Source organism: Salipiger pallidus (genome assembly GCF_014643635.1).
Classification (GTDB): Bacteria; Pseudomonadota; Alphaproteobacteria; order Rhodobacterales; family Rhodobacteraceae; genus Salipiger; species Salipiger pallidus.
This window is the reverse complement of record NZ_BMJV01000001.1, coordinates 782,037-838,501: the sequence shown is the minus strand read 5'-3', so window position 1 is coordinate 838,501 and position 56,465 is coordinate 782,037. Positions and strand designations below refer to the sequence as shown.

General features: G+C 65.7%; 53 protein-coding genes, 1 other RNA gene and 1 pseudogene (2 of these 55 cut by a window edge). 38 read left to right on the top strand and 17 right to left on the bottom strand.

The features are described from left to right. Positions 1-429, top strand: partial view of a DegQ family serine endoprotease gene (locus tag IEX41_RS04115; RefSeq protein ID WP_188788927.1) — the 3' end only. It extends 1,050 nt beyond the left edge of the window; the window shows 429 of its 1,479 coding nt (coding positions 1,051-1,479); the start codon falls outside the window, past its left edge; the stop codon is at positions 427-429. A gap of 429 nt (positions 430-858) precedes the next feature. Here the strand turns inward: IEX41_RS04115 and IEX41_RS04110 are convergent, their stop codons facing one another. Continuing rightward, positions 859-1,815: a hypothetical protein gene (locus IEX41_RS04110; protein ID WP_188788926.1), complete on the bottom strand. Its 957-nt coding sequence runs from the start codon at positions 1,813-1,815 to the stop codon at positions 859-861. Positions 1,816-2,384: 569 nt separating this feature from the next. Further along, the gene (locus IEX41_RS04105; RefSeq protein ID WP_188788925.1) at positions 2,385-2,939 is read right to left on the bottom strand and encodes a peptidoglycan-binding domain-containing protein; all 555 of its coding nucleotides are present in this window, start codon (positions 2,937-2,939) and stop codon (positions 2,385-2,387) included. Positions 2,940-3,139: 200 nt separating this feature from the next. Here IEX41_RS04105 and IEX41_RS04100 point away from each other — a divergent pair, with 200 nt between their 5' ends. The 7 genes from IEX41_RS04100 (at position 3,140) to IEX41_RS04070 (ending at position 11,172) form a co-directional block, all read left to right on the top strand. Then, complete coding sequence (locus IEX41_RS04100) at positions 3,140-3,463, top strand: 2Fe-2S iron-sulfur cluster-binding protein (RefSeq protein ID WP_188788924.1); 324 nt, start codon at positions 3,140-3,142, stop codon at positions 3,461-3,463. A gap of 104 nt (positions 3,464-3,567) precedes the next feature. Beyond that, entirely contained in the window at positions 3,568-4,260 is a 693-nt protein-coding gene (locus IEX41_RS04095) for a VCBS repeat-containing protein (RefSeq protein WP_188788923.1), read from the top strand. 263 nt (positions 4,261-4,523) lie between these two features. Further along, entirely contained in the window at positions 4,524-5,336 is an 813-nt protein-coding gene (locus tag IEX41_RS04090) for a TIGR00282 family metallophosphoesterase (RefSeq protein ID WP_188788922.1), read from the top strand. A 288-nt stretch (positions 5,337-5,624) separates the two neighbouring features. Next, entirely contained in the window at positions 5,625-7,403 is a 1,779-nt protein-coding gene (locus IEX41_RS04085; protein WP_188788921.1) for an SLC13 family permease, read from the top strand. A 135-nt stretch (positions 7,404-7,538) separates the two neighbouring features. Then, complete coding sequence (locus tag IEX41_RS04080; protein WP_188788920.1) at positions 7,539-8,771, top strand: putative DNA modification/repair radical SAM protein; 1,233 nt, start codon at positions 7,539-7,541, stop codon at positions 8,769-8,771. Continuing rightward, on the top strand, positions 8,771-10,252 hold the full coding sequence (locus IEX41_RS04075; protein WP_188788919.1) for a UdgX family uracil-DNA binding protein: 1,482 nt from the start codon (positions 8,771-8,773) through the stop codon (positions 10,250-10,252). The genes IEX41_RS04080 and IEX41_RS04075 overlap by 1 nt, the downstream gene beginning before the upstream one ends. Positions 10,253-10,431: 179 nt before the next feature. Then, a complete protein-coding gene (locus IEX41_RS04070; protein WP_188788918.1) occupies positions 10,432-11,172 on the top strand; it encodes a YebC/PmpR family DNA-binding transcriptional regulator in 741 nt (246 codons plus the stop codon). A 74-nt stretch (positions 11,173-11,246) separates the two neighbouring features. On the opposite strand, the gene IEX41_RS04065 is transcribed toward IEX41_RS04070, so the two are convergent. Next, a complete protein-coding gene (locus IEX41_RS04065) occupies positions 11,247-11,594 on the bottom strand; it encodes a hypothetical protein (protein WP_188788917.1) in 348 nt (115 codons plus the stop codon). Between the two features lie 266 nt (positions 11,595-11,860). On the opposite strand from IEX41_RS04065, the gene IEX41_RS04060 reads away from it, so the two are divergent. The 8 genes from IEX41_RS04060 (at position 11,861) to IEX41_RS04025 (ending at position 17,880) form a co-directional block, all read left to right on the top strand. Further along, the gene (locus IEX41_RS04060; protein ID WP_188788916.1) at positions 11,861-12,601 is read left to right on the top strand and encodes an alpha/beta hydrolase; all 741 of its coding nucleotides are present in this window, start codon (positions 11,861-11,863) and stop codon (positions 12,599-12,601) included. Beyond that, positions 12,601-13,029 carry a VOC family protein gene (locus tag IEX41_RS04055; RefSeq protein ID WP_188788915.1) on the top strand — a complete coding sequence of 143 codons (429 nt, stop codon included), beginning with the start codon at positions 12,601-12,603 and terminating at the stop codon, positions 13,027-13,029. Before IEX41_RS04060 ends, IEX41_RS04055 begins: the two co-directional genes overlap by 1 nt. An 82-nt stretch (positions 13,030-13,111) precedes the next feature. After that, positions 13,112-14,146 carry a nuclear transport factor 2 family protein gene (locus IEX41_RS04050; protein ID WP_188788914.1) on the top strand — a complete coding sequence of 345 codons (1,035 nt, stop codon included), beginning with the start codon at positions 13,112-13,114 and terminating at the stop codon, positions 14,144-14,146. A gap of 250 nt (positions 14,147-14,396) precedes the next feature. After that, the gene (locus IEX41_RS04045; protein WP_188788913.1) at positions 14,397-15,107 is read left to right on the top strand and encodes an alpha/beta fold hydrolase; all 711 of its coding nucleotides are present in this window, start codon (positions 14,397-14,399) and stop codon (positions 15,105-15,107) included. 122 nt (positions 15,108-15,229) lie between these two features. Then, an RNA gene (gene rnpB / locus IEX41_RS04040) (RNase P RNA component class A) lies at positions 15,230-15,650 on the top strand. Between the two features lie 112 nt (positions 15,651-15,762). Next, complete coding sequence (rpmG, locus tag IEX41_RS04035; protein ID WP_008885060.1) at positions 15,763-15,930, top strand: 50S ribosomal protein L33; 168 nt, start codon at positions 15,763-15,765, stop codon at positions 15,928-15,930. Between the two features lie 145 nt (positions 15,931-16,075). Then, complete coding sequence (locus IEX41_RS04030) at positions 16,076-17,281, top strand: aminodeoxychorismate synthase component I (RefSeq protein WP_188788912.1); 1,206 nt, start codon at positions 16,076-16,078, stop codon at positions 17,279-17,281. Beyond that, the gene (locus tag IEX41_RS04025) at positions 17,236-17,880 is read left to right on the top strand and encodes an aminotransferase class IV family protein (RefSeq protein WP_229672914.1); all 645 of its coding nucleotides are present in this window, start codon (positions 17,236-17,238) and stop codon (positions 17,878-17,880) included. Before IEX41_RS04030 ends, IEX41_RS04025 begins: the two co-directional genes overlap by 46 nt. A gap of 101 nt (positions 17,881-17,981) precedes the next feature. Here the strand turns inward: IEX41_RS04025 and IEX41_RS04020 are convergent, their stop codons facing one another. Then, positions 17,982-18,722, bottom strand: coding sequence for a Bax inhibitor-1/YccA family protein (locus IEX41_RS04020; protein ID WP_188788911.1), 741 nt, complete (start codon positions 18,720-18,722; stop codon positions 17,982-17,984). A gap of 177 nt (positions 18,723-18,899) precedes the next feature. Then, positions 18,900-19,130, bottom strand: a complete 231-nt coding sequence (locus IEX41_RS04015; protein ID WP_188788910.1) for a YjiS-like domain-containing protein — start codon at positions 19,128-19,130, stop codon at positions 18,900-18,902. Positions 19,131-19,255: 125 nt separating this feature from the next. Between IEX41_RS04015 and IEX41_RS04010 the strand changes: the two genes are divergently transcribed. Beyond that, a complete protein-coding gene (locus IEX41_RS04010) occupies positions 19,256-20,128 on the top strand; it encodes a LysR family transcriptional regulator (RefSeq protein WP_188788909.1) in 873 nt (290 codons plus the stop codon). Positions 20,129-20,171: 43 nt separating this feature from the next. Here the strand turns inward: IEX41_RS04010 and IEX41_RS04005 are convergent, their stop codons facing one another. Further along, the gene (locus IEX41_RS04005) at positions 20,172-21,125 is read right to left on the bottom strand and encodes a lytic transglycosylase domain-containing protein (protein WP_229672913.1); all 954 of its coding nucleotides are present in this window, start codon (positions 21,123-21,125) and stop codon (positions 20,172-20,174) included. Positions 21,126-21,203: 78 nt separating this feature from the next. On the opposite strand from IEX41_RS04005, the gene ftsY reads away from it, so the two are divergent. Then, positions 21,204-22,703: a signal recognition particle-docking protein FtsY gene (gene ftsY, locus IEX41_RS04000; protein WP_188788908.1), complete on the top strand. Its 1,500-nt coding sequence runs from the start codon at positions 21,204-21,206 to the stop codon at positions 22,701-22,703. A gap of 60 nt (positions 22,704-22,763) precedes the next feature. Here the strand turns inward: ftsY and IEX41_RS03995 are convergent, their stop codons facing one another. Beyond that, a complete protein-coding gene (locus IEX41_RS03995; RefSeq protein WP_188788907.1) occupies positions 22,764-23,258 on the bottom strand; it encodes an MgtC/SapB family protein in 495 nt (164 codons plus the stop codon). Positions 23,259-23,388: 130 nt separating this feature from the next. On the opposite strand from IEX41_RS03995, the gene IEX41_RS03990 reads away from it, so the two are divergent. Continuing rightward, entirely contained in the window at positions 23,389-23,994 is a 606-nt protein-coding gene (locus tag IEX41_RS03990; protein WP_188788906.1) for an inner membrane-spanning protein YciB, read from the top strand. A 78-nt stretch (positions 23,995-24,072) separates the two neighbouring features. On the opposite strand, the gene IEX41_RS03985 is transcribed toward IEX41_RS03990, so the two are convergent. The 3 genes from IEX41_RS03985 to IEX41_RS03975 form a co-directional block, all read right to left on the bottom strand. Further along, the gene (locus IEX41_RS03985; protein ID WP_188788905.1) at positions 24,073-25,377 is read right to left on the bottom strand and encodes an MFS transporter; all 1,305 of its coding nucleotides are present in this window, start codon (positions 25,375-25,377) and stop codon (positions 24,073-24,075) included. 368 nt (positions 25,378-25,745) lie between these two features. Further along, positions 25,746-25,976, bottom strand: a complete 231-nt coding sequence (locus tag IEX41_RS03980) for a DUF2842 domain-containing protein (protein WP_188788904.1) — start codon at positions 25,974-25,976, stop codon at positions 25,746-25,748. A 10-nt stretch (positions 25,977-25,986) separates the two neighbouring features. Further along, positions 25,987-27,282 (bottom strand): adenylosuccinate synthase, encoded by a 1,296-nt coding sequence (locus tag IEX41_RS03975; protein ID WP_188788903.1) that lies wholly within the window; start codon positions 27,280-27,282, stop codon positions 25,987-25,989. 160 nt (positions 27,283-27,442) lie between these two features. Here IEX41_RS03975 and IEX41_RS03970 point away from each other — a divergent pair, with 160 nt between their 5' ends. Next, positions 27,443-27,838 (top strand): DUF6524 family protein, encoded by a 396-nt coding sequence (locus tag IEX41_RS03970; RefSeq protein WP_188788902.1) that lies wholly within the window; start codon positions 27,443-27,445, stop codon positions 27,836-27,838. A 6-nt stretch (positions 27,839-27,844) separates the two neighbouring features. Here IEX41_RS03970 and IEX41_RS03965 read toward each other — a convergent pair whose 3' ends face one another. From IEX41_RS03965 to IEX41_RS03950, 4 genes are all read right to left on the bottom strand, one after another. Beyond that, a complete protein-coding gene (locus tag IEX41_RS03965; protein ID WP_188788901.1) occupies positions 27,845-28,774 on the bottom strand; it encodes an AEC family transporter in 930 nt (309 codons plus the stop codon). Between the two features lie 150 nt (positions 28,775-28,924). After that, positions 28,925-29,728, bottom strand: a complete 804-nt coding sequence (locus IEX41_RS03960) for an MBL fold metallo-hydrolase (RefSeq protein WP_188788900.1) — start codon at positions 29,726-29,728, stop codon at positions 28,925-28,927. After that, positions 29,725-30,537, bottom strand: coding sequence for a TatD family hydrolase (locus IEX41_RS03955; RefSeq protein ID WP_188788899.1), 813 nt, complete (start codon positions 30,535-30,537; stop codon positions 29,725-29,727). The genes IEX41_RS03960 and IEX41_RS03955 overlap by 4 nt, the downstream gene beginning before the upstream one ends. Before the next feature lie 319 nt (positions 30,538-30,856). Next, positions 30,857-31,633, bottom strand: a complete 777-nt coding sequence (locus IEX41_RS03950; protein ID WP_188788898.1) for a transglutaminase-like domain-containing protein — start codon at positions 31,631-31,633, stop codon at positions 30,857-30,859. A gap of 408 nt (positions 31,634-32,041) precedes the next feature. Between IEX41_RS03950 and IEX41_RS03945 the strand changes: the two genes are divergently transcribed. The 18 genes and pseudogenes from IEX41_RS03945 (at position 32,042) to murD (ending at position 53,246) form a co-directional block, all read left to right on the top strand. Continuing rightward, positions 32,042-33,247 (top strand): sugar phosphate nucleotidyltransferase, encoded by a 1,206-nt coding sequence (locus IEX41_RS03945; protein WP_188788897.1) that lies wholly within the window; start codon positions 32,042-32,044, stop codon positions 33,245-33,247. 139 nt (positions 33,248-33,386) lie between these two features. After that, complete coding sequence (locus IEX41_RS21825; RefSeq protein ID WP_373285602.1) at positions 33,387-33,665, top strand: hypothetical protein; 279 nt, start codon at positions 33,387-33,389, stop codon at positions 33,663-33,665. Then, positions 33,666-33,973 (top strand): annotated as a pseudogene (locus IEX41_RS21820) (IS5/IS1182 family transposase); the annotation flags it as partial. It abuts the gene before it with no gap. A gap of 97 nt (positions 33,974-34,070) precedes the next feature. After that, entirely contained in the window at positions 34,071-35,975 is a 1,905-nt protein-coding gene (gene gpJ / locus IEX41_RS03935; protein ID WP_188789270.1) for a TipJ family phage tail tip protein, read from the top strand. Next, a complete protein-coding gene (locus IEX41_RS03930; protein WP_188788896.1) occupies positions 35,972-37,138 on the top strand; it encodes a phage tail protein in 1,167 nt (388 codons plus the stop codon). The genes gpJ and IEX41_RS03930 overlap by 4 nt, the downstream gene beginning before the upstream one ends. A gap of 8 nt (positions 37,139-37,146) precedes the next feature. Next, a complete protein-coding gene (locus tag IEX41_RS03925; protein ID WP_188788895.1) occupies positions 37,147-40,668 on the top strand; it encodes a coiled-coil domain-containing protein in 3,522 nt (1,173 codons plus the stop codon). Positions 40,669-40,672: 4 nt separating this feature from the next. Beyond that, positions 40,673-41,869 (top strand): hypothetical protein, encoded by a 1,197-nt coding sequence (locus tag IEX41_RS03920; protein ID WP_188788894.1) that lies wholly within the window; start codon positions 40,673-40,675, stop codon positions 41,867-41,869. 12 nt (positions 41,870-41,881) lie between these two features. Next, positions 41,882-42,199, top strand: a complete 318-nt coding sequence (locus IEX41_RS03915; RefSeq protein WP_188788893.1) for a hypothetical protein — start codon at positions 41,882-41,884, stop codon at positions 42,197-42,199. Beyond that, positions 42,196-42,603 (top strand): DUF4376 domain-containing protein, encoded by a 408-nt coding sequence (locus IEX41_RS03910; protein WP_188788892.1) that lies wholly within the window; start codon positions 42,196-42,198, stop codon positions 42,601-42,603. Before IEX41_RS03915 ends, IEX41_RS03910 begins: the two co-directional genes overlap by 4 nt. Then, positions 42,600-42,950 carry a DUF1353 domain-containing protein gene (locus IEX41_RS03905; RefSeq protein WP_188788891.1) on the top strand — a complete coding sequence of 117 codons (351 nt, stop codon included), beginning with the start codon at positions 42,600-42,602 and terminating at the stop codon, positions 42,948-42,950. The genes IEX41_RS03910 and IEX41_RS03905 overlap by 4 nt, the downstream gene beginning before the upstream one ends. Before the next feature lie 816 nt (positions 42,951-43,766). After that, complete coding sequence (gene mraZ / locus IEX41_RS03900) at positions 43,767-44,279, top strand: division/cell wall cluster transcriptional repressor MraZ (RefSeq protein WP_188788890.1); 513 nt, start codon at positions 43,767-43,769, stop codon at positions 44,277-44,279. A gap of 1 nt (position 44,280) precedes the next feature. Further along, on the top strand, positions 44,281-45,273 hold the full coding sequence (gene rsmH, locus IEX41_RS03895; RefSeq protein ID WP_188788889.1) for a 16S rRNA (cytosine(1402)-N(4))-methyltransferase RsmH: 993 nt from the start codon (positions 44,281-44,283) through the stop codon (positions 45,271-45,273). Continuing rightward, positions 45,273-45,635, top strand: a complete 363-nt coding sequence (gene ftsL / locus IEX41_RS03890) for a cell division protein FtsL (RefSeq protein WP_188788888.1) — start codon at positions 45,273-45,275, stop codon at positions 45,633-45,635. Before rsmH ends, ftsL begins: the two co-directional genes overlap by 1 nt. After that, positions 45,632-47,422: a peptidoglycan D,D-transpeptidase FtsI family protein gene (locus IEX41_RS03885; protein WP_188788887.1), complete on the top strand. Its 1,791-nt coding sequence runs from the start codon at positions 45,632-45,634 to the stop codon at positions 47,420-47,422. Before ftsL ends, IEX41_RS03885 begins: the two co-directional genes overlap by 4 nt. Positions 47,423-47,515: 93 nt before the next feature. Further along, positions 47,516-48,997 carry a UDP-N-acetylmuramoyl-L-alanyl-D-glutamate--2,6-diaminopimelate ligase gene (locus tag IEX41_RS03880; protein ID WP_188788886.1) on the top strand — a complete coding sequence of 494 codons (1,482 nt, stop codon included), beginning with the start codon at positions 47,516-47,518 and terminating at the stop codon, positions 48,995-48,997. Next, positions 48,994-50,427 (top strand): UDP-N-acetylmuramoyl-tripeptide--D-alanyl-D-alanine ligase, encoded by a 1,434-nt coding sequence (locus IEX41_RS03875; protein WP_188788885.1) that lies wholly within the window; start codon positions 48,994-48,996, stop codon positions 50,425-50,427. Before IEX41_RS03880 ends, IEX41_RS03875 begins: the two co-directional genes overlap by 4 nt. 16 nt (positions 50,428-50,443) lie before the next feature. Continuing rightward, positions 50,444-51,526 (top strand): phospho-N-acetylmuramoyl-pentapeptide-transferase, encoded by a 1,083-nt coding sequence (gene mraY, locus IEX41_RS03870; protein ID WP_188788884.1) that lies wholly within the window; start codon positions 50,444-50,446, stop codon positions 51,524-51,526. Between the two features lie 313 nt (positions 51,527-51,839). After that, positions 51,840-53,246 carry a UDP-N-acetylmuramoyl-L-alanine--D-glutamate ligase gene (murD, locus tag IEX41_RS03865; RefSeq protein WP_188788883.1) on the top strand — a complete coding sequence of 469 codons (1,407 nt, stop codon included), beginning with the start codon at positions 51,840-51,842 and terminating at the stop codon, positions 53,244-53,246. Here murD and IEX41_RS03860 read toward each other — a convergent pair. The 3 genes from IEX41_RS03860 to ftsA form a co-directional block, all read right to left on the bottom strand. Then, positions 53,243-53,947: a hypothetical protein gene (locus IEX41_RS03860; RefSeq protein ID WP_188788882.1), complete on the bottom strand. Its 705-nt coding sequence runs from the start codon at positions 53,945-53,947 to the stop codon at positions 53,243-53,245. The two genes, murD and IEX41_RS03860, sit on opposite strands and share 4 nt — an antisense overlap. 71 nt (positions 53,948-54,018) lie before the next feature. Next, complete coding sequence (locus tag IEX41_RS03855; RefSeq protein WP_188788881.1) at positions 54,019-55,209, bottom strand: BaiN/RdsA family NAD(P)/FAD-dependent oxidoreductase; 1,191 nt, start codon at positions 55,207-55,209, stop codon at positions 54,019-54,021. A 128-nt stretch (positions 55,210-55,337) separates the two neighbouring features. Continuing rightward, on the bottom strand, positions 55,338-56,465 hold the 3' portion of the coding sequence (ftsA, locus tag IEX41_RS03850; protein WP_188788880.1) for a cell division protein FtsA. 204 nt of this gene lie beyond the right edge of the window; the window shows 1,128 of its 1,332 coding nt (coding positions 205-1,332); its start codon lies off the right edge, out of view; the stop codon is at positions 55,338-55,340.

Sequence of the window (56,465 nt, the reverse complement as noted above, 5' to 3'; positions counted from 1 at the left end):
GCGGTCCGCGTGGTGGTCAATCGCAACGGCACCACCGAGACCCTGTTGGTGACCCTCGGCCGCCGCGAGGAAGCCGAGCGCACCTATCCCGCCAGCCAGGACATGGCGCCTGGGGACGAGCCTGCCGAAGCGCAGGTGATGGGTCTGACCCTGTCGCCGCTGACGCAGGAGCTGCGCGATGAGCTTGGTGTCGACCAGAATGCCAAGGGTCTTGCGGTGACCGACGTGGACCAGTCCACCGAGGCCTTCGAAAAGGGTCTGCGCGCCGGTGACATCATCACCGAAGCAGGCCAGTCCGAGGTTCTGAGCGTGTCAGATCTCGAGACCCGGATCGAGGAATCCCGCGATGCGGGCCGCAAGTCGATCCTGCTTCTGGTCCGTCGCGGTGGCGATCCCCGTTTCGTGGCGCTGTCGCTCGACGAAGAATGATCGGCACCCCTGACTGGGGTAAGACGACGAACAGGAGGGCCGTCCCGCAAGGGGCGGCCCTTTCTGCATAGAAACTCCCATGACTGGGTGTCTGTTCGGAAGAGGCGCTTGAGCCAGTGGACGATGGGTTTGACGGTCGCCGGCCGCTGCAACACTCAGGTCTCAGGTCTCAGGTCTCAGGTCTCAGGTCTCAGGTCTCAGGTCTCAGGTCTCAGGTCTCAGGTCTCAGGTCTCAGGTTTTGTGCAGTGGAGTGCGACACCACCGCTGCGGTTCGGGATGATCCGCTTCGGCCTGCGCTGCGCCCCGCGCGTGACGATCCAAGCGATTGGCCAGTTTGGCCCGATCATTGCAGGACTGGTGGCCGACTGCGTATCAAGGCGCGTCGAGACATGTTCATAGCTGCCGCTTTCGGTCATTAAGCAGCCCTCTCAGACCAACCGCAGCGTATTGCTGCTTACGCTCTGCGCGCCGAGTGAAAGCGTGGCACTGGCATAGTGATCGTAGGTCTGGGTAAAGGTCACCACGGCACCGGTCGCGCGGCTGCTGTCGACGTTGACGGACTGGTCGGCCCAGACCGTGCTTGTGTCCGCGGTGGCGGCAAAGCGTCCCGACTTGTAGTCGCGCCACATGTCCTTGACCATGTCGGTTCGCTTGGCGTTCAGAGCGACCGCCCATGACGCTCGGCGAAAGGCCAGCGCCCGCTGCTGGTCCTCTTCCGTAGCGCCGGTCAGGCGCAGGATGGCCGCACCGCGCAGGGCGTCGATCTCGTGGCGCAGGCGCTCGGGTTCCAGCTGCCCATCCACCAAGGCCCCGATGGCGCGGCGAACAAGACCGTCGCGGGCCTTGTCGTCGCTGGATTGGTCGCTTTCGGTGCCTGCCCGGGCGCGCAGTGTTTCAATCGTCTTGCCGAAATCCGAAACATGCCGCTCGAACCGGTCGAGGGCCATGGTGAGCAGCGGTTGCCCGGCGTCTTCGGCAAGGGCGCGCAGTTCGGATGGGTCGACCGGCTCGCCGACGTCATCCGTCGCCGGCAGGCCGAGCGCTTCGGCCATGACCGCACCAAGGCGGTTGCGCAGCTCGTGCAGTATGTCCTGCCCTCTGGCATCCATGTGGTCCACGAGGCCCTGAGCAAGCTCGGAGCCAGACATGGGCCGTTCGGCGGCCATCCGGGTCAGCGGATCGTCGTAGTCGTGAAGAACCTTGCCCAATCCGCTGTCTCGCACTGTCACGTCCGGGGCCTTGACCCAAGTGGGGCCGTAAGGGGTGGCAGGTGTCAGGCTGACGGTGGTCACTTCCTTGGCCCCGCGTGCGCGCTGGCTGGCCTGCATGGTCGCCGAGAGCGTGCTGAGCGAAAGCGGAGAGAGGGGCGGGGAAAGAAGGCACATGGCGGTGTCCGTTCGGGGTGGCGGCGTGACGGGAATAGGGGGATGGCGCTTGCGTGATGTCCGGCGTGAGGGGCGTACCCAATGCGGTTTGCGGAGTGACGTAGGCTGCTGTGGTCTTTGGTGGATGCGCGACTTAATTGCTGCGTGACGTAGGCGGTGGCCTCAAAGTGACCGCGTTTCGACGGGACGTTTGTGCTCGGGACCCGGCGCAAAACCGGCTGGACGTCGCGCACTGGCCCCGGGCGCAAGATGGGCTGTGTCAGGCGGCACCATTCGCTGTGCCGCGAGCCATCATTGGCTGCACCGTAGGGACGCCATCGGCGGACTGTCAGGACGACCGCGCCGTGAGTCAGGCGCCCTAGGCGCCGCGCTGCCGGTATTGCACAGCGCGTGGCCGGGTCCTCAATGCCGCGTTTCTAGACAGGTCAGCCTGAGAAGACCTGCCTGAGAGACTGGCCCGAGATCAGGATTGCGCGACAAAGGTGAAGGGCAGCCTAAGGACAGCTGGAAAATCCTGGAGCATTCTACGGTTTTGCCCGGCTCCGTGCATCTTGTCCGGCCCGCTAGGTTCAGAAGGTCTCGATATCCTCAAGTGGGGTCGCCACGAGGCCGAGCGTCCGTGCAGTCTCAAGGGACAGCTGTCCGCTCTCGAGGCCGCGCTCGGTCTGGTAGGTCTTGATCGCGGCGCGGGTCGGGGGATCGAAACGGCCAGTGATCTCGCCGTCGAAGCGGCTCCGGGCGGCAAGCGCCCGTTGCAGCGAGGAGATGAACTCGGGCGTCATCTCCTCGGCGCAGGGCGAGCGGAAGCGCAGCTCGCCGCGCGGGGTGACCACGCGCGGCACCGGAGCACGCCGGTAGATCGGCGGGCGGATCACCGTGCCGTCATCGGCGATCTCGGCCTGCACCACCTGCACCTCGCCCATGACATGCTCGTAGACCGCCGGGGTCACCTCGCGAGACCAGCAGGTGCCGTCTGGCATCTTCTCGGGGGCGGGGGTGCTGTCTTCGGGCCATTGGGTGGCAGACGGCTCGCCGCTGTCGCAGGCGGACAAGCCGAGGCAGAGACACAGCAGCAGCGCGCTGGCAGGGCCGGCGGGGCGGCCATACGGAAAGGGGAATGTCATCTGCTCGGGTCTTCTGTGTCGCTTTTGCCTGCGTTTGAGCGGGATGTTAACGGGTTTGGCCGAGGCAGGGAAGCACTCCGCATGCCAGGGATTGGGGTGAATGGGGGCTGCCTACGACGCCGCAACCTTCGAGGGGGCTGGAAAACACCGCGGGCCGGCCTTAGGAATGGCGGGACTTCTGAAACGAGGACGATCAGGCAATGGCGAAGATTACCTACATCGAGCACAACGGCACCGAGCACGTGGTCGAAGTGGCCACCGGCATGACGGTGATGGAAGGCGCACGCGACAACAACATCCCCGGCATCGACGCCGATTGCGGGGGCGCCTGCGCCTGCTCGACCTGCCATGTCTATGTGCATCCCGACTGGCTTGGGAAACTGCCCGAAAAGGATGACATGGAGGTCGACATGCTCGATTTCGCCTTCGAGCCCGACGAGGCCCGCTCGCGCCTGACGTGCCAGCTGAAGGTGACCGATGCGCTGGACGGGCTGGTCGTGCAGATGCCGGAAAAACAGATCTGAAGCGGGCGCCGCGTCTGCCCCTGCGCCGGTGGGGCCGTCCGGCCCGCGGCGCGTGGCCGCCGCCCCGCCGGTGGTGGCCTGGGGCGTCCGCCCTGCACATGACGATGGCGGTGCTGGTCCTTTGGTCTGCGCTGCCTGCTGCCGCCGAGATCGTTGCGGCGGAATACCTCGACCCGGTGACCCGCTACGATCACGGCGTCCTAGGGGATGCGGTGGAGTGGGGGGCCTTGCGGTTGCGGGTGTCCGAAGGCGGCACCTCGCAAGACGTGGTGATCCGGCTGCCGCACACCCGGGTGTTCGAGGATCTTGCCCCACGGCTTGTGGAATTGGGCGGGCGGCGTGCGGCCATGGTGGTTGAGACGGACCTGTCAGAAGGGGCGCGGCTGGCGCTGTATGATGTGGACGGGCTTCTGGCGGCCGGGCCCTTCATTGGTCAGCGGCACCGCTGGCTGGCGCCGGTGGGGGCGGGGGATCTCGACGGTGACGGCCGGATCGAGATTGCCTGGGTGGACCGCCCGCATCTTGCCAAGGTGCTGCGCATCTGGCGCTACCGCGCCGGCAGCGGGCGGCTCGAGGAGGTCGCGCGGGCAGAAGGCTTCAGCAATCACCGCATCGGCTGGGATTACATCACGGGTGGGCTGCGCGATTGCGGAAACGGGCCGGAGATGATCCTCGCCGACGGTGCGTGGCACAGGGTGATGGCAGCGCGGTTGCAGCACGGGCGCATTGAGGCGAAGGCGCTTGGGGCCTATTCCGAAGGCGTGATGCGGGCTGCGATGGCGTGCGATCCGCACTGAGTGGTTGCTCGGTTCTGGCTGATCCGGGCCCTTCGATCCAACCATGGTGCCGAGGCAGACTGCGTGGATTGCATTCCCGGTCACGTCCCGCTGACCGGTTGTCTCGACCGTCCGAACTGACCCGCGATCCTGAACAGGTGTCCCGCCAGATCACTGGCGAGGGGCGCTTTCACGCCTGGAATGCCGCGCCGCGGGACAATCTGCGCAAATAGCGCGAATTTGGCGCTTTGCTTTCCGGGGCACGGCGCTTATCCCATGGCGGCATGAAGCTGCTATTTCTCGGGGATGTGATGGGCCGCGCCGGCCGCGCCGCCATCACGGAACATCTCCCCCGCCTTCGCGAAGACTGGAAACTCGATTTCGTCGTTGTCAACGGCGAGAACGCCTCGAACGGGATGGGGCTGTCGCCGGATCACGCGCGGCTGCTGTTCCAGGCCGGGGCCGACGTGGTGACGCTGGGCGATCACGCCTTCGACCAGAAGGACATGCTCACCTATATCGAGAGCGAGCCGCGCATCATCCGCCCCCTCAACTTTGCCAAGAATGCGCCTGGGCGCGGGGTGGGGCTGTTCCCAGACCGTCGCGGGCGCAAGGTGCTGGTGACGCAGGCGCTGGGGCAGGTGTTCATGAAGCGCGCCTTTGACGATCCGTTCTCGGCCCTCGACGGGGTGCTCAGCCGCTATCCGCTGGGCGGTCAGGCGCAGGCCATCGTGGTCGACGTGCATTGCGAGGCGACCTCCGAGAAGATGGCCATGGGGCATTTCTGCGATGGCCGGGCGAGCCTTGTGGCAGGGACACACACCCACGTGCCAACCGGCGACGCGCAGGTGTTGCCCAAGGGCACCGGTTACCTCACGGATGCGGGCATGTGCGGCGACTACGATTCCGTCATCGGCATGGACAAGGTCGAGCCCATGCGCCGCTTTGTCACCGGGATGCCCAAGGGCCGCTTCCAGCCGGCATTGGGCGAGGCGACGGTATCGGGCTTCTACGTGGAGACCGATGAGCGCACGGGCAAGGCGGTGACCGTCAAGATGGTCCGGCAGGGTGGACGGCTGGAACAGTCCGGTCCCTGATCGCTTTGCGGCGCTGTCTCTGGCCATGGCCTCGGGGCTGACCGTTGCGGGCATGTCCCGGTGGTCCGGGTGCAACCCGAGGCAAAGGCTGCGTCCGTGAATTCCGGCGACGCCGGTCAGCCTGTTCTTCGCGCCCGATGACGCGGCCGCGATCACGATGGATGCTTGCATGCGCAAAGTGTCGCCGCCAGAATGCGCCGGAACGTGTGACGACATGCGCCCGGGCGCGTGTGAGACGGCACCAATGGGACGGCGTGGGGACGCGCGGGCAGGACGGGCAGGACGCAGATGCAATTTATCGAGCTGAGCCAGGTGGCGCAGGCTTACGTGACCATGGCCACTGTTGTGGCCATGTTTGTTCTGTTCCTGCAGGAGCGATACCCCACCGAGGTGGTCGCCATAGGGGGCGTGGCCTTCCTGCTTGTCATGGGGGTGCTTCCCTATGACGCGGCGCTCGGGGTGCTGTCGAACCCGGCGCCATGGACCATCGCGGCGATGTTCATCGTCATGGGCGCGATGGTGCGCACCGGCGCGCTTGACGCCTTCGCCCATTTCGCGCAACGGCAGGTGAGGCTCAGGCCCCGCAGCGCCATCGCGCTCATCATGGTCGTGGTGATCATCGCGTCGGCCTTCATGAACAACACCCCGGTGGTGGTGATGATGTTGCCGATCTTCGTGCAGATTTCTCAGACGCTCGGGGTGCAGCCCTCCAAGTTGTTGATTCCGCTGAGCTATGCCGCGATCCTCGGGGGGACGACCACGCTGATTGGCACCTCGACGAACCTGCTTGTGGATGGCGTGTCGCGCAGCAGCGGGCTCGAGCCGTTCTCGATCTTCGAGGTGACGCCGCTGGCAGTCATCCTGGTGGCCTGGGGGATGCTTTACCTGATCGTGGCCGGGCGGTTCCTGTTGCCCGAACGGCATTCCATGGCCGGCATGCTTACCGACCGCTCGCGCATGAAGTTCTTTACCGAAGCTGTGGTCCCGCCGGAAAGCAACCTCGTGGGGCGGGAAGTGCTGGGGGTGCAGTTGTTCAAGCGCGAGGGCGTGCGGCTCATCGACGTGGTGCGGGGGGACGAATCGTTGCGCCGGAACCTGACGGGCGTGGTGCTCGAGGTCGGGGACCGGGTGGTGTTGCGCACCCAGATGACCGAGCTTCTGGGCTTGCAGCGCAACAAGTCCCTCAAGCGGGTTGACCAGATCTCGGCGCGCGAAACCACGACCGTGGAAGTGCTGATCACCCCCGGGTGCAAGATGGTGGGCCGCTCGCTGGGCGCGTTGCGGCTGCGGCGGCGCTACGGCGTCTACCAGCTTGCGGTGCACCGGCGGAACCAGAACATCGGGCGCAAACTTGATGACCTGGTGGTGCGCGTGGGCGACACGCTGCTGCTGGAAGGCGCCCCCGAGGATATCAAGCGCCTGTCGGACGACATGGATATGGTCGACGTGTCCCACCCTTCGGCCCGGGCCTTCCGGCGCGGCCATGCGCCGGTGGCCATCGGGGCCATGGCGGGAATCGTGGCGCTGTCGGCGCTGGGGGTGGCCCCCATCCTCGCGCTGGCGGTGGTGGCCGTGGCGGTGGTGCTGCTGGCCCGCTGCATCGACGCGGACGAGGCGTTCTCCTTCGTGGAAGGCCAGCTTCTGGCACTGATCTTCGCCATGCTCGCCATCGGCGCGGCGCTCGAAAGCTCGGGAGCTGTCGAGATGATCGTGGGCGTCATCGCGCCGCTGCTTGAAAATCTGCCGGGGCCGTTGCTGGTCTGGGCGGTGTTCCTGCTGACCTCGGTGCTGACCGAAACGGTAAGCAACAATGCCGTGGCGGTGGTGGTGACCCCCATCGCCATCAGCCTCGGGGACGCCATCGGGGTGGATCCGCGCCCGCTGGTGGTGGCGGTCATGGTGGCCGCCTCATGCAGTTTTGCGACGCCCATCGGCTACCAGACCAACACGCTGGTCTACGGGCCGGGGGGCTACCGGTTCTCGGACTTCCTCAAGGTGGGCGTTCCGCTGAACATCACCACCGGCATCCTCGCGGCGCTGCTGATCCCGCTGATCTGGCCGCTCTGAAGCCGCTCCGCCGGGGCGGCGGTAAATTCCTTGGCAAGGAATTTGCCGCTCATGTCCGAGCCGCGCGCGAAGACGTGAGTGCCGTGCGCTGCGTCACCTCTTGCGGGCATGGGGTTTGGAACGTACCATGAACACATGGCACGTCACACCCTTGAGCAGAAGCTCGCGATCCTCTCCGATGCGGCAAAATACGACGCCTCCTGCGCTTCCAGCGGAGGGCAGAAGCGGGATTCCCGCGATGGAGTCGGCCTCGGGTCCAACACCGGCTCGGGGATCTGCCACGCCTACACGCCCGATGGGCGCTGCATCAGCCTGCTCAAGATCCTGATGACCAATTTCTGCATCTACGATTGCGCCTATTGCGTGAACCGGGTGAGCTCGAACACCACGCGCGCCCGGTTCTCGCCCGAAGAGGTCGTGAGCCTCACGCTCGAGTTCTACCGGCGTAACTACATCGAGGGGCTGTTCCTGTCCTCGGGCATCATTCGGTCGCCCGACGACACCATGGCCGACATGGTGCGCATCGCAAAATCCCTGCGAGAGGAGCATCACTTCAGGGGGTATATCCACCTCAAGACCATCCCCGACGCCGATCCCGCGCTGATCGAGCAGGCGGGGCTTTACGCCGACCGGCTTTCGATCAACATCGAACTGCCCACCGACGCCGCCGTGGGGCAATACGCGCCGGAAAAGTCCCCCGACCAGATCCGCCGCGCCATGGCCGACGTGCGCCTCAAGCGAGAAGAGCGCAAGGAGCGTTCGCACACCGGGAAGCGCCCGCCGCGCTTTGCCCCTGCGGGCCAGTCGACGCAGATGATCGTGGGCGCTGACGGCGCGGACGACACCACGATCCTCGGCACCTCGACCCGGCTCTATTCCAGCTATGGGCTGCGGCGGGTGTATTATTCGGCGTTCTCGCCCATCCCCGACGCCTCTTCTACGCTGCCGCTAATCCGCCCTCCCTTGATGCGCGAACACCGCCTCTACCAGGCGGACTGGCTTTTGCGCTTCTATGGTTTCGAGTTGCCCGAGATCGCTTCGGCCACCAAGGGCGGGCATCTCGATCTCGACATCGACCCCAAGCTCGCCTGGGCGCTGGCCAATCGCCACCGCTTCCCGGTGGACGTGAACCGCGCGGACCGCGAGTTGCTGTTGCGCATCCCCGGGGTCGGCACCAAGAGCGTCGGCCGGATCCTGAGCGCCCGGCGGAACCGCGCCCTGCGTTACGAGGATCTGCGGCGCATGGGCGTGAACCTCAAGCAGGGCAAGGACTTCCTCACCTGCCTTGACTGGCGACCCCGGCATCTCGAGGTGCAGGACCTGCGTGCCCGTTTCGCGCCGCCCCCCGAGCAGCTTCAGCTGATTTGATGCGCAGCGTGGTCCTGCCGAAGATCGGCACGTGGGAGGCGTTTCGCGATGCGGCCCGGGGTTTGCTGGCCGCGGGCCTCCCACCCGAGGAGGTGCTGTGGCATCACGGCGAGGTGGGTGCGGATCTTTTTGCCGAGGGCGCTCCGCCCCCGACTGCCGCGCCGGTCACCGTGCCGCGCACCTATGTGGATCTGGTACGCAAGGTGATTTGGCACCGCGATCCCGAACGCTTCGCCCGCGCCTATGGCCTGCTCTGGGCCTTGCAGGGCAACAGGACGTTGCTGCGCGACCGGGGGGATGCGCGGGTGGACCGGCTCGAGCGCATGGCCAAAGAGGTCAGCCGCGACCGCCACAAGATGACGGCCTTCCTGCGCTTCCGCGAGATCGGCGCGAAGGACGCGCCGCGCCGCAGCTTTGCCGCTTGGTTCGAGCCGTCGCATTTCATCCTCGAGCCGGTATCCCCCTTCTTCACGAACCGCTTCGGGGACATGGACTGGGCGATCTTCACCCCCGACCTGTCGGCTCGCTTTGAGGGCGGTACGCTGAGCCTGCATCCCCCCGAACCGCGCCCCGACCTGCCGCAGGACGGGGCCGAGGACCTCTGGCGCACCTATTTCCGCAACATCTTTAATCCGGCGCGCCTGAAGCCGCAGGCCATGCAGTCCGAGATGCCCCGCAAATACTGGAAGAACCTGCCCGAAGCCTCCCTCATCCCGGGCCTCATCGCCGGGGCACAGGCCCACGCGCAGGCAATGGCCGAGGCCGCCCCCACGCTGCCGCCCCGCCGCGCCGCGCCGATCACGACACGACTGCAGAAGGCGCGGGCGGATGTGCCCCTGCCGGAGGCCGACAGCCCCGAGGCCCTCGCAGCGGAGCTTGCCGCCTGCCGCCGATGCCCGCTGTGGTGCAATGCCACGCAGGCGGTGGCGGGCGAGGGCCCGCGCGAGGCGCGCCTGATGATCGTCGGCGAACAGCCGGGGGACCAGGAGGATCTTGCGGGCCGCCCCTTCGTCGGGCCCGCGGGGCAGCTCTTTGACAAGGTTTCCGCCCGTGCAGGACTTGGTCGGGAACAGGCCTGGGTGACGAATGCGGTAAAGCACTTCAAGTTCACTCCCCGCGGCAAACGCCGCCTGCACCAGAGGCCGAACGGTGGCGAGATCTCTCACTGCCGCTGGTGGCTCGAGCGCGAGATCGATCTCGTGAAGCCGGACCTCATCGTCGCGATGGGGGCCACCGCGCTGGAAAGTCTCACCGGTGACGGCCGCGCCGTTGCTTCCCGCCGTGGCAGGGTCGAACAGACGTATAGTGGTATCCTTGTGGTTGTCACGACCCATCCATCCTACCTGCTGCGATTGCCGCAGGAGGCGCGTCCTGATGCGGAACAGTTGTTTGAAAGCGACCTCGCCACCGCAGCGGCGCTGCTGCGTGGTGAGGGGGCGCTGCCCCCGCCCGCCGTCGGCGGACTCCCCCGGGATATTTGAAGGTCAAAGGAAGCGAGGAGCGCCATGTTTCCTTTGACCCTAAATATCCCCGCCGGAGGCATCCTGTGGTCGGGCCGGGCACCAGGGCCGGGAAAGGGGCGGGGCTTGCGGCGGGGGGCGTGGCTGAGGTATAGCGCGTCTCGAGTTTCCAATCAGACGTGACAGGGGCAAGAGGCACCATGGCCGGCCATTCCAAATGGGCAAACATCCAGCACCGCAAGGGCCGTCAGGACGCGGTGCGCGCAAAGCTGTTCTCGAAATTCTCCAAGGAGATCACCATCGCTGCCAAGATGGGCGATCCTGATCCCGAGAAGAACCCGCGCCTGCGCCTTGCGGTGAAGGAAGCGAAAAGCCAGTCCATGCCCAAGGACAATATCGAGCGCGCCATCAAGAAGGCCATCGGTGGCGACGGCGAGGATTACGAGGAAATCCGCTACGAGGGCTATGGCCCCAACGGCGTGGCGATCATCGTCGAGGCGATGACCGACAACCGCAACCGCACCGCTTCGAACGTGCGGTCGACCTTCACCAAGAACGGCGGCAACCTTGGCGAGACCGGCTCGGTCGGCTTCATGTTCGATCGCAAGGGCGAGGTCGTCTACAAGGCCGAGGTCGGTGATGCGGACACGGTCATGATGGCCGCCATCGAGGCCGGTGCCGAGGACGTGGAGAGCGACGAGGAAAACCACGTCATCTACTGCGCCGATACCGATCTCAACGAGGTGTCCACCGCGCTCGAGGCAGAGCTGGGCGAGTCCGAGAGCACCAAGCTTATCTGGAAGCCGCAGACCACCACCGAGCTGGACCTCGAGTCCATGCAGACCCTGATGAAGCTGGTCGATGCGCTCGAGGACGACGACGACGTGCAACGCGTCACCACCAACTTCGAAGCCTCCGACGAGGTGATGGCGCAGCTCTGAGCGAGTGCTTTGCAAAATGAAAGGCCCGGAGACCTGCGCTGGTTTCCGGGCCTTCTTGCGTTTTCAGGGCGCGATCAGTTCATCGCCAACTGGCTTTTCAGCGGAGCGGCTGTGACGGTGACGGCACCGCTCTTGCGGGCGAAATTCCGGCTGTCGCCAGTGTGGCCGGGCAGGCCGAAGACCACGCTGTCGCCATCCTCGAGGCGCATGCGCATCACCTGCGGTTCGGCCGGGTTGCCGGCGGCCACGTAGGTCGCCACAACCTCGGACGCGCTATCCCCCGCGGCGGTCCAGTAGACCGACATGTCCACGGTGTCGGTGTGAACGGTGCCACCCGCGAGGGGAGCGGCAAGGGTCAGGGTCTCGGCGGAGGCGGCGAAAGGGGCTGCGAGCAGCAGGGCGGCGAGTGTGAGGGCTTTCATGGTATGTCCTTGTGCGGATGCGGCCTTCTGGCCGACGGCTTTGTTTCTGCGGTGCAGCATCACACGATTACTCGCGGTGGAAAACGGCCCTAGCGGCATGGCCGATATGCGTGTGAAACAAGGGCTTGCGCAGCCCTTCGTGTGCCATGGTTTGCCGTTCTAGCAAGTCTTTTCGGTGACACGGGAAATGCGATGCGCCGGCCGATCCTCTTGCATCGAAGTCGACGGCGCGGCACGGTCCCGGCACCACACCTAAGGAGATGACCTTGGCTGAAATCGCCTATCTCGAGGGCCCGAGCGCCCGCCTCGCCTATGCGTTCACGCCGGGAATCACCCCGACAATCGTGTTCCTGTCGGGCTACAAGTCGGACATGGAGGGCACCAAGGCCGTGCATCTCGAGGCATGGGCCGAGGCTGAGGGGCGGGCGTTCCTGCGGCTTGACTACTCGGGGCATGGCCAGTCCGGCGGCGTCTTCGAGGGCGGCTGCATCGGCGACTGGGCTGCGGATGCCCAAGCGGTGATCGAGGCGGTGACCGAGGGGCCCTTGCTGCTCGTCGGCTCGTCCATGGGCGGCTGGATCGCGTCGATCCTTGCCAAACGGCTGAGCGCGCGGATGGCGGGCTTCGTGGGCATCGCCGCAGCGCCGGATTTCACCGAAGACGGCTTCTGGGCCTCCTTCTCCGACGACGAGAAGCGAAAGGTGATGGAGGAGGGCGTGACCTACATGCCCTCGGCCTACGGTGATCCCTATGCCATCACCAAGCGGCTTATCGAGGACGGCCGGGACCAGCTTGTCCTGCGCGCGCCGCTGCCCATGCCCTACCCGGTGCGGCTGCTGCAGGGGACCGAGGACGCGGCGGTGAGCCGTGAGACGGCGCTGGCGTTGTTCGATCACATTGAAGGGAAAGACGTGCGGCTGACCTTCCTCAAGGGAGCCGACCATCGCTTGTCCGAGCCTGCCGACCTCGCCGCCGTTGAGGCGGCCATTCTCGAGGTTCTGGGCTAATGGAACAGCGGATCAGCCTCATCACGCTCGGGGTGCGCGACATGACCCGGGCGACGGCCTTCTACGAGGCGCTGGGGTGGACCCGCGCTCCGGGCCACGAGGGCGTGGTGGCATTCGATCTGCTGGGACAGACGCTGGGTCTCTTCGGGCTGGAGGAGTTGGCCGAGGACATTGGTGTGCCGGTGGAGAGCCTCGGGCATGGGGGACTGACGCTCGCCCATAACCTTGGCAGCCGCGCGGAGGTCGATGGACTTCTGTCGAGGGCCGAGGCGGCAGGTGCAACGATGCTCAAGCCCGCGCAGGAGGTGTTCTGGGATGGCTACCACGGCTATTTCGCCGACCCTGAGGGGCATATCTGGGAAATCGCCCACAACCCATTCTCGCCCTTGCGAGAAGGTGACCATGCCTTCCGGTGGGAGGGCTACTGACGCGACGGGCGGAAACCATTTGCTAACTAAGCTTTGCGAGAGTGCCCCGGTGATCTGACATGTGATCTGACAGGAGGCGGCGATGCGCGGGCTGGACAGCCGGACGAGACACGGACGCGAGGCAAGCTCGGGCGGCGATCCGGGGGCGTTCCCTGCCTTCCTGCGTGAAACCGCCGAGACGATGTGGAACCGGCGCAGCCTTGATGCCGGTCTGCGCAGGGCCTGTCATCCACAGCTGATCCACCGGCAGGCGCTGGCCATGGGATATGGCCCGGAAGCGCTTCGAGGCGAGGCGCTCGAGCTGATGGCGGCGCTGCCGGACCTTGCCGCCCGGACCGAGGACGTGATCTGGGCCGGGGCCGAGAGGGTGGGGATGCTGGGCTCGCAGCGGCTCTTGCTGCAGGGGCAGCACGAGGGCATCGGGCTGTTCGGGACGCCCGGGGGCACGCCGCTGCGGTTCCGGATGCTGTCGGACATCTATGCCAAGGACACCCGCATCTGTGAAATATGGTCGGTGCGCGACACCGGGGCGATCCTGTCGCAGCTGGGCATTCGGGTGTCCGATTGGGCGCGGGCGCAACTGGGCACACGAGCGCCGGATGGCGGGCCGTTCCACCCGGGGCTAGACCAGCCGGGCCCATACACGGGTCAGGGCAATGGCAACCAGTGGGGCATGGCCTTTGCCGGGCTGCTGGAACGGATCATGTCGGCGGGGTTCTCGGAAATCGCAGCGCAATACGATCCGGCGGCGCGCATGGCCTATCCGGGGGGCCGCATCGCCGAAGGGCCGGACGGTGCCGAGCGGTTCTGGTTCGGCTTGCGCGCGGCCTTTCCGGACGCGGTATTCACCATCCACCACCAGGTCGGCCTGGAGGAGCAGCTGATGCCACCGCGTGCGGCGCTGCGCTGGTCTCTGAGCGGACGGCACAGCGGCTGGGGTGCCTTTGGCCGGCCCAGCGGGGCGGAGGTGCACGTGATGGGCATCAGCCACGCGGAGTTCGGTCCGGAAGGGGTGCGGCGGGAATGGACGCTTTATGACGAGGCAGCGATCTGGGTGCAGATCCTGTCGGAGGCGGGACGGGCGACGCCGGGAAGGCGGGCCGTCGCCGCGGAATAGGCCCGCCCGCGAAAGCGTGATGGCGGGCATGTGCCGCCCGGCCATTTCCGGCTTTCTCTCGGCCGTGCCTCTGGTACGCTTCCACGCAGGCAATAGGCGTCACAGGGAGCAGGGCAGGGTATGTCGGTCTTCGGACTGGGAGTGTGGGTGTGCGGGGCACGGGCGCCCCTCGGGATCGGGGCCGCCGCGTCATCGCTGACGCATGGTCCGGGGCCATGCAGCGCGGTTCCAGTAAGCGGCGCGGGGCGGCATGGCTGACCCGCTGGTCCTTCTGCCGGAACTCATGTGCGATGCGCGGCTTTTCGGGCCGCAGATCGCCGACCTGTCGCGGGACATGGCGGTGATGGTCGCGCCGGTCACCGGTGGCGAGCGGGTCGAGGAAATCGCGTCGTCGCTTCTTGATGTGCTGCCGCGGCGCTTTGCGCTGGCGGGGCTGGGCCTTGGCGGGATCGTCGCCATGGAGCTGCAGCGCCGGGCGCCGGACCGGGTGGCGCGGCTCATGCTCATGGGGACCACGCCACTGGCCGAGACGCCGCAACAGGCGGCCGAGCTTGACCCGATCATCATCAAGGCACGCTCCGGGCAGCTTTCGGTGGCCATCGGGCGGCTGCTGCCGCTCGAGGCGCTGGCGCCGGGCCCGTACCGGGCCGAGATCCAGGGAATGGTCGAGGACATGGCCGACGGCCTCGGACCCGATATGCTGGTACGCCAGGTGCGCGTGCTACAGCGCCGCCGCGACCAGCAGGGCGCTCTGCGCAAGATCCGGGTGCCGGTGACTGTCCTCTGCGGCGCCCATGACACGCTGTACCCGGTGAAACGCCAGAGCTTCCTTGCCGAGCTCATACCCGGAGCGAGGCTTGAGGTCATCGAGGAGGCCGGCCACCTGCCGACGCTCGAGACCCCCGACCGCGTCAGCGACATCCTGCGAGGCTGGCTGAACGAGCCGATGCTGCTGCGCTGAGCCCTGATCCAGCGGTGCGGGCCTCCGCCCGCGCAGGTTCGTGGAATGCGTGGGAGCGCGAGCCCGCAGGCCCGACGATGCGCCGTTGACGCGCCCTGCGCCCCCGCCTAAGAGAGCCGGGCGTGGAGGACCGGGCGGCCGCCGCCATCTTCGGATGGGGGAGGAAAGTCCGGACTCACCAAAGCATCGGTGCCGGGTAACGCCCGGGCAGGGCAACCTGACGGATAGCGCCACAGAAAACAGACCGCCCGCCGTCCCCATCGGTTCGCCACGGGGATCAGCGGCGGGTCAGGGTGAAACGGTGGGGTAAGAGCCCACCGCGCCCCCGGCAACGGGGGCGGCATGGCAAGCCCCACCGGGAGCAATGCCAAATAGGGACCTCGCGCGGGCATGATCCTTACGGGGATATCGCCGCAGGGCGGCTTTGGCCCGAGAGGTCCGGGTTGGCAGCTTGAGCCGGCGGGCAACCGTCGGCCTAGAGGAATGGTCGCCGATCGGGGTTCGCCCCGTGAACAGAATCCGGCTTACAGGTCCTCCACGCATGAGATTCCGCTTCCTTCCCGGTTGACTTGGCACACGGGATGGGTAAAAGGCGGGCTTCAAGAGATTTCACGGGGCCCCTGCGCTGGCGCAGGACCGTCGCAGGAGAAGAACCATGGCGAAGCCGACCACCATCAAGATCCGCCTGAACTCGAGCGCAGGCACGGGCCACTTCTACGTGACCAAGAAAAACGCGCGTACCATGACCGAGAAGATGACCGTGCGTAAGTACGACCCGGTCGCGCGCAAGCACGTCGAGTACAAAGAAGGCAAGATCAAGTAAGCCTCGAGTCGACGGACCCGGCTTTACGGGACAGTGACGGGCCGCGCGGGGACATGACCTCGCGTGGCCTTTGTCGTTGAAGAGGCGAACCTGCGCGGTACCGCCTGAAAGAGACGGTCACGGGCGGCGGAGATCGGCGTCCCGGATGGACAAGCCGGTGGGCGCGAGCCTTAGGGCGGCGAACCCGGCAGACGGTGCGGAGGCAGCGGTGGAGCAGTCAGGCGGAAGCGTCCTCGTGGAGGCCGGGCCCGGTGGCCGGCCCGCACTGTTCGACGTGCCGCGCGCCGTCGTAACGGCCCATCGTGCCTCTGAGGTGCCCGGCGCCTTGGTACGGCTGGAAGAGGCCCGCGCAAGCGGCCTCTGGATCGCCGGTTTTGCTGCCTACGAGCTGGGCCTCGCACTCGAGCCGAAGTTGGCACCACTGCTCGGCGATGTGCCGGGCGAGGGGCCCTTGCTGGCCTTTGGGGTCTTTGACGCTCCCCGCGATGTGCCCGAGCCCACCCAAGAGCCTGCCGCCGTCCTGTCGGCCGAGCCGCTCTGGGATCGTACCGCCTACGGGGTAAGGTTCGACCAGATCAAGGCGATGATCGCGCGGGGCGATCTTTATCAGGTCAACCTCACCATGCCCATGGCGCTGCGCTTCGAGGGCAGCGGGGCCGCGCTGTGGCAGGCGCTGCGGCGCTTCCAGCCGGTGGGTCACGCGGCGCATCTGGCCATCGGCGGCACAGAGATCCTGTCCTGTTCGCCCGAACTGTTCTTCCGCATGGATGCAGCGGGCCGCATCGAGGTGGCGCCCATGAAGGGCACCGCCCCGCGTGGCTCCGAAACAGCAGAGGACGACGCCCTGCGTGATGCCTTGTCCAGAGACGAGAAGAATCGGGCAGAGAACATCATGATCGTCGATCTGATGCGTAATGATCTGTCGCGCCTCAGTCGGGTTGGGTCGGTGAGGGTTCCTGCGCTCTGCGAGGTCGAGCGCTACAACACCGTTCACCAGATGGTGTCGCGCATCGAGGCGCAGCTGGACGGCCATGTGCCGTTGCCGCAGTTGATGGAGGCGCTGTTCCCTTGCGGGTCGATCACCGGCGCGCCCAAGATCGCCGCGATGCAGGCGATCCATGATCTTGAACGCTGGCGGCGCGGAGCGTACTGCGGCGCCATTGGGTGGGCGGCACCGGACGGCAGCGCCGATTTCAGCGTCTCCATCCGCACCCTGACCGTCACCGCGCCGGGCGAGGCCCTTATGGGCGTGGGCGGCGGGATTGTGCATGACAGTGATTGCGATGCCGAATACGAGGAAGCACTTTGGAAATCCCGCTTCGTGACCGGACTGATCCCGCGCTCCGCGTGATTGAAACCATGCTCTGGCTGCCCGATTCCGGTCCCGTGCGCGGCGACCGGCACCTCGCGCGCGCGCAGCGGACATGCGAGGTGCTGGGCTTTGCCTATGATCCCGCCGAGGTTCACAAGCGGCTCTTCAGTATCAGCAGTGACACTCCCCAGCGCGTGCGCCTGACCTTCGACCTTGATGGAGAGGTGGGGATGACCCGCCAGCCGTTCACGCTTGGCTCGTCCCCCGAGAAGGCGATGGTGGGGATCTCTGGGGTGCGGCTTGACCCGGAGGAACCGTTCCTGCGGATCAAGACAACCCGCCGTACTCTCTATGACCGAACTCTCAAGCAGAAGGCGGCGGAGCTTTACGATGTGCTGTTCTTCAACACGCGGGGCGAGCTTTGCGAGGGTGCCTTCACCAATGTCTTCCTGCAACTGGACGGTCAGATGGTGACGCCGGCGCTGTCTTCGGGGCTGCTGCCGGGCATCCTTCGCGAACAGCTGCTGGTGACCGGCGAGTGCCGCGAGGCGGTGCTGGATTACCATGACCTGATGGCAGCCGAGGCGCTCTGGGTCGGCAATTCCCTTCGCGGGCTGATCCCGGCGGCAGTGGCCTGAGCCCCGCCAGTCCGCATAAGGGCTGAGCGGGACCCGGCCCGACCGGCACAATGAAAAAGGCCCCGCAAATGCGGGGCCTTTCATTTGTCTGGTGCTGTCGCTTACTCGCGGTTGCCGAAGAGCTGCAGCAGGAACATGAACATGTTGATGAAGTCCAGGTAGAGGCTCAGCGCACCCATGATGGCCGCCTTGCCCAGCCATTCGCTGTCACCATGCGCGGCATGCTGGAGGTAGGTGTTCTTGATGTTCTGGGTGTCGTAGGCGGTGAGGCCCGCGAAGATCAGCACACCAAGGATCGAGATCGCGAAGGCAATCGCCGGCGAGCCTAGGAAGATGTTCACGATCGATGCCACGAGGATGCCGATCACGCCCATGATGAGGAACGCACCCCAGCCGGAGATGTCCTTCTTGGTGGTGTAACCCCAGAGCGACAGGCCCGCGAAGGCGATTGCCGTGATAAGGAACACCTGCGCGATCGAGAAGCCGGTGAAGGCGACAAAGATCCACGAAAGGGACAGGCCCATCACCGCGGCAAAGACGTAGAAGAACAGCTGCGCCGCGGCCGCGGACAGACGGTTGATCGCCGCACTGAAGGCGAAGACCATGATCAGCGGCGCGAACATGACGATCCAGCCAAGGATGTTCGGCTGCAGCGTTGCCGGGTCGCGGAACACCGACAGCAGTTCAGGGGTTGTACCGACGGCCCATGCGACAGCGAAGGTCACGAGCATGCCCACGGACATGGTCCCGTAGACCTTGTTCATGTGCGAGCGCAGGCCCTCGTCAATCTGGGCCGACGACCTTCCACCGGCAGCGGTCCGGATTGTTCTGTATTCAGCCATCTATACCTCCAAGCTGTGCCCGCATTTCCGGGCATGATAAACCAGTCCTTACGGATATTGGCAGAGTGGGGGTGTATTTCAAGAACTCCCGAGGCGGAAACAGCGTGGAAACATATGGTTTCCGATTCTGATGCCGAAAATTGCGTAAATCACCGGGGATCAGTGGCTTGGCCTGGGTCAGCGGGACCAGTGGCGAGGCGCGTCCCACGGCTTGCGCGCGGCCTCTGCCTCGGCCTCGGCGCGCGTTATGCCCATGTCGCGCAGCAGGTGGTCATCAAGCTGGGGCAGGCGGCGGCGTTGCTGCCAGAGGGCGTGGGCCTCGATCAGCGCGGCAAGCAGGCCGCGACGGCGACGTTCGGCCGGGGGGGCAGAGGTAACGGGGCAGGAAAGTGATTGTTCACGGTGCATGATGACCTCGTTCAGGAACTGTGATGATTAAATTCGTTTTCATCGTGTGGTGTGATCGGTATGCTCAACGGCGACCCATCAGTAAAACGACTATTCCTGATCCCACCCATCACGAGATCCGATTCATGCGCAATCTGGACCTGACCTCCCTGAGATCCTTCGTGGCCGTCGCGGATGCGGGCGGCGTGACCCGCGCGGCGGGGTTCCTGAACCTCACGCAATCGGCAGTATCGATGCAGATCAAGCGGCTTGAAGAGACGCTGGGCTTGTCGCTGCTGGATCGGTCGGGGCGGGGAGTGGCGCTGACACAGGCGGGCGAACAGCTGCTGACCTACGCGCGGCAGATGGTCGAGCTGAACGATGACATCTACGCCCGGCTCACCATGCAGGACTGGGAAGGGGAGATCATCCTCGGGGTGCCCCATGACATCGTCTACCCGGTGATCCCGCGGGTTATGAGGCGAATGCAGCGGGATTTTCCGCGCGTGCGGCTACAGCTTGTGAGCTCGTACACCGCTGATCTGAAACAGCAGTTCTCGAAAGGGGCGGTGGACGTGATCCTGACCACCGAAGCAGAGACCGGCGATGGTGGCGAGGCGCTGCACGAGGTGCCCCTGCGGTGGTACGGCGCGCCGGGCGGCTCTGCGTGGAAGAGCCGGCCCCTGCGCATCGCCCTCTCGCGCCGCTGCGGCTTCCGCCCGGTGGCGGCGGCGATGATGCAAGAAAGCCGGACCGAGTGGGAGCTTGCGGTGGATTCGGAAAGCGACCGCACCATCGAGGTGACCGTGTCGGCGGACCTTGCCGTGACGCCGGTGTTGGAAGGCCATGCGCCCGCGCATCTGGAAATGGTGCCGCCCGGGGTGCTCCCGGATCTGGGGATGCAGAAGATCTGCCTTTACGCGACCACCGCTCGGCCACGCATCGTGACGCCGCTGATCGACATGCTGCGGGCCGAGTTCCGCGCCTTGGGCGGACGCACCGAGATCGCGGCGGAATGACCATGGGCCGGGCAGGACTGCCAGTAGCCTGTCCCTCGCGCCGCTAGTTCCGGTAGACCGCGCAGAGGCAGGAATTCTCCTTCAGTTTCGCGCAGTAGCGCCAGGCGCTGGCCTGGTCGGGCCGGCCCAGCCGGGCCATCCAGTAGCCGCCCGCCGGGCTTGCACGGCTGTCCTGCCACACGAGGTCCGGCTCTTCACCCTTTACCTGCGCTGCGCAGGACCGCGTGCGGCTGCGGTATTCGTCCATTGCACGCGACTTTGACGTGCCGAAGGCCAGCTGCACGCCCCAAGGTGAGACGCTGGGTTCCGGTTCGGGGAAGGCGGTGAGACGGCGGTTGCGGGCCAGCTGGTGACAGGCCTCCCTGAAGGGGACCCCGGGCTGAAGCGAGAAATCACGGGCCTCGGGCGGCTCATCGGCCCATGTGGTGGCTGGCAGGCCGGTGATGATCTGCACGTAGTTGACCGTCTCGGACGGCAGCCGGGCGGCGCTGTCGGCGCGGATCTCGTCCGCGCGCCTCTCACCGCCATTATAGGCCACGGCGGCAAGGCCGGGATTGCCATAGCGTCGGCTGAGCTCGCCGAGATACTCGGCAGAGTATTCGAGCGCTTCCGCGGGATTGTAGGGATCTGTGAGGCCGCGCATCGCGGCGGTCGACGGGATGAACTGCGCGATGCCCTGCGCGTTGGCATGGCTGAGCGCGTTGGGATCAAAGCGGCTTTCCTGCCAGATCAGCCGCGCGAAGAACCCCGGGTCCAGCCCGTTGGTTTTGGCGAATTGGTCAATGGCATGGCAGGTGTCATGGACGAACTTGCTGGGGCGGATGCACTGCACCGGACCGAAGGCACCGGCGGAGCACAGGGTCCCCGGCTCGGACAGGTCCGGTTCCGCCGCGCCCGGTACCGGGACGCAGAGAGCCGTCATCCACATCAGGAAAAGCGCGCGCCACATGGGGCACAGTTGGACCACGTGGCCATGAAAGGTCAACTCATCCGTCACGGCGCATGGCCCTATGGGCTTTTCACCGGGGCGGGGGCGTATTAGGTGAAGGGAACGCAAGCGCTGGGGTCCCCTTACATGTCCTTTTTCGGCAAGCTCAAGAACAAGCTGCTCAAATCCTCCTCGAAGCTCGAGCAGGGGCTCGATGACATCGTGAAGGACGGGGGTGAGGAAGACAGCCCCGAAGAGCCGAAGCCGGCCGCTTCGCCGGCGACGCCCGCACCTGCGGCAGACCCGACGCCGCAACCGAAGCCCACTCCGACTCCCGAGCCTTCGCCAGCACCGCGCACCCAGCCGCCGGCTGCGGACCCTGTTCCCGAAGCCGAGCCGCGCCCGACGCCAGATCCTACGCCAGCCCCGACCCCTGCACCGGCGGATGTGCCGCCGCCGCCTTCCGGGATCCCCGGGCCCGCACCGCAAGAGGTGCCGCAGCCCCCCGCCACCGCACCGGCCCCGAGCCCGACCGAGGTGCCTGCGCCGTCCGATCCCGCGCCGACGCCGCTGCCTCAAGGTGCGCCGGAGCAGGACCCAGGGCCGCGCATCGAGCCGCCCGCCGATCCCAAACCGTCCACGCCTTCCGGTCTGCCGCCTCAGGCTCCCTCCGAGGCGCCTATGCCGCGCGATCCGCAACCGACGGCCCCACCCGCCGAGACCCCGACCAAGACACCTGAGAAGGGCTTTTTCGGACGGCTCTTTGGCCGTGACGCCCCGGCGGCGCCCTCGGCCCCCGCTGCGCCGGTCGTGCGCCGGGTGCTCGACGATGACATGCTGGAAAGCCTCGAAGAGCTGCTCATCGCGTCGGACATGGGCGTCGATACCGCGCTGCGGGTAACCTCGAACCTTGCCGAGGGGCGCTATGGCCGGCGTGTGTCCACGCAGGAGATCAAGCAGGCCCTCGCCACGGAGGTGGCCCGCATCATGGAGCCGGTGGCGCGTCCGCTACCGCTTTACGCCAAGACGCCGCAGGTGGTGCTTGTGGTGGGGGTGAATGGGTCGGGCAAGACCACGACCATCGGCAAGCTCGCCTCGCAGTTCCGCGCCGCCGGAAAATCGGTGGTGATCGCCGCCGGGGATACCTTCCGTGCCGCTGCGGTCGAGCAGCTTCAGGTCTGGGGCGACCGTGCCGGGGTGCCGGTGCTGACCGCGCCCGAAGGGTCGGACCCCGCGAGCCTTGCCTTCGAGGCGATGACCAAGGCACAGGCCGACGGTGCTGACCTGCTGATGATCGACACTGCCGGTCGCCTGCAGAACCGGCAGGACCTCATGGAGGAACTGGCCAAGATCGTCCGGGTGATCCGCAAGAAGGACCCCGATGCGCCGCACAACACGCTGCTGGTGCTGGATGCCACCACCGGGCAGAACGCGGTCACGCAGGTTGAGATCTTCCGCCAGGTGGCGGATGTGTCGGGCCTCGTGATGACCAAGCTCGACGGCACCGCGAAGGGTGGCGTGCTGGTGGCGCTGGCGGATAAGTTCGGCCTGCCGATCCATGCCATCGGGGTGGGCGAGCAGATCGACGATCTTGCGCCCTTCGATCCCGAGGAATTCGCCGCCGCGCTCACCGGCCTCGGGGACTGACCTTCGGGCGGGGCGACAAATTCCTTGGCAAGGAATTTGGCCCTAGCCCAGCTGGCGTTCTCAGTCGTCGATCTTCTTGTCGGGCCAGAGCCGATGCTCCAGCCACCGCAGCAAGGTCAGCACGACGACCACGACCAGCGTTGCCATGGCCGCAAGCGGCATCTGTCCGGCACCGCAGCCAAGCCCGATGGCGCCCGCCAGCCACAGCGATGCTCCGGTGGTGGTGTTCCGCACCTCTCCGCCGCTGGTAAAGATGATCCCTGCCGCCAGGAAGGCGACCCCGGCGGTCACCGCTTCGATCATGCGCAGCGGGTCGTTGCGCTGCTCTCCGCTGCCGAAATCCATCGCTGCCAGCTCGCGCCCGAGGATCACGAAGAGACAGGCGGCCACGGACACCAGCACATGGGTCCGCAGGCCCGCCGGCTTGCCGCGCCGCTCGCGTTCGAAGCCGACGCAGGCGGCCAGCAGGATTGCCGCCACGAGCCGGGCCGCCGCCACCGGCGCGGGCACCGTCGAAAAGGTGCCGGTGAATTCCGCAACGAATTGGTCTGTCATCTGATTCTCCCCTTGTTAGCGAAGAAAACCATCCACGATGGCGCATGGTTCCGGGCGCAGTGCAACGATGGACGTTGAGAACCTTCGTCCCGGTGGCTATCTGTTGGCGGGAACCAGCAGGAGGCGCCGCATGGCCGCGAAACAGATCAACCCCCTCACCAAGACGGCGCTCGAGATCGGACCGATCATCGTCTTCTTCGCCGCCTACCTGCTGCTCAAGGATCGGGTCTTCACCATCGCCGGCACCGAGTACGAGGGCTTCATCCTCGTCACCGCCGGGTTCATCCCGCTCATGCTGGCCTGCACAGGTATCCTTTGGAAACTGACCGGTCATCTGTCGCCCATGCAGATCGTCACGGCGGTGCTGATCGTGGTCTTCGGCGGCCTGTCGGTCTGGCTCAACGACGAGCGGTTCTTCAAGATGAAGCCGACGCTGATCTACCTGCTCTTTGGCTGTGCCCTCGGGATCGGCCTTCTGCGGGGGGAAAGCTGGCTGCGCAAGGTGATGGAGGGGCTGATGCCGCTTCAGGACGAAGGTTGGATGATCCTCACCCGCCGGGTCTGCGCGCTGTTCTTTGCTCTCGCGGTCCTCAACGAAATCATCTGGCGCACCATGAGCACGGAAACCTGGGTCTATTTCAAGACCTTCGGCCTGACGGCTGCGATCTTTGCCTTCTTCATGACGCAGAACGGGCTCTTCAAGGAATACGCGCTGGAAAAGGATGACGCGGCCTGACGCTGCCGCCCATCTGAGGGAATGCAAACGGCGCGCCCCTCGGGACGCGCCGTTTCTCGTTTCAGGCGGGGTGGTGGCTCAGACCTTGCCCTTGCCGCTTGCGAAGATGCACAGCAGGGTGATCAGCGCGGCGAGGCACATGTAGTAACCCACGTAAGCGATGCCGTAGGTCGACTGCAGGTAGGTCGCGATGTAGGGCGCCAGAGACGCGCCAACGATGCCCGCGAAGTTGAACGTAAGCGACGAGCCGGTATAGCGCACCCGGGTCGGGAAGGGCGCGGCAAGGGCCGTGCCGATGAGGCCGTATGTCATCCCCATGAGCGCCATGCCCAGCGTGACGAATGCCATGATGCGCAGCTCGTTCTCGACCATCAGCACTGGCACGAGGAACGAGAAGGCCGCGATGCCGATGGTGGTCGCGGTCAGCACCTGGCGACGGCCAAAACGCTCGGCGGTCTTGCCAGCGACGGGGATGAACAGGCCGAAGACGACCGCGCCCCAGATCTGGATCGCCAGCGCATCGGTGAACGGGATCTGCACGACCTTGACGTTGTAGCTCAGCAGGTAGGCAGTGCTGATGTAGAACAGCACGAAAGTCGCGAGCGCCACGAAGGTGCCCAGCAGCAGCGAGACCTTGTGGTTCGAGAAGATCTCGACGACGGGCACCGCGACGCGCTCTTCGTTGTCGATGGCCTTCTGGAAGTCCGGGGTCTCGGTGATCGACAGGCGTACCCAGAGGCCGACGACGATGAGGACGGTCGAGGCCAGGAACGGGATCCGCCAAGCCCAGCTCAGCAACGCTTCCTCGGGAAGGAACTGCAGCAGCAGCCAGAACATGCCGGACGACAAGAATAGGCCGGCGGGCGCGCCCAGCTGCGGGAACATCCCGTACCAGTTCTTCTTGCCCTCTGGGGCGTTCTCGGTCGCCATGAGGACTGCACCGCCCCATTCACCCCCAAGGCCAAAGCCCTGGCCGAAGCGGCACAGCGCCAGCAGCAGCGGCGCAAAGAGGCCGATTGTCTCGTAGGTGGGCAGCAGGCCGATGACAACGGTCGAGATGCCCATGGTCAGAAGCGCGGCCACCAGCGTCGCCTTGCGGCCGATGCGGTCGCCGAAGTGGCCGAAGACCACGGCGCCCAGCGGGCGGGCGAAGAAAGCGATCGAGAAGGTCGCGAAAGAGGCCAGCAGGGCTGTCATGGCGTCCTGCCCGGGGAAGAACAGCGCCGGGAACACCAGTACGGCCGCCGTGGCATAGACGTAGAAATCGAAGAATTCGATGGTGGTGCCGACAAGGCTCGCGGTGAGAACCTTTGCGGGAGAGTTGAGAGCCGGCTGGCCGGTCGAGGCCGCCGCCGTTTCAACATCGGCGGTGCTATCCGTCATTTTATTTCGTATCCGTTCGCATTTGAGACATTTTTTCTTCAGGAGGTTCCGTTAACGCGAACAGGGATCAGAGTCAGGGGGGACTTGTCTGCTGTTTTGTAAACTCTGCCATGCATCATTTGCATGCCAACAATGCTGCGCGCATGCTCTTAACGCCGGCACAGGTGCCAAGTCGTTCGGATCATTCGTTTTGTGAAGGTGCCGAGGGGGCTCTGCCCCCGCCGTGTGCCGCGGCCGCCGGCGTATTTTTCAAGAGAAGAAGGGCCGGGTGTCGCGCTGGCCGGTGTTTCTTCTCTTTAAAACTACGCCCGCCGGAGGCGTCCGGATCGGGCCGCCAGCAGGACGGCCCGGTCAGTTTCGTGGTGGCGTCAGCCCTCGTCGCGGGGCGCGTCCGGGTCGGGTTGGCCGACCCCCTTGAAGATAAACTTGAAGGGGATCGCCCAGAGGAAGCCAAGGCCCACGTAGACCAGAAGTTCCAGCCAGATGGGCGGGCGGCCAAGCCAGTTCACGAGGCTCACCGCCGCCACGATATAAAGCGGCAGCCACACCAAAAGGAGCAGCAGAGACAGGCGTTTGCGGGTCTTGTGCTTCAAGGGCATGGCTTTGCGCTCAGTCTTCGAACGGGTCGGTGACGAGGATGGTGTCGTCACGCTCGGGCGAGGTCGAGAGAAGCGCGACCGGGCAGCCGATCAGCTCTTCAATGCGGCGCACGTATTTCACCGCAGCGCCGGGCAGGTCGTTCCACGAGCGGGCGCCTTCGGTCGATTCCGACCAGCCTTCCATCTCCTCATAGATCGGCTTGCAGCGGATCTGCTGTTCCGTCGCGATGGGCAGGTGGTCGAGGACCTCTCCGTCCAGCTCGTAGCCGGTGCAGATCTTGATGGTCTCGAACCCGTCGAGCACGTCCAGCTTGGTCAGCGAGATGCCGTTGACGCCCGAGGTCGCGCAGGTCTGGCGCACCAGAACTGCGTCAAACCAGCCGCAGCGGCGCTTGCGGCCCGTCACGGTGCCGAATTCGCGGCCACGGGTGCCGAGGCGGTTGCCGTCCTCGTCATCGAGCTCGGTCGGGAAGGGGCCTTCGCCGACGCGGGTGGTGTATGCCTTGACGATGCCCAGAACGAAATCGATGGCGCCCGGGCCGATGCCGGTGCCGGTGGCGGCCTGGCCCGCGATCACGTTGGAAGACGTGACAAAGGGATAGGTGCCGAAGTCGATGTCGAGCAGCGCACCTTGTGCCCCTTCGAAGAGGATGCGTTTGCCGGCACGGCGCTTTTCATTGAGCACCTTCCACACGGGGCCGGCATATTGCAGCACTTCGGGGGCGATCTCGAGCAGCTGCTCGATCAGGGCCTCGCGGTCCACGGGTGGCATCCCGAGGCCCTTGCGCAGGGCGTCGTGGTGGGTGAGCGCACGGTCGACGCGGGATTCCAGCGTCGCGCGGTCCGACAGATCCGCCACGCGCACCGAGCGACGGCCGACCTTGTCCTCGTAGGCCGGGCCGATGCCGCGGCCGGTGGTGCCGATCTTCGAGCCCTGGCTCGCCGCTTCTTCGCGGGCACGGTCAAGTTCGCCGTGAATGGGCAGGATGAGAGGAGTGTTCTCGGCGACCATCAGCGTTTCGGGGCTGATCTCGACGCCCTGTTCGCGGATCGTGGCGATCTCCTTCACGAGGTGCCACGGGTCGAGCACCACGCCATTGCCGATCACCGACATCTTGCCGCCGCGCACAACGCCCGAGGGCAGCGCGTTCAGCTTGAACACCTTGCCGTCGATGACGAGCGTATGGCCCGCGTTGTGGCCGCCTTGGAAGCGCGCGATCACGTCGGCGCGGCTCGACAGCCAGTCCACGATCTTGCCCTTGCCTTCGTCACCCCATTGGGCGCCCACGACAACCACGTTGGCCATATTTCCACCTGTCCTTCAGGAAATCCAAACGCGCTTCGTATAGCGAACCGCTGGGCGGTATGAAACCGCCAAATTGCGCGGATGTGACGGGCCCTTGTGTGGACGCGGGCGAAAATCCGGTGCATCCCCGTGCGCAACATCGTTTTGGTCGGAGAGTGACATGGGATTTTTCCTGCGCTGGATCTTTGCCTTCGTGCTTCTTGCGCTCACCTGGAACCCGAGCTTTCCCAGCTATGTCCGCTGGGCGCTGGCGCCGGGGGATCAGCCGCTGTCGCTGGTGGTGCTTCTGGGGCTGCTGCTGGTGATCGCCTACGTCGTATACCTGCGGGCGACGATCCGCTCGATCGGGGGACTCGGCATGGTGCTGGTGGTCGCCGTGGTGGCGGCGCTGGTCTGGGTGCTGCGCGATTTCGGCATCATCGACATGGCCAACCCCGCGCTGTCCGCGTGGCTGGGCATTTTCGCGCTGTCGCTTGTGCTGGGCGTGGGGCTCAGCTGGTCGTTGGTGCGCCGCCGCCTGTCGGGACAGGCAGACGTCGACGACGTCGAGGAATAGCGCCGCTCAGGGCAGGATCTGCAGCCAGACCCAGCTGCTGAGCAGGCACAGCCCCGTGGCCAGCAGCACCGAGGTCGCCGCCACCCGCTTGGCCCGCCCGTAGAGGTTGGCGAAGACGTAGGCGTTGACCCCCGGCGCCATCGCCGCGGTGATGGTGCCCGATCGCAGCGCATCGGTGCCAAGGCCAAAGCCCTGGCCCATGAGGTACATCACCCCCGGGTGCACCCCCAGCGACATGGCACAGACGAAGAGCACGGTCAGCATGTCGCCCTCGGGGCGGTAGCGCCACAGAACCCCGCCAAGCGCGAAAAGCGCTGCGGGAATCGCCGTGCGCGTCACCATGTCGAGCGCTTGCAGCGCCGGGTCGGGCAGGGTCACGCCCGCGAGGTTGAACACGAGCCCGATGCTGATGCCGATCACCAGCGCGTTGCGCGCCATGGCCTTCACAATCGTCAGGGGGACCTTGCGCAGATCGTTGCCATGGGCGCGGGCGATTTCCATCGAGGTGATGCCCACCGCGTAAAGGAAGGGCGAGTGCATGGCGATGATGGCATAGTTGCCCGCCAGCGCATCCTCGCCATAGGCGCGTTCGGTGATCGGCAGGCCCAGCAGCAGCGAGTTCGAGAACAGGCAGGCGAAGGCGATGACGACCGAATCCTCCCAATCACGGCGGAACAGCACCCGTGCGCCGATCATCCCCGCGGCAAAGCTCAGCAGCGCGCCGGTGTAGAACGAAATGAGCAGCGCCGGTTCGAAATGCTGCCCGAGGTCCAGCTGCCAAATGCCCCTGAACAGCAGGCAGGGGATGGCGATGGTCTGGGTGAAGCCCATGAGCCCGTCCACCGCGTTGTCCTTGAGAAGTCCGCGCCAACTGGCGAGGTAGCCGGCTCCGATCACAAGGAAGACGGGGAGGATGATGTCGATAAGGGCCTGCATGTCGGGCTTTCGGATGGTGGTCTGCGCATGGGGCAAACGGATCGTGCTCCGCATCATGCGGAAGAAAAAAGGGCCTGGATCCCAACCGGGCGCGTTATCGTTCAGCGCCGGGGCCGGGCGTGCGGTGGCCCGCAGCGCCGCGCCCGGAGGTCAGGGGGCCGGCAGGCTCAGCACCATGCCGTCAAAGGCGGGGCGCACATGCTCCGGCGTTTCGGCGGCCACGGCATCGTGGTCGAGGTCGATGTGCATGTTGGTGAGCACCGCCTGTTTCGGTGCGGCCCGCTCGATCCATTCCAGTGCCAGCGCAAGGTGGGCATGGCTGGGGTGCGGCGTGCGGCGCAGGGCGTCGACGATCCAGATGTCTAGGTCGTGCAGATGCGCCCATGCCGCCTCGGGGATCTCGAGCACGTCCGGTAGGTAGGCCAGCCCGCCGATACGGAAGCCAAGCGCGTCGATGCTGCCGTGGTTCACCTCGAAGGGTTGCAGCGTGATCGAACCGCCCGCGCCATCGATGGTAAACGCGTCCCGGCCAATGGTGTGCATGTCGAGGATCGGGGGGTAGGGGCTGCCCTCGGGCTGCACGAAGGCATAGGCAAAGCGTGACAGCAGGGAATTCTGCGTGTCGCCATCGGCCCAGACCGGCAGCCGTCCGCCACGGTTGAACACCACCTGCCGCAGATCATCGAGCCCGTGGGTGTGATCTGCGTGCGAATGGGTCCAGACCGCCGCATCCAGCGTCGCCACATCGGCGTCGAGCAGTTGCTGGCGCATGTCCGGCGTGGTGTCGATCAGCACCGTGGTGGTGCCGGCCTCGCCGATGCGCTCCACCAGCATGGAACAGCGGCGGCGAATGTTGCGCGGGTTCGCCGGGTCGCAATCGCCCCATTTTCCACCCAGACGGGGCACCCCGCCGGACGAGCCGCAGCCAAGGATGGTGAAGCGCAATTCGCTCATGCGGAGGCTTTCTCCGGTGTCCAGGCCGCCGCTTTCGCGAAGAGCCGTTCGAAGTTCTCTTCCGTGGCGCAGGCGAAGGCGGCGTAGTCGATGCCGAAGGCCTCGGCGCCGATCTTGGCGGTGTGCACGGTATATCCCGGCTCGTTGCGCTTGCCACGGTAGGGCGGGGGCGCAAGATAGGGGCTGTCGGTTTCCACGAGGATCCGGTCGAGCGGCGCGGCGACAAAGATCTCGCGCAGGTCCTTTGACTTGGGGAAGGCGGCGATGCCGGACATGGACAGGTAGAACCCGCAGTCCAGCGCGGCACGCGCCAGCTCTGCCCCCGAGGAAAAACAGTGCAGCACGCAGTTGTAGGGGCGCGCCCTGTAGCCCGAGGTCAGGATGTCGATCATGTCCTCGTCCGCGGCGCGGGCGTGGATGATCAGCGGCAGCCCGGTCTCCTGCGCCGCCTCGACGTGGATCCGCAGCGAGGTCTTCTGCACCTCGGCGCTGTCGCCGGTGTAGTGGTAATCAAGGCCGGTTTCCCCGAGCCCCACGAACTTGGGATGCTGCGACAGGCGCACCAGCTCGTCCACGGACGTGAGCGGCTCTTCGGCGGCGCTCATGGGGTGGGTGCCTGCGGCGTAGAACACCGGATCGTTGGCTTCGGCGATGGCGCGCACGGAGGGCTCGTTGCGCAGCCGGGTGCAGATGGTCACCATGCGGTGCACCCCGGCATCAAGCGCGCGCTGGATCACGTCGGGTCGTTCCGCGTCGAAATCCGGGAAGTCGAGATGGCAGTGGCTGTCGGTAATGAGGGGAGTGGTCATGCAATCGTCCTTTGGGCCTTGGTATCAAGGAACCGGTGGCAAGGGTCAAGGCGGGGCCGGGCACCGGCTGCCCGTGCGACGCAGCTTTGACACGGCAGGGGTGGTCCGGGTCTTATGTTGGGCTGTCGCGCGGTCGTGCCTTGAGGCAGAGGTTGCCTTGTCGCGTGCCATCCGGTTCTTGCCCTCGACAATCGTGATATTGTCGCAGGGCCTTGATGCCATGTATCGCGACCGGGGGCGGACAGGATCCGGTCGGGCGTTTGCGGCAGGAGGGGCTGTCAGGCCCGGGCCCGGCCGGCCATGGCACCGCCCGCCAGCCTCAGGCCTGTGATACGTTGACCGATTGCGACAGCATCTGCGCCGGCTCCTGCGAATCCATGAAGGCGATGTCATAAGCATCGCGCCCCACGGCGATGATCGCCATGCTGTCTGCTGCGGCCATGCCCGTGGCATCCACCAGCCACCATTGTCCGCTCAGCCAGACCTCGGCCACCGCGTGGAAATCAGGTGGCGTGATGTGGGGGCTGTAGACCGCGACCATGCGTGCCGGAATGCCCGCCGCGCGCACCAGCGAGCACATGAGGTGCGCGTAGTCACGGCACACGCCCTGCCGCCCCGCGAAGGTTTCCAGTACATTGGTGTCGGCATCCGAGCTGCCGGGCACGTAGGTCAGGTTCTCTTCGACCCAGTCGCGCAGTCCCTGCACCTTGGCCCCGCCGGAAAGGTGTCCGAACCGCTGGCTGACGAAGCTCTGGAACTTGTCGGACTGACAATAGCGCGAGGGGCGCAGGTAAGGGGCGGCCGTCCCGGGGATCCGGTGCAGCGGCATGGCATCGAGCGCGCCCAGGTCCTGTGTCGGGCGGGTCACGTCGACGGTGGCTGTGTAGGTCAAGGTCATGTCCGCAGATCGGAACTGCGCCCATATGCGCTCGCCCACATCCGCATCGCCATCTATGCGGGTCAGGGTGGCATCCGGAATGTCGAGCTGCGACGTCTCGACCACTTGGCCATCGGTCTGCGCTGCCTCTAGCGCGAGGAAGGCGGTGTTGGGGCGTCGGAACCGGTAGCTCATGGCCACGTCTATGCTGATGCGCATGGGGTCTCCTTGCTGGAATGCTGGGCCTTGGCTTGGGGCCTGTAGTGGTGGACGCGGGCCGATGGCGCCGGTCCGGAGGGCAGATCGGTGGGCCCTGATCGTTGGATCTGCCGAACGGGGCTGCATCGAGACCTAGCGCGGCGGCATTGCGTGTGAAGCCGTCCAAGGCGGCACTCGTGCCGAATGGCAGGGTTGGCAGGCGGTGCCGCCGGAACGGTATGATATTCGGCTAGCATCATATGTTGAATGATGAATTCGACATCAGAGTGAAGGAATTCGCGGAACTTTTGGGCGTTGCCCGGGTTCTTGGTCAGATCACCCGGCCGGCCCGATCCCTCACCAACATCTCCCTTCCGCGAAGACGCCCCACGGACGCCATCGCGTGCATATTTTTTGAAAGGCGCGGCCATGAATCGCACTCTCTCTGCTCCGCAAGTCGATCGCTGCATTCCCTTCCTGCTGGCCGGGGGACGTGGCAGCCGCCTGCACGAACTGACTGATGCCGAATGCAAGCCCGCGCTGCATTTCGGATCTGGCAGCGGGCGCATCGTCGACTTCATTCTCGATGCCGTGGTCCGTGCCGGGTTCCCGCAGCTTTTCGTCGCGACGCAATATCGCCCTTATGGCCTGTGCCGCCATCTGCGCGACCAGTGGTCGCATCACTTTGCCAAGGGTATCTCCATCCGCGACGGCGAGCTGATCAGTCCTTCGGGGTATCGCGGCACCGCCGATGCAATCCGCCTTAATGCCACGACGCTGGACGCTTATGCTCCGCGCGAGGTGATGGTGCTGTCGGGCGATCACGTGGCCGACGTGGATCTGACAAGGCTGCTGGATCACCACCGCGCCCAGAATTGCGCGGTGACAGTGGCCGCAACCGCCGTTCCCGCCAGCGACGCGTCGGGCTTTGGGGTCTTCACCACCGATGCCAGGGGGCAGGTCACCGCATTCCACGAAAAGCCTGACACCCCTGCGACCCTTCACGATGATCCGGGCATCTCGCTCGCATCCACTGGCATTTACATCTTCGACTGGCTCTGGCTGCGCGAGGCGCTTGGGGCCGAAGCGCTCCGGCCCGGCACGCGCCATGACTTCGGTCACGATATTCTGCCCCGCGCACTGGCGGAAGAAACCCTGTCGGTCTGCCGGATCAGCAGTTCCGAGACCGGCGGCGACGCATACTGGCGTGATGTCGGGACCCTTGGTGCCTACAGGCGCACCTTGCTGGACCTGGCGCAAGGGCGGGCCAAGCTGACCTTGCCGCGCGGCATGGGGCTGCCGGTGACTGAAGCCATCGATTGTGTGGTGAATGACACGGTCTTCCTTCCCGGCAGCTCGGCGGGCCGGAACTGCACCTTGCGCAACACTGTCGTGGCACCGGGTGTCCGGCTTCCGGACGGGCTCCGGGTTGGGCTCGATGCGGCCGAGGATGCACGCTGGTTCCGTATGGGGGATGATGGGACCGTTCTGGTGACGGCGGAGATGCTGGCGCGCCGCAAGGCGGCGATCGCCCCCCAGCGCAGCCGGGCCACACCCTTGCGGACGGCGAGGCCGGCGGCTGTCGGCACCAGCCGAGTGCCGCCCGTGGCCGGAGATGTGCGTTCCGTCCAGTAAGACTGCACGTGGCTTCGGGATCCTGTCCGAAGCCACGCCCGCGCTTCCGGCCAGTGCGCTCCTGAAGTAATGGGCGTCAAGCCCTGCAGGTCGAGGCCCTCGCCAGAAGCGCGGCATTTCCCGAGGGCGGGCGAAGCCTATGGTGGACGGCGCTGCAGGGCTTCCTTGCGCAAAGGAGGATGCAGGATTCACCTTGCGGATCCAGCCTGGCAGCTGGAGCGGCATCCGTTCTCTCCCTCCGAGCTACAGAACCAGGAAATGGCCGTCCGACAATGAAGCGCTGAAGCAGCGGATCTCGCTGATGATCTGGCTCAGTCTGAACATTGGCTGGGCGACGCCGCCCGCAGGCGGGCATGGCCGTCAGCCGCAGCAGGGTGAGGCCGCAATCTGGACCCGCCTGACGATGAGTTCTGTTTGAAAAGACGCACCTGCCGTCATCCCGCCCCGTAATAACGCCAAGCTATGGAAGCCTTAGACCGTGGGCGCGGTCGCCCGGATCGAGGCGCTCCGCCCAGCTGAGTGCCTCGGTCGCGCCATTTGGCGACGGCGGAGCGCAGGCCACTGCCGAAGCCGCGCTGAGAAGAGACGAAACTACACTGCGCGAAGCGACCGGGGCATAGCCTCATGGCATCCGACTTCGATCACCATGTAGCAGAGCTCCAAGTCCGCGCCGCCGTGCTGAACGGCTACACCGCTCTCGGGGTACCTTTCACCGATCCCATGGGCTACGTGCGGCAGGCGAAAGGGGACGTGCAACCTTCATCCTCTTGGCGCCACGGAGCCGAGGAAATCCGTTCTTCAGATCGTCGTGGCGGTTGCTGCGGTGGCCATCGGCGCCTATTTTGCGCCGATGCTGGCGGGAACGTTCGGGCTCGGTGTGGAAGCCTGGGGCGCGCTGATCATTATGGGGACCACCGCGGTGGGGAACCTCATGGTGAACTCCATGTTCCCGCCGCCGGACGCGGACAAGGTGCAGAACCGCTACCAGATCTCGGGGTTCCGGAACGAGATGCGCCCCGACGGCGCGGTGCCGGAGATCATGGGGACCATCCGCTACGCGCCGCCCTTCGCGGGTTCGAGCTGGAGCGAGATCGTTGGCGATATCCAGTACGTTCGGGCCGCGTTCCTCTTCGGCGGCGGCGAGGTCGAGCTGAGCGATATCCGGCTTGGCGACACTCAGCTGAAAGAGTTCGACGAGATCGAGACCGAGATCCAGACCGATCTGCCTGCGAACACGTCACTTGGCCTGTACCCTTGGCAGGTCGTGGAAGAGCGCGTCGGAACGGAGCTCGAACGGCCATGGCCCACGAATGACGTGGGCAAGAAGATCGATGGGCCGAGCATCGAGACACCGGTGGTTCGATCAACAGGCAAGGACGCTGCCGCCGCGTCAGTGATCTTCTGGTTCCCGGCGGGTCTCATCCGGTACAACCGTGAGGGAGACTCGAAAGCGTATCGGGTCAGCGTCCGTATTGCCCAGCGGCAGACCTCCTCGGATCCTTGGGAAGAGGTGACGACGCTGACCTTCCGGGCGGAGAAAGCGGAGTCGTTTTTCCGTCAGCACACATGGGACTTTCCGGTGCGGGGACGCTGGCAGGTTCAGATCACGCTCATGGACAGCCCCGGCCCAAACGAGCGCTACATCAAGCGGCTGGTCTGGGCTGCCTTGCAAACCATCCGGCCGGAAGGCCCGATCGCCTATGATGGCAACATCACGAAGGTTGGCTTCCGGGGGCGTGCCACCGCCCAGTTCAATGGTCAGATCGACAACTTCAACGCGCTCTGCCGTCGCATCTGTCTCGATTGGGATCACCTGTCTGGCACCTGGGTCCGGCGGGCAACCAGCAACCCCGCATCCTACTTCCGCCTTGCCCTGCAGTCTGAGGCCAACCCGCGCCCGGGAGCCGACAACGAGATCGATCTCGAGCAGCTGCAGGAGTGGCACGACTTCTGCCGGCTCAAGGATCTGAAGTTCGATCACGTCTTCGAAGATGAGGGCATGACCCTGCGTGAGGTTCTGACGGTTATCGCTTCAGCTGGCCGGGCAATGCCGCAGCGTATGGGAGGCCGATGGGGCGTCGTGATCGACCGGCCGCAAAGCCTGATCGTTGACCATATCAACCCACGCAATGCCGATGAGTTCAGCACGACGCGCAGCTACTTCGAGCCGCCGCATGGGTTTCGGGTCAAGTTCCGTGATGCCACCGACGATTACAACGAGGCCGAGCGCCTGGTGCGTTGGCCGGGATACGAGGGGCCGATCACGCTCACCGAGGTGCTCGAGATGCAGGGCAAGACCGACCCGGCAGAGGTCGCGCGCGAAGCAACCCGGCGGGCTTACGAGTTGCTGTATCGGCCCGATATCCATCAGGCGACGCAGGACCATAGTGTCAGAACGGCGACCCGTGGCGATCTCGTGATGCTCTCGAACTACCTGCTGACGAGCACCAGACTGCCGGGCGTGTCCGGATGGTGGAGGGGAACGCGATCGTTCTCGATGAGATGGTCACCATGCTCGACGGTGAACGCTATGCCGTCCGGTTCCGGCACTTCCCTGAGCCGGACGGCGGACAGCCTCAGGACACGGTCGGGCAGTCGGTTCTCAGGCTGGTTGAAACGCTCGCGGCGGAGACGCGGACGCTGTTGCTGGTGGGGCCTGGCCTCATGCCGCGGGTTGGAGACCTGGTCCACTTCGGAAAGGCGTCCGAGGATAGCCATCCGATCGTGATCCAAGGCGTTGAAGCGGGGGAGGCGTTCACGTCCGTCGTCCGTATGGTCGCCCATGCGCCGATTATCGATGAGTTGACGGACGCATATGTCGCGCCGCCCTGGACCGGGCGGGTGGGGGACACCGACGGTGGCGCCGGCTCCGTGCCGGGCGCTCCGAGATGGGCCTCGGTGACATCAGGGCTCGAGATATTCGAGCACCCGATCGCAGGTGATCAGCTTGTCGCGCGAGATATCACGGTGCGGCTGGCACCGGGCATCGGCTCCACCGCCTTGCTGAGCGCCTACCGGATCGAGCACCGGGTCGCGGGACCGTACGCCTGGGCGTCGATAGAGGTCCCGGCCGCGCAGGGAGCCGGGTCGATCGAAGGATATCAGCAAGGCGAGGTTGTTGAGCTGCGCGCGCTGGCCGTTTCCAGGGACGGCCTGGAAGGGCCCTATTCCCCCATCGCCACCATCACTGTCGGTGAAGATGATCCGACACTGCCGACCGCACTTGATGCGCAGTCGATCACCGCCAGCAGTGGCCTTGGCAATGCGACGATCACCGTTGCCGTGCCGAGCGGAGCCACGACGGCGATCCAGCTGTTTCGGGTGCCGGCAGGGTCCGAGCTTGATGTCGCTCTCCACGCAGCGGGTGACCCCGTGCCGGTGGCAGCGGGGAGCACGATCTCGATCACCGACGGTGACGCGACACGGCAGACCATGCTGGAGAACGGGCAATTCAGTAGCGTATCGGCTTGGGAGCTGGGGGACGGATGGACCATCACGGACGGCTACGCTGCGGCAATCATGGCCACGGCGTCCGAGACATCGTTGAGCCAGGATATCTCGGTCTCTGCCAATCGTGTGCTGCGTCTCGCCTATCGGATGTCTGACTGGCAGTCGGGCACGGTCACGCCCCGCCTGACGGGAGGTGGCGTCGTGTCGGGGCCGAGCGTGGGGGCGGACGGTCGCCATTACGTGGAGCTGACAACGCTTTTCGGGTCCAGCTCCCTCGAGTTCCTGAAGTCGGCGGATTTCGTGGGCAAGCTGTCTGACGTGACGCTTTACCAGCACACGGCAGCCTGCGCCCCTCAGGGGCAGTGGGACTATTACGCTCAGCCGCGCAACGACGCAGCGCTGGCCGATGTGGCCGGTCCGGCCTCCACCGAGATCGCATAGGGCGGATCATGGAGGGCATCAGAACAACCGAGCTTCCCGATCTCGCCGCCGCGGACACGCTGCTCGTTATCCGGGACGGCTCCACGGGGGTGGTCAGGGTCCTCGATCTCGCAACCCAGATTGCAGGGACTGGCGTGATCTCGGAGATCCTCAGCGGCGCAGGCAGAGCTGAGGATGTCGAGCTGATTGCCGAGAGGCTGGACGAGGTCAGGGAGGTCGCCGACCAGGCATTCGACCGGCACGACGTGGCGATCGAGGATGCCACAGGAACCGTGGCGGAGCTGATTGCCAGGGTGCAGAGCACCTTTGGGGCCTTCGGAGACTTCGGAGGCTTGCCCTTGGCGGAGGCCATCGAGCGCTCTATCGGCCCGCTCACCGCGCCGGTGCCGCTGTCCACGCGCATTGAGGCCGAAGAGCAGCGCCTCACCGACACCCTGCCGCGCATCCGGTCTGTCGAGCAGACCGGGCGCGATCTGATGCAGCGCATGATGGCGCTTGCGGACCTGCAGTGGTCCATCGATCAGCGCCTGACCGGCGCCGGGATCTATGTCGATCCCGAGGACGGCACGGTGAAGATCGAGGCCTTCGAGTATCTGCAGGATCAGGTTTCTGATGTGCGTGTCACCCTTGACGCGGCCACGGCAAAACTCGAGCTGTCGGCGACCCAGGCCTACGTTGATCAGGAGGTGTTCCGGGCTATCACGGACCCGTCGCAGCTTCACTACCTTGATGATCTGATCGCAGATGTGCGGAAGGTCGAGATCACCCTCGATGGGGTCAACGGCACTCTCGAGCAGCACGCTTCGGCCCTGACCGTCGATGGCGGCCTCGTCACCATGACGAGCGTCACCAGCACGCTCGACAGCCTGCAGGGGCAGATTGCCGACCGCGTCACCAACACGGACTTCAATGACGCCACCGCGCGCCTCGCCGCCGCCGAGCAGGTAATAGAGGCCCTGCCGGATGCGGCCACCATCACGCAATCGGTTGAGGCGTCTCGCATCATCGCTCGGGACGTGGACCAGCTGACCGCGCGGTCCATCGCCGATATGTGGGGGCGCTACGAGGCGGAGGAAGCTATCCGCGTGTCCGAGGCGCAGGCGCGCTCGGAACAGCACGCGTATATCGACGAGCAGGACCGGGCCATTGCCTCGGACGTGACCGAACTGCGCGCTGCAGTGGACACCTCAAACGCGCAGATCCGCGACGAGCGGCGTGTCCGTGCCGCCGAGGATGAGGCGCTTGGTGAGTCCATCACGCAGGTCAGCACTGGCCTTGCCAGCGTCTCGGGTCAGGCCGAGGGCACCGCAGACGCGGTTAACGAGCTGACGGGCCGCGTTGCGCGAAACGAGGAGGGTCTCACCGCAGAGGCCGCGAGCCGCACGCTGATCGTGTCGTCCGTCCGTGAGCTTCGGGGCGAACAGCGCGCGGACACCGCGCGCAGCATCGTGGACATGTGGAACGCATTTACCGCAGAGGAGAACGCCCGCGATGCGGTGGCCGTCTCTCTGGAAGAGGTGAGGACTTGGGTCGAAGAGGGCCTCCTGGCTGAAGCCATCGCGCGCGAGGTGCTTGGGGCTGCTCTCGGGCAGGCCCAGGCCAGCATCGTGTCGGAGAGAACTGCTCGGACCACGGCTGACGAGGCTCTGGCGCAGCAGGCCGACCAACTGACGGCAGATCTCGGCGATGCGCAGGCGGCGATCAATGCTGAGCAGATCGCCCGCGCCTCGGCGGATGAGGCTCTGGCGCAGCAGGCCAGCCAGCTATCGGCGGGTCTCGGTGACGCGCAGGCGGCGATCAATGCTGAGCAAACCGTCCGCGCCGCGGCCGACGAGGCGCTGTCTCAGCAGGCCAGCCAGCTATCGGCGGGTCTCGGTGACGCACAGGCGGCGATCAATGCCGAGCAGTCCGCCCGCGCCGCCGCCGATGAGGCGCTGTCTCAGCAGATCACACAGGCCGAGGCCGCCCTTGGGCAGACCGTCGCCACAGCCACTGAGGAACTGAGCGGACAGATCACGCAGAATGAGACCGGCTTGACCTCTGTGGCGCATCGCACCACCGCGCTGGAGACTGGTTACACAGACGCGCAGGCGGGCATCGCCACCAACGTTGAGGCGATCTCCGGCCTGTCGGCCCAGCAGACGCAGACGGAGGAGGGGCTTGCGCTGGTCGCGCAGGATGTCAGTGACCTTGAGGTCCGCACAGAGAACATCGAGGGCGAGACTGAGGCGCAGGGTGAAGCTATTGGCGGCCTGACCACCCGGATGACGCAGACCGAGGATGGGCTCGAGGTTGTTTCCGCCGACCTGTCGCAAGTCGGTGCGCGGCTGTCCGATGCCGAGACCGGGGTGTCTGCCAACGGCACCGCGATCACGCAGACAAACACCCGTGTGAGCAATGTAGAGGGAGCAGTTAGCTCGCAGGGGCAGTCGATTGTTGCCCTGCAGAACGGCGTCGAAGCCGCTCAGGACGCGGCAAACGCTAATGCGTCAGCTATCGACGGATTGGAAACGCAGGCAGAGGCGCAGGGCAACAACTTGGTGGTTCTGGCGCAGCGCACCACCGAGCTTGAGACCGACATAATCGAAGCGAATGGCGAGATTGCCGGGAATGCGCAGGTCACGTCCACACTCGGTACGCAGGTCGAACGCATCGACGGCGAGGTACACGCTCTCTCGACGCAGTATGACATCGTTTCGGCGGCTGTAGCGGATAACAACGCGTGGATCTCCAACGTCGCCGCAACGCGCGTCACCGCTGCCGGGGCCGTTGCCGCAGTCAACCAGCAGATCTCGGCCAGCTACGGCAATCTGACGGCGATGGCAGCGGCCACCGCTTTCGCTCAGGCTGGCGTTAATGGGATCTCCGCAGGGTATGTCTTCCGTCTGAACGGTCAGAACGTCTTCGAAATGGTGAGCGTCACAGACGGTGTTAGCGGTCCAGTGACCACGGCTCGACTTGCGCCGGATTACGTTCAGATCACCGGCATTGCCCAGATCAACACCGCCGTGGTCGACCAGCTCTTTGCGGAAGAGATCATTACGGATCGGCTATTCGTCGGTGGTCGTCAGATCATCCCCGGCGCCGTGTCGTCGCTGTCTCACGAGTTTGCTCAACCCTACGTCTCGACGAACGACGCGGATTTCGTCCTCGTGACCAGCACCGACTACACGACGATCGTCACGCTGGACCCGCTGGATGTCGAGGCGGGGTCGCGCGTGCGACTTGAGGCCAGCTGCAACATCGATGCCCCTCTCAGTGAGGCATGGGGACTGGTGGCCTTCGAGATGCAATACCGTGCCAACGAACAGGCATCGTGGAGCGCGTGGGAGGGCATCCGCTTCTCGGCGACCGGGATCATCCCCGGCAAGGCTGCTGATGGGCAGATGAGCCCATTCACGCACGCCACGGCAGACACCCGCAGCGCCACCGAACAGCGGCGGTATCGCCTCCGGGCGCGGCTCCAGCCGGGCAGTCCGCGCATGCGTATCTGCCGGGTCGATTTCTTCGCACAACAGATCAAGAGGTAAGAACATGCCGACATGGTATAGCGACGGCACTGTGTCCGTCAGCAATGGGCAAACGACAGTGACCGGCGTTGGCACCGCATGGGTGGCGAACGCTCAACTTGGGCAGGCGGTCTACCTGCCGGATAACCGGCTCTATGAGATCGCGGCAGTGGTCAGCAACACGCAGATCACGCTTACGCGGGCCTATCAGGGATCGACCCAGACGGGGGCGGTTTACCAGATCCTTCCGATCGAGGGTCTTCTAGATGAGGCCAGCAATGCGCTCTTTTCGGCAATCTCGGAGATGCGCAGCCACAACGAGGGCACGCTGGCCGGGCGCTTCCCGGTGGGAACGAATGCGCAGCCGTCTGTTCGTGGTGCGTCGGACGGCAACACCGGGGTGAACCTGCCCGGTGGCGACGTTCTGGACTTTGTCACGAACGCCATCCGCAGGGCGCGCCTGTCGAGCGCCGGGCTGCAGCTCGACGCGCCGCTGATCGGCACCGCAGTCACGCAGAGCAACGACGACATCACGCCCGGGCGGGTCACGAAGGTGGGGGACTTCGGCCCTGGCGCAGTCAACAACGTGCCGTTCGTGTCGGACCTGGACGCTCAGGATATTCCTGTCGAGTTCTTCCAGTTCACGAACGCTGCGGCTGGCACGTTGCCCGTGCCGGGGAGTGCCGGATTTGGGCTGCAACTTCGGCGTTTCGGCGGAGCCGCTGAGCAAGCAGCCCAACTGGCCTTCAAGGACAACGCAAGCCGCATGTTCTTCCGCTCCGCGTTTGGCGGCTCTTACAAGCGCTGGTTCGAGATGTTCCATCAAGGGTCCGCTGTCGGTCCCGTCAGTATGGCTAGCGGGGTGCCGACCGGCTCTTTGGTCGAGAGCGGAACCAACGCCAACGGGAGCTACACCCGCTTGATTGACGGGACGCAGACCTGCACCGCCAAGCCGTTCCTGACCTACTCTAACGGAGTGCTGGCGCTGGCCTGGACGTTCCCGGCGCCCTTTGTCGGAACGCCGGCTCTGACGGGCAACATGAACCGCAGTTCAATGAATGCAGGCGTGACGCCAGCATCGAGGGATGTCGGCGCGATGACCTTTGGGTCCATCACGAATACAACCGCCAGCGTCGTCGTTGAGACGGTGCCCGGCGGCGCAAGCTTCCAATCCGGTGACACGTCGAATTGCTTTGTGCAGGCCGTGGGCCGTTGGGCCTAAAGGAGCAACCACATGAATATCATCTACTCCCCCGTTCGTCTCGACACGCAGCTTGAGCTGTTCAAGAGCGGCGACACCCTGACCACCAACGGCGAGGCGTTCGATTTCACCGATGTCCCCGCCGGTGCGACATTGCCCCGCGCCGCGATCAACTGCGACTGGATCGCAGGCGACGTGACCCGCGACGAGGCTGGCGTGCTGACCGTGCCGGTGATCCTGCCGCACGGCAGCAATGCCCCCGAAGAAACCTGCTTCCCCGAGCCGCTGGTCGAGGTGCCTGACGGCCCGGTTGAGCTGCCGCCCTACAACACCGAGGAGCTCCCGGCATGAGCAACATCGATATGAGCCAGATCATCACTGCCGAGGACAAGGCGGCCGCCGAGCAGGCATCGCGCAAGGCCGGTCTCTTCGCTGAGCGTGAGCGCCGCCTTGCGGCGGGCACCACGTTCAACCTGTCCTTCGGCCCCTTGCCAATGCAGGGCAGGCCGCAGGATCAGGCCACCATCACCGCGCTTTTGCAGCTCGCAAACATGCGGATCACCGCTGAAGACACCTCGCCCCTGACGTTCCGCGATGCGGTCAATACCATCCACTCCTTGAGTCCGACTGAGATGATCGAAGCGGCGACCGCGGGCATGGCATGGGTTGAGGCGGTCATGGCTGCGAGCTGGGCGCTGGTGGATAGCGGCGACATCCCCGCCGATTACACCGACGACGCGCACTGGCCTGCATGAGCGCCTACACAGAGCTGACCGGCTGGCACAGGCCGGTCGGCGGCATTGCCTTCGAGGCCATCGCGCCCGTCCGCTGGGAGCTGGGCGTTAAGGGTTCGGACCTCTGGGTCATCGTTCCCACCGGCTTCGTCTTCGACTGCTCGGTGCCGCGCTGGCTCTGCTGGGCCGCTGATCCCCTCGACACCCGGTATCGCAAGGCGTCCTGCCTGCACGATTACCTGTTGGTCGAGGGCTGGGGCAGGGTGGCCGCGGGGGCTGTGTTCCACGATGCCCTACAAGCCGACGGGGTGCCGCCAGCCCGACGCATCGCCATGTGGCTGGCGGTCTCGCTGTTCCGCTACCGCTGACCATCGCCCGCCTCGCGCGGGCTTTTCTATAACCTCGGACCACAACGTGGTCCTGGTGGCACTTGAAGGGGGTGTTGAACGTCTGTTTAAGCCCACCCAGCCAAAACTGCGTTGCTGAAGTTTTGAGTGTAATTCACTGAAGTTTTGAGCGTGAGGCTACACAGAGGCTACAGAGACGCTCATGGGTCGCCATAGGATGGGATTTCATGGGCGGCATGGGAATTCATGGTCGGAGATCCGTGTTTCAACCTGAAGCAGATCAGTGAAAGCACCTTTAGGACGGATTCGCGGCGATTCTCCGGAAAACTGTCAACGAATCTGATGAATTCCGAGGCGCCTGAAAACAAGGTTCCATGCAAGAACAAAAAAGTTGGGAAATCGTGGGTGTGACATCCTCACGACAGCGTTACTAGATATAGGCGCCGGCAGGTTCCCGCTTACCACATATCCGTGAAAACTTCAGGCCAGACGCTCTACATGTTGTTTTCCACATGCCCTGTGGACAAAATTTGGTAGTGGCTGCCGTAAAAACCCGTTGCGACCCATGAATTCCCGTGACATACCTTTAACCACAGTGAGGGACGGATCAGAGGGTCACCAAGGCCCCGCAAAAATCCAGAACACATAATAACTTGAGCAGGTTCATACAGGCACCGCTCTTCACTGTAACAACAGAATCCGGCGCGCGAGCGAGCAGACATCCCCCCAGGTGGCGCGCGCAGTCGGACCACCCGCTAAGCGGGCAAGGCGGCGGGTTGATCAGTGGCAGCAGATCAACCCGCCGCATTTCGTTTCAGGGGGCATGAAAGTAGGGCAGTGACCCGCAGGCTGAGGTTCAGAGGCGAAAGTCGGCACAAGGTCGACACGAAGGGCAGGGTCTCCATTCCAGCCTCTTTTCGCCGTGTGCTCGAAGCGGGGGATCCCGACTGGGTCGATGGTCTCAACCCCAATTTCGTGATTGTCTACGGCGACCAGCGCCAGACCTATCTCGAATGCTACACCATCGAGGAAATCGAGGCCGTCGAAGAGCGCATCAGCAAGATGAAGCGCGGCTCGAACAAGCGGCGCATTCTCGAGCGGCTGTTCTCGACCCTCTCCATCACAACCTCCGTGGACGAGACGGGTCGCATCGTGCTTCCCGCCAAGCTGCGCGAGAAGATCGGCCTGAACGGCGAGGCGCAGTTCACCGGCAACGTCACCACCTTCCAGATCTGGCAGCCCGCCGCCTACGAGGCGGACGTGCTCGCAGTGGAGGCGGACCTCGAGGAATTCGACGTGGACGATCCGCTGATGCTGCTTGATGAAGACGACGAAGACGAGGAGATCTGACATGGCGACGGGCGCAGGAAAAGCTGACGGCGCACCCCATGTTCCGGTCCTCCTGAGGCCATTGCTGGACGCGGTCGCACCCCTCTCGGGCACCTGGATCGACGGCACCTTCGGGGCAGGGGGCTATTCGCGCGGCCTGCTCGAGGGCGGCGCCGAGCGTGTCATCGGCATCGACCGCGATCCGTTGGCCCACCGCATGGCGGAGGACTGGATCAAGGACTACGGCGGCAAGCTCGAGCTGAAGCTTGGCAATTTCGCGGACATGGACGAGTTCGCCACCGGGGTGGAGGGCGTCGTGCTCGACCTCGGGGTCAGCTCAATGCAGCTCGATATCGCCGAGCGCGGGTTCTCATTCCAGAAGGACGGCCCGCTCGATATGCGCATGGAGCAGTCGGGCGAGTCCGCCGCCGAACTGGTGAAGCGGCTCGATGAGACGACGCTGGCGGATGTTCTCTATACATACGGTGAAGAGCGCGCCTCGCGCCGCATTGCCAAGGCCATCGTGCGCGAGCGCGACCGCGAGCCGATCGAGACCACCGCCCGCTTGTCGCAGATTGTCGAGGCCTGCCTGCCGCGGCCCAAGCCCGGCCAGAGCCACCCGGCGACCCGTAGTTTCCAGGCGCTGCGCATCGCGGTCAACGACGAATACGGCGCGCTATGGCGTGGCCTGATGGCCGCCGAGCGGGCGCTGAAGCCCGGCGGTTGGCTCTGCGTCGTTACCTTCCATTCGGTCGAGGATCGCATGGTCAAACGCTTTTTGCAGGCACGCTCGGGCCGACTTGGCACCGTCAGCCGCCATGCGCCCGTGGCACCGGAACAGGAAGCGCAGTTCGTCACAGTCACCCGCAAGGCCGTGGGCCCGGATGAAGACGAACTCAAGGCCAACCCGCGGGCGCGCTCGGCGCGGCTGCGCATCGGGCGACGCACCGACGTGGCTTCGGGCGAGGTTGGGGCCGACACGCTCAACATGCCGCAACTCAAGGGGAAAAAGTGATGCGGACACTGCTATACGTTACCAGTTTCCTTGGCATGATCGGATTGGCTTTCTGGGCCTACCGCGAAAACTACGACACGCAGGCGGCGCTCGACCATGTTGAGGACCTGCACCGCGACATCGCTGACGCGCGGGCGCGACTGTCGATCCTGAAGGCGGAATGGGCCTATCTCAACCGCCCCGACCGGCTGCGCGAGCTGGCTGAAATCAACTTTTCCCGCCTCGAGCTGCTGTCCATGCGGCCAGAGCAGTTCGGCCAGGTGGACCAGGTGGCCTTCCCGGTACTGGACCCGCTGGTGGTGAGTGATGCCATCGACGTCAGCAGCGCCGGCGCCGCCGCAAGTGATGGGCTCGTGCCATGAACCGTATTCCCCTTCGCCCGCTTGCCCGCATCCTGCCCGCCCGTGACCGGGGGCAGAATCCCGACGCCATCGAGCGCGAGAACCTGCGCATCCGCCACGAGCAGATGCGCGACAAGGCGCGGCTGCGCGCTGAAAGCCGTCTTTTGGTCATGGGGGTGCTGTTCCTGTGCGCCTTCGTCACCATTGGTGGACGCATGGGCCTTCTGGCCGCGTCGGAACCGACCGAGCCGCGCGCCCGTGCCACCGGTGCGTCGATCATCGCGAGCCGGGCGGACATCACCGACCGGCGCGGCCGGGTGCTGGCCACCAACATGGAAACCCATTCGCTTTACGCGCATCCGCAGCAGATGATCGAACCGCTGCGCGCCGCAAAGGAGCTCAAGGCCATCTTCCCCGATCTTGATGAGGAGCGGATGGTCAAGGATTTCACCGACGGCAAGCGCAAGTTCCTCTGGGTCAAGAAGAAGATCAGCCCCGAGCAGATGCAGGCCGTGCATGACATCGGCGATCCCGGCCTTCTGTTCGGCCCGCGCGAGATGCGGCTTTATCCCAATGGCGCGATCGCCTCGCACATCCTCGGCGGGTCGAGCTTTGGCCGCGAAGGCGTTGATTCCGCCGAAGTCATCGGCACCGCGGGCATTGAGAAGTTCTTCGACGAAGAGCTGCGGGATCCGGCCCGCGAAGGTGCGCCGCTGGAGCTGTCGATCGACCTGTCGGTGCAGGCCGCGACCGAGCGTGTGCTTGATGCGGGCATGAAACTGATGAACGCGCGCGGCGCAGCGTCGGTGCTCATGGATGTGCACACCGGCGAGATCATCGCCATGGCTTCGCTGCCCGACTTCGACCCCAATGACCGGCCCCGCCCGCCGACCGAGGGCATGCCCTCTGACAGCCCGCTGTTCAACCGTGCGGTGCAGGGCGTCTACGAGCTTGGGTCCACCTTCAAGATCTTTGCCGCGGCACAGGCGATGGAGCTGGGCCTCGTGCGGCCCGACACGATCATCGACACCCGTCCGCCCTTCAAAGTCGGCGGCCACCGCATCGGCGAATTCGAAGGCCACAACTACGGTGAGATAACGGTGTCCGAGATCATCCAGAAAAGCTCGAACCGGGGGACCGGCAAGCTGGCTCTGGCCATCGGCATCGACCGGCAGAAGGACTTCCTCGACCGCATGGGCTTCTTCAAGCCGGTCCCGGTCGAGATGGTCGAGGCCCCGGGCGGCCAGCCGCTGCTGCCATCGCGCTGGACCGACCTGTCGACGGTCACCATCTCCTACGGCCACGGGCTGAGCTCGTCTCCGCTGCACCTTGCGGCGGGCTACGCGGCCATCGCCAACGGCGGCCACATCGTCCATCCCACCCTGATCAAGAGCAAGGCCGTCACCTACGGCGAACGGGTGCTGTCCGAAGAGGTCGCCGCCAACGCCCGCCAGATGCTGCGCGAGGTGGTGAGCGAGGGCACCGCGAGCTTCGGCGACGTGCCCGGATACAAGATCGGCGGCAAGACCGGCACCGCGGACAAGCCCAAGGAGCGCGGGGGCGGCTATTACAAGGACAAGACGATCACGACGTTTGCTTCCATGTTCCCCGCCGACAATCCGCGCTACGTTCAGATCGTCACGCTGGACGAGCCGGTGGAAACATCGGGCTCTCGGCCGCGCCGCACCGCCGGCTGGACCGCCGTGCCGGTGGCTGCCGAGATCATCGGCAGGATCGCGCCGCTTCTGGGCTTGCGCCCGGAGTACGATGTGAAAGAACTTGCACAGATCACGCTGGTTTCGGACTGATCGCGGGCATTGCCTCTGACGGGGCACGGGTCCGGCGCTGTGTCCTCTGGCCAGCGCCGGATGTTTGTTTTTTGGAACGATGAAAGGGCAGCCATGAGCGGGGAAAAGACGCTTTCCGAGCTGGGGCTGACAGCACGGGGCGGGCGCGAGGCGCGCGTTTCGGGCGTCTCGGTGGACAGCCGCGCGGTGATGCCGGGGCACCTGTTCGCAGCGATGCCGGGCACAAAGGTGCACGGCGCCACCTTTATGGACACCGCGCTGGCGCAGGGCGCCACGGCGGTGCTGACCGATGCCGAGGGGGCGCGCATCGCCGCTGATGCGCTGGCCGAGACAGTGGTGGCGGTGGTCATCGCCGCCGATCCGCGCGCCGCGCTGGCCTATGCCTGCGCGCTGTTCTTCGGCGCCCAGCCCGAGGTCATGGTCGGCGTCACCGGCACCAACGGCAAGACCAGTGTCGCCAGCTTCGTGCGGATGATCTGGCAGGAGCTTGGCCACCGCGCCATCAATGTCGGCACTACCGGCGTCGAGGGCGACTGGCAGGCGCCGCTGCGCCACACCACGCCCGATCCCATCACCCTGCACAAGGCGCTGGCCGAGGCTGCGTCCGCCGGCATCACCCACGCCGCCATGGAAGCGTCGAGCCACGGGCTTGACCAGAGGCGCCTCGACGGCGTGCAACTGCAGGCGGCGGGGTTCACCAATTTCACGCAGGATCACCTCGATTACCACGCGGATTTCGAGGAATATTTCGCCGCCAAGGCCGGGCTTTTCGCCCGCGTCCTGCCCGAGGACGGCACCGCCGTCATCAACATCGACGACGCGCGCGGCATCGACATGCTGTCCATGGCCAAGGCGCGCGGGCAGGAGGTGCTGACGGTTGGTGAGCTGGAGGGCGCGGACCTGCGCCTTCTGGGCGCCCGCTTCGACGCCACCGGGCAGGAATTGCGGATCTCGTGGCATGGCGTCGTGGAGCAGCTGCGCCTGCCGCTGATCGGCGGCTTCCAAGGTTGCAATGCTCTGCTGGCCGCTGGCCTCGTGATCGCCTGCGGCGCCGAGGCCGAACAGGTCTTTGCCGTGCTGCCCCGGCTGGAAACCGTGCGCGGGCGCATGCAGCTTGCCGCCACTCGTGACAGTGGCGCGGCGGTCTACGTGGATTACGCCCACACCCCCGATGCGGTCTCCACCGCCATCGACGCGCTGCGCCCCCATGTCATGGGCCGGCTCATTGCCATCATCGGCGCGGGTGGCGACCGCGACACCGCCAAACGCCCCCTGATGGGGGAGGCGGCAGCGGCCAAGGCGGACGCGGTCATCGTCACCGACGACAACCCCCGCTCCGAGGATCCCGCCGCCATCCGTGCGCAGGTCATGGCCGGCTGCCCGGACGCCATCGAGGTGGCAGACCGCGCCGAGGCGATCCTCCGGGGCGTCGACCTGCTCGGGCCGGGGGATGCGCTGCTGATCTGCGGCAAGGGGCACGAGACCGGGCAGATCGTGGGCGACACGGTCTATCCCTTTGATGACGTGGAACATGCAAGCGTGGCGGTTGCCGCGCTGGACGGGAGGGGCTCGTGACGCTCTGGACGGCAAGAGACGCGGCCGAGGCCACGGGCGGGCAGGTGACCGCCCAGTGGCAGGTCAGCGGCGTTTCCATCGATACGCGTAGCATCGCGCCGGGCGATCTCTTCGTGGCACTCAAGGCGGCCCGCGACGGCCATGATTTCGTCGCGCAGGCGCTTGAGAAAGGCGCCGCCGCAGCCCTCGTGTCGCGCATCCCCGAGGGCGTCGATGAAGACCGCCTTCTGCTGGTGGACGACGTGCAGGTGGCGCTCGAGGCGCTGGGGCGCGCCGCGCGGGCGCGCTTCGAAGGGCGCGTGGTCGCGGTCACCGGATCGGTAGGCAAGACCTCAACCAAAGAGATGCTGCGCTGCGTTCTGGGCGCGCAAGGCACGGTCCATGCCGCCGAGAAGAGCTACAACAACCACTGGGGTGTGCCGCTGACGCTGGCGCGGATGCCGAAGGACGCTGATTTCGCGGTGATCGAAATCGGCATGAACCACCCCGGCGAAATCGCGCCGCTGGCCCGTATGGCCCGCCCGCACGTGGCCATGGTGACAATCGTCGCGCCCGCACACCTTGCCGCCTTCGAGAATATCGAAGGCATCGCCGCCGAGAAGGCGTCGATTTTCGAGGGGCTGGAAGAGGGCGGCACCGCAGTCATCAACGGCGATCTGCCGGTGACGCCGATCCTGCGCGAGGCGGCCATTGCCCATGCGGACCGGGTGCTTGATTTCGGCGAGGCACCGGGCAATCACCACCGCCTGACGGAGGTCACCGTGGGCGATGCCTGCACGGTGGCGCAGGGGCGCGCCTGGCGCTCGCCGCTGCTCTTCAAGGTGGCGGTGCCGGGGCGGCATTTCGCGGTCAACGGGCTTGGCGTGCTGGCCGTGGCCCATGCGCTCGATCTCGACCGGGCGCTGGCGGTGACCGCGCTGGGGCAGTGGCAGGCCGGAGCGGGCAGGGGCCTGCGCGAGGTCATCCTGCTCGACCCCGTGGAAACCGACCTGACGCTCGAGCTGATCGACGATGCCTACAACGCGAATCCGGCCTCACTGGCTGCCTCGCTCGAGGTACTGGCAGGGGCGCGGCCTCAGGACAACCTCGGTCGCAAGCAGCAGGGGCGGCGGATTGCCTATGTCGGCGACATGAAGGAGCTGGGCAAATCCGAAAAGGCCCTGCACCGGGCGATCGCCGATCTGCCCGCGATGGAGGGCATCGACGTGGTGCATTGCATCGGCCCGCTCATGCGCGAGCTGTGGCGCGCGCTGCCCGAAGACAAGCGCGGCCACTGGGCTGAAGACAGCGACGCCATGGCAGGCCGCGTGAGGCAGGATCTCGACGCGGGTGACGTGGTGCTGGTCAAGGGGTCACTGTCGATGGGGCTGGGGCGCGTGGTTGACGCGATCCGGCGAAAGGGCGTATTGCCCGCCGGCGGCAACGGCTGAAAGGGAAAAAGGCGCGATGCTATACTGGCTCACCAGCTTCAGCGACGGTGGCGATCTGTTCAACCTGTTTCGCTACATCACCTTCCGGGCGGGCGCTGCCTTCTTCACGGCGCTGATCTTTGGCTTCCTGTTCGGGCGGCCCCTGATCGACGTGCTGCGCAAGCGGCAGGGCAAGGGACAGCCGATCCGCGATGACGGCCCCGAAGGGCACTTCATGAAAGCCGGCACCCCCACCATGGGCGGCCTGCTGATCGTGGGTGCGCTGCTGACGTCGACGCTGCTCTGGGCGCGGCTGGACAACCCGTTCATCTGGATGGTGCTCTTCGTGACCATGGGCTATGCCGCCATCGGCTTTGCCGACGATTACGCCAAGGTGGCCAAGCAGAACACCGATGGCGTGTCGGGCAAGATGCGGCTTCTGCTGGGCTTTCTCATCGCCGCGATCGCAGGGGCATGGGCGGCATGGTGGCACCCGGCCGAGCTGACGGGGATGCTGGCTTTCCCGGTGTTCAAGAATGCGCTTCTGGACCTTGGTATCCTGTTCATCCCGTTCTCGATGATCGTCATCGTGGGAGCGGCGAATGCGGTGAATCTCACGGACGGGCTTGATGGTCTGGCGATCATGCCGGTGATGATCGCGGGCGGCACGCTTGGCGTGATCGCCTACGCCGTGGGGCGGGTCGACTTCACCGACTACCTCGAGGTCCACTATGTCCCCGGCACCGGCGAGATCCTGATCTTCACCGCCGCGCTCATCGGGGGCGGCCTCGGCTTCCTGTGGTACAATGCGCCGCCGGCGGCTGTCTTCATGGGCGACACCGGCTCTCTCGCTCTCGGTGGTGCCCTCGGAGCCATCGCCGTGGCCACCAAGCACGAGATCGTTCTGGCCATCGTCGGCGGCCTTTTCGTGGTCGAGGCTCTGTCGGTCATCATTCAGGTGATCTACTTCAAGCGCACCGGCAAGCGGGTCTTCCTGATGGCACCGATCCATCACCATTATGAAAAGAAGGGCTGGGCCGAGCCTCAGATCGTCATCCGATTCTGGATTATCTCGCTCATCCTCGCCCTCATCGGTCTCGCGACCCTTAAGCTGCGCTGATCCAGCGGCGCGGCCTTGGGCCGCAACAGGTCAAATCGCCCTTCGGGGCTCCTCGCCCGTGGCTGCCTGACGCGCTGCCCGGGCGTTTTTGGTTCGTCACGGGTAGGGCTGCCTGTGGCGGAGATATTTCCGGCAAGAGGAAGCCGGGCCTGCCTTGCGTGGCGTTCTGTTTCCTCGTGCTGCGAATATCCCGGGGGAAGGCCGTAGGCCGAGGGGCAGCGCTCCCTTATATCCTGGCATCAGTCGAGACGCCGTTGCTATGGATATTCCCGTCCCGCTGGGCTAGCGCTTGGAAAACTCAGGGGAGATTGCGATGATTCCGGTGACTGGTTTCGAGGGACGTTGCGTCGGGGTTCTCGGGCTCGGTCGCTCGGGGCTGTCTGCCGCGCGCGCCCTGCGCGAGGGCGAAGCGCAGGTGTTGTGCTGGGATGACAACCCCGCGGCCCGCGAGACGGCCGAGGCGGAGGGGTTCGATATCCGCAATTTCGCCCGCCAAAGTGGTTTCGAGGGCGTTGACTGGCTGGTGGTCTCGCCCGGCATTCCACACCTCTATCCCGAGCCAAACCCCGTCATTGCCGCCGCTTGGGATGCTGGCGTTCCGGTGGACAATGATATTGGCCTGTTCTTCCGCTCCCTGTCGGCCGGGGGTGGGTGGGATATGTTCGATCAGCCGCCGCGGGTCATTGCGGTGACCGGTTCCAACGGCAAATCAACCACGTCCGCGCTGATCCATCACATCCTTCAGGAGGATGGCCGCGAGAGCCAGCTGGCAGGCAACATCGGGCGCGGTGTGCTTGATATCGACCCGCCCGTGGACGGCGGCGTCGTGGTGCTGGAGCTGTCCTCCTACCAGACCGATCTGGCCCGTTCGCTGACCCCTGATGTCGGTGTGTTCACCAACCTGTCGCCGGATCACCTTGACCGGCATGGTGGCATGGGCGGCTATTTTGCCGCCAAGCGGCGTCTGTTTGCCGAAGGTGGCCCTGACCGCTGCATCGTTGGCCAGGACGAGCCAGAGGGGCGCTACCTTGCCAATCAGTTGTCCGAGGGGCCGACCGATGACCGGGTGATCCGCATCTCATCCGGCAGAAAGCTTGATGGGCCGGGCTGGAACGTCTTTGCCCGCAAGGGCTTTCTCAGCGAGTACCGCAAGGGACGACAGGTGGCCTCCATCGACCTGCGCGACGTGCGCGGCCTGCCCGGAGCGCACAATCACCAGAACGCCTGTGCCGCCTATGCGGCCGTGCGCGCCCTTGGCGTGGCGCCGCGGGTGGTCGAACGCGCGCTGCACAGCTTCAGCGGACTGCCGCACCGCAGCCAGATCGTCGCGGAGGCGGGCGGCGTGCGCTACGTCAACGACAGCAAGGCTACCAATGTGGACGCGGCTCTCAAGGCATTGCAGGCCTTCCCGCGCATCCGTTGGATCTGCGGCGGCCTAGTCAAGGAGGGCGGGCTCGGAGGCCTGCAAGCCGGGCTTGGCAACGTCACGAAAGCCTATGTCATCGGGCGTGAGGCCGCAGGCTTTGCCTTAGGGCTGTCGGGGGTTGAGGCCGAGGTCTGCACCGACATGGCCACCGCCGTCGCCCACGCCGCAAAGGAAGCGCAGGAGGGCGAGGTCGTTCTGCTTGCCCCCGCGGCGGCGAGCTTCGACCAGTATGACAACTTCGAGAAGCGCGGCGACGATTTCGCCGCGAGGGTGCGCGAGACCCTGGGCCTCTAGCCGTTCAGGCCCGCATCGCGCGCCAGAGGCTGGCGCAATGTTGCAAACACCCCCTTGTAGAGCGCTTCCGGGTGGACCACGCCCAGCTGCGCGGGGATGTCCTGCAGCTTGAGGATCTGTGCGATGGCGAGCCGATGCATGCCGCCACCTGCCCGCAGGGGCGCTCCGTTCCGGTCGATGTGCACGAGAATGCCGCCGTGCTCGCGGCGCAGGAAGCCGGGAAGCTCCGCCTGGGTCAGAAGGCGGCGCCGCCGGTCGGTTTCCTCGAAGATCCGGTCAAGGGTCTCGTAGCGTTGGACCACGTCCTCGTAGCTGTTGCATCCGTCCGGGCGGCGCCCCTCGGCCACGTGGCGCAGCATCCTGTCGAACAGGGGCGTTTCCGCCCACGGGAGGCCGTCGACGTAGTGCATCCACGCGCTGCGGCACTTGATGTTCTGCGCGAAGGGCTGTCGGTAGCTGTCCCACTCGCCGCCAAGGACCATGCCGCTGTGATGACGCCGCAGCAGGCGGCCGGCCGCGGGGCCATCGTAGGAAACGGTCACCGCGCAGGGATCGACGAAGATCCGCTCGTCCGAAAGAGGCGCCTCGGCACCGTAGCGCAGCCGGTTCCAGAAATCGCGCACCGCCTTGCGCGGCACCTGTGCCTCGATATCCCGAAGCCAGTTGGCAGGGTGCAGGGAAGGGGTGTCTGCGAAGGCCACGTGTTTCGTCTCCATGACAGCTGGATGACGAATATGTAACGGAGCGCCCTCGAAAACAAGTCACTCCGGCGTCAGGCAGCGTCCACTGCCGCACGTATGGCACGCCCGCAAGCCGCGCCCGAGGACCACGCCCACTGGAAATTGTACCCACCCAGCCAGCCGGTCACGTCCACTGCCTCGCCAATGGCATAAAGCCCGGGGACCGCTGCCGCCTCCATGGTCTTGGAAGACAGCGCGGCGGTGGAGATTCCCCCAAGCGTCACCTCGGCGGTGCGGTACCCTTCGGTCCCCTGAGGAACCAGCTCCCAGCGATGCAGCGCTGCCGCTATGGCATCGATGCGCGCATCGCTCAGGTCGGCCACGTTACCGTCCAGCTTCAGGGCCCCGGCAAGGTGCGCCACCAGCTTCTGCGGCAGCACCTGCGCCAAGGCCGTGGCAGGTGCCTGCCGCCCCCGCGTACTGCGGGCGGCGCGCAGCACCGCTCCAAGATCCTGCCCGGGTGCGAGATCCACCTGAACCGCCTCGCCCTCGTGCCAGTAGCTCGAGATCTGCAGCACCGCAGGCCCTGACAGGCCGCGATGGGTGAACAGCATCGCTTCGTCAAAGCCCGCAAGCCCATTGCCCGCCCGTACCGGCAGCGCAAGGCCGGCAAGCTCGGCAAATCGGCCTTCGGGAAAGGTGAAGGGCACCAGTCCGGGCCGCGGCGTCACCAGCTCGAGGCCGAATTGCCGGGAGATGTCGTAGGCCAGGCCCGTCGCCCCCATCTTGGGAATAGACCGCCCACCGGTCGCCAGCACCAGCCGCCGCGCGCGCACGACGACCTCGCGCCCCTCGCGCTCCAGTCGCACAGTGAACCCATCCGGCCCATGCTCGACCGACAGCACGGCGGTTTGCAGCCAAAGTTCCACACCGGCGTCCTGCATCTCGCGCATCAGCATGGCGACGATTTGTGTGGCCTTGCCGTCGCAGAACAGTTGCCCCAGCGTCTTCTCGTGCCAGGCAATGCCATGCCGCTGTACGAGGTCGAGGAAATCCCACTGGGTGTACCGCGCCAGCGCCGATTTGCAGAAATGCGGATTCTCCGACAGGAAACAGCCCGGCTCCACGCCCATGTTGGTGAAATTGCAGCGTCCACCACCGGAAATCCGGATCTTCTCACCCGGTGCCTTCGCGTGATCCACCACCAGCGTGCCGGGCCCGGCATGGGCAGCACACATCATGCCAGCCGCGCCGGCGCCAAGGATCAGGGTCTCAACAAACATGCCTGCTCAGGACCACGAACCGCGCCCCGAAACAAGGGCCCGTTTCCTTTGGCCCCAAATATCCCGGGGGGAGGCCCGCAGGGACGGGGGGCAGAGCCCCCCTCCACGCCCATCACCAGGCGATGCGCTTACCAGTTGTCGCGGAACCATTTCACCGCGCGCTTGAGCGAGCGGGCCGGGTACTTGTCGACCGGGATCTCGAAATCCCACCATTCGTCCTGCGGATGGGCCGCGAAAAGGCACATGCCCACCGCACTGGCAAAGCCCGGGCCGGTCGCTGCCTGCGGCAGGCCATGCACCCGCATGGGCCGCCCCAGGCGCACTTGCGAGCCGAGGATGCGGCTTGCCAGCCCGTCAAGGCCGGGGATCTGGCTGGCCGCGCCGGTCAGAACGATCTGCTGGCTGGGCATGTGGTCGAACCCGGCAGCATCGAGGCAGGCGCGCACCTCCTCGAGGATCTCCTCGACGCGGGGGCGCATGATGCCGATCAGCTCGGCTCGGCTCACCTGGCGGCGGTCATGGTGCCAGTCGCCGGTATCGCCCGCGATCTCGATCATCTCGCGGTCGTCCATGCCAGTGGCGTGAACCCCGCCATAGAAGGTCTTGATCCGCTCGGCCATGGCCATGGGGATCGACAGACCCATGGAGATGTCGCCGGTGACATGGTTGCCGCCCATGGGCACGGTGTCGGCGTAGATCATGTGCTTTTTCATGAAGATCGACACGCCCGTGGTGCCGCCCCCCATGTCGATGCAGGCGGCGCCCAGCTCCTGCTCGTCCTCGACCAGCGCGGAAATCCCGCTCACGTAGGAGGACGATGCAAGGCCTGCGAGTTCCAGATCGCAGCGCTTGACGCAATGGGCGATGTTCTGGATCGCCTGCGCATTGACGGTCAGCATGTGCATGTCCGTGGCCAGCTCCTGCCCGATCTGGCCGCGCGGGTCGTTCAGCCCGGAGCGGTGGTCGAGCGCGAAGTTCACCGGCTGCGCATGCAGCACCTCCCGGCCCGCGCCGAAATCGGGCACATCACAGGCGGAGAGGACGCGCGCCACGTCCTGTTCGGACACCATGGTGCCCTCGATCTCGACCTTGCCGGCAAGGCCGTAGCTGCGCGGCTCGGCGCCGGAGAAGCCGACGATGACGTGGTCGACCCGGATGCCCGCCATCTTCTGGGCGGCCTGCACGGCGGTGCGGATGGCGCGCTCGGTCTCGCCCATGGCCGCGATCTCGCCAAAGCGTACCCCGCGCGAGCGGGT

Excerpts from the sequence above, each read along its gene's own strand:
- IEX41_RS03960 (WP_188788900.1), bottom strand. The coding sequence starts at position 29,728 with ATGAGCGAATTGCGCTTCACCATCCTTGGCTGCGGCTCGTCCGGCGGG.
- IEX41_RS04105 (WP_188788925.1), bottom strand. The coding sequence starts at position 2,939 with ATGACATTCCCCTTTCCGTATGGCCGCCCCGCCGGCCCTGCCAGCGCG.
- IEX41_RS03955 (WP_188788899.1), bottom strand. The coding sequence starts at position 30,537 with ATGACCACTCCCCTCATTACCGACAGCCACTGCCATCTCGACTTCCCG.
- IEX41_RS04055 (WP_188788915.1), top strand. The coding sequence starts at position 12,601 with ATGGAACAGCGGATCAGCCTCATCACGCTCGGGGTGCGCGACATGACC.
- IEX41_RS21825 (WP_373285602.1), top strand. The coding sequence starts at position 33,387 with ATGGTGGACGGCGCTGCAGGGCTTCCTTGCGCAAAGGAGGATGCAGGA.
- IEX41_RS04020 (WP_188788911.1), bottom strand. The coding sequence starts at position 18,722 with ATGGCTGAATACAGAACAATCCGGACCGCTGCCGGTGGAAGGTCGTCG.
- IEX41_RS03905 (WP_188788891.1), top strand. The coding sequence starts at position 42,600 with ATGAGCGCCTACACAGAGCTGACCGGCTGGCACAGGCCGGTCGGCGGC.
- IEX41_RS04090 (WP_188788922.1), top strand. The coding sequence starts at position 4,524 with ATGAAGCTGCTATTTCTCGGGGATGTGATGGGCCGCGCCGGCCGCGCC.
- IEX41_RS04095 (WP_188788923.1), top strand. The coding sequence starts at position 3,568 with ATGGCGGTGCTGGTCCTTTGGTCTGCGCTGCCTGCTGCCGCCGAGATC.
- IEX41_RS03855 (WP_188788881.1), bottom strand. The coding sequence starts at position 55,209 with ATGTTTGTTGAGACCCTGATCCTTGGCGCCGGCGCGGCTGGCATGATG.
- IEX41_RS03975 (WP_188788903.1), bottom strand. The coding sequence starts at position 27,282 with ATGGCCAACGTGGTTGTCGTGGGCGCCCAATGGGGTGACGAAGGCAAG.
- IEX41_RS03920 (WP_188788894.1), top strand. The coding sequence starts at position 40,673 with ATGCCGACATGGTATAGCGACGGCACTGTGTCCGTCAGCAATGGGCAA.
- IEX41_RS03880 (WP_188788886.1), top strand. The coding sequence starts at position 47,516 with ATGAGCGGGGAAAAGACGCTTTCCGAGCTGGGGCTGACAGCACGGGGC.
- ftsY (WP_188788908.1), top strand. The coding sequence starts at position 21,204 with ATGTCCTTTTTCGGCAAGCTCAAGAACAAGCTGCTCAAATCCTCCTCG.
- IEX41_RS04110 (WP_188788926.1), bottom strand. The coding sequence starts at position 1,815 with ATGTGCCTTCTTTCCCCGCCCCTCTCTCCGCTTTCGCTCAGCACGCTC.
- murD (WP_188788883.1), top strand. The coding sequence starts at position 51,840 with ATGATTCCGGTGACTGGTTTCGAGGGACGTTGCGTCGGGGTTCTCGGG.
- IEX41_RS03950 (WP_188788898.1), bottom strand. The coding sequence starts at position 31,633 with ATGCGCATCAGCATAGACGTGGCCATGAGCTACCGGTTCCGACGCCCC.
- IEX41_RS03990 (WP_188788906.1), top strand. The coding sequence starts at position 23,389 with ATGGCCGCGAAACAGATCAACCCCCTCACCAAGACGGCGCTCGAGATC.
- ftsL (WP_188788888.1), top strand. The coding sequence starts at position 45,273 with ATGCGGACACTGCTATACGTTACCAGTTTCCTTGGCATGATCGGATTG.
- IEX41_RS03885 (WP_188788887.1), top strand. The coding sequence starts at position 45,632 with ATGAACCGTATTCCCCTTCGCCCGCTTGCCCGCATCCTGCCCGCCCGT.
- IEX41_RS04085 (WP_188788921.1), top strand. The coding sequence starts at position 5,625 with ATGCAATTTATCGAGCTGAGCCAGGTGGCGCAGGCTTACGTGACCATG.
- IEX41_RS04045 (WP_188788913.1), top strand. The coding sequence starts at position 14,397 with ATGGCTGACCCGCTGGTCCTTCTGCCGGAACTCATGTGCGATGCGCGG.
- mraY (WP_188788884.1), top strand. The coding sequence starts at position 50,444 with ATGCTATACTGGCTCACCAGCTTCAGCGACGGTGGCGATCTGTTCAAC.
- IEX41_RS03925 (WP_188788895.1), top strand. The coding sequence starts at position 37,147 with ATGGAGGGCATCAGAACAACCGAGCTTCCCGATCTCGCCGCCGCGGAC.
- IEX41_RS04015 (WP_188788910.1), bottom strand. The coding sequence starts at position 19,130 with ATGCACCGTGAACAATCACTTTCCTGCCCCGTTACCTCTGCCCCCCCG.
- IEX41_RS04065 (WP_188788917.1), bottom strand. The coding sequence starts at position 11,594 with ATGAAAGCCCTCACACTCGCCGCCCTGCTGCTCGCAGCCCCTTTCGCC.
- IEX41_RS04010 (WP_188788909.1), top strand. The coding sequence starts at position 19,256 with ATGCGCAATCTGGACCTGACCTCCCTGAGATCCTTCGTGGCCGTCGCG.
- IEX41_RS03965 (WP_188788901.1), bottom strand. The coding sequence starts at position 28,774 with ATGCAGGCCCTTATCGACATCATCCTCCCCGTCTTCCTTGTGATCGGA.
- IEX41_RS03995 (WP_188788907.1), bottom strand. The coding sequence starts at position 23,258 with ATGACAGACCAATTCGTTGCGGAATTCACCGGCACCTTTTCGACGGTG.
- IEX41_RS04100 (WP_188788924.1), top strand. The coding sequence starts at position 3,140 with ATGGCGAAGATTACCTACATCGAGCACAACGGCACCGAGCACGTGGTC.
- rsmH (WP_188788889.1), top strand. The coding sequence starts at position 44,281 with ATGGCGACGGGCGCAGGAAAAGCTGACGGCGCACCCCATGTTCCGGTC.
- IEX41_RS04075 (WP_188788919.1), top strand. The coding sequence starts at position 8,771 with ATGCGCAGCGTGGTCCTGCCGAAGATCGGCACGTGGGAGGCGTTTCGC.
- IEX41_RS03970 (WP_188788902.1), top strand. The coding sequence starts at position 27,443 with ATGGGATTTTTCCTGCGCTGGATCTTTGCCTTCGTGCTTCTTGCGCTC.
- IEX41_RS04070 (WP_188788918.1), top strand. The coding sequence starts at position 10,432 with ATGGCCGGCCATTCCAAATGGGCAAACATCCAGCACCGCAAGGGCCGT.
- rpmG (WP_008885060.1), top strand. The coding sequence starts at position 15,763 with ATGGCGAAGCCGACCACCATCAAGATCCGCCTGAACTCGAGCGCAGGC.
- IEX41_RS03945 (WP_188788897.1), top strand. The coding sequence starts at position 32,042 with ATGAATCGCACTCTCTCTGCTCCGCAAGTCGATCGCTGCATTCCCTTC.
- IEX41_RS04080 (WP_188788920.1), top strand. The coding sequence starts at position 7,539 with ATGGCACGTCACACCCTTGAGCAGAAGCTCGCGATCCTCTCCGATGCG.
- IEX41_RS03980 (WP_188788904.1), bottom strand. The coding sequence starts at position 25,976 with ATGCCCTTGAAGCACAAGACCCGCAAACGCCTGTCTCTGCTGCTCCTT.
- IEX41_RS03985 (WP_188788905.1), bottom strand. The coding sequence starts at position 25,377 with ATGACGGATAGCACCGCCGATGTTGAAACGGCGGCGGCCTCGACCGGC.
- IEX41_RS04030 (WP_188788912.1), top strand. The coding sequence starts at position 16,076 with ATGGACAAGCCGGTGGGCGCGAGCCTTAGGGCGGCGAACCCGGCAGAC.
- IEX41_RS04050 (WP_188788914.1), top strand. The coding sequence starts at position 13,112 with ATGCGCGGGCTGGACAGCCGGACGAGACACGGACGCGAGGCAAGCTCG.
- IEX41_RS03915 (WP_188788893.1), top strand. The coding sequence starts at position 41,882 with ATGAATATCATCTACTCCCCCGTTCGTCTCGACACGCAGCTTGAGCTG.
- IEX41_RS03910 (WP_188788892.1), top strand. The coding sequence starts at position 42,196 with ATGAGCAACATCGATATGAGCCAGATCATCACTGCCGAGGACAAGGCG.